This window comes from Streptomyces sp. NPDC059256 (genome assembly GCF_042753785.1).
Lineage (GTDB): Bacteria > Actinomycetota > Actinomycetes > Streptomycetales > Streptomycetaceae > Streptomyces.
Map to the genome: position 1 here is coordinate 1 of NZ_JBHYZO010000037.1, position 41589 is coordinate 41589.

The following is a 41589-nucleotide window of genomic DNA, read 5'->3' on the forward strand; positions in this document are numbered from 1 at the left end:
ACCAAATCCTCACCAAACCCCCGATCACCCGAAGCATCCGGCACATACTTCACACACACCACAATCCGCAAACTCACAACCAAACCTCCTACTGAAACGGCTTCCGCCGAGCGGTCCTTACATCGGACGAGCGACTACCTCCTCGGCGGCCCTCGACCTCGACCTCGAACGGGGAGTGTCCGGTCGAGACGGGCGCACCCCGAGTCAAACGTTACTCGCCAGTACGATCCTTAACCTACCCGCTACGCCCGCCCCGAGAACTGTGACCTTGCCAACGCGACCCGAACGGGGCGCCGGCGGCACCCAAAGGCCCGAACACGGCACGACACCCCGTACGTTCGCCGCACCGCTCGGGATCCGGCGGCCGGACGCAGAAGTGCAGACCAGTCACGTCGGGTTCCATCGGGGGACGGCACACCTTCCTGGTTCGGGTTCCATCGATTCGAGGTGCGAAGAGCGTCGCTTCCCCTTCGGTGAAGGTCATCAATCGGGGCCCCTGGATGCTCGTCGGACACCCGGAACCCACCCGTCCTTCTGGAGCGAAAATTCGCCAACTCAAAAAGGTGTTCGCCAATCCAAAAATCGCCATCGGCGGCCCGATGGCGAACGCGGTGAGCACAGCGGCCATGAAGACGACAGAGCCTTCGCCGTGGGCGGCGAGGGCCCGCGACTCCGCCGTCTGACGTCACAAGGGAGATTCGAGCAGCTCAGCCACGGTTTTCCACTGATGGTCAACGTTCGTCGAGGCAGTCGCGGGGAGGTCGCCTGGCCGGGCGGTTGGGGCTCCTTGGGCGGCCCGCCAGTGCCGCTGTATATGGGGAGTACAGTCAAGTACGGCCGGAAATGTTCGACGTGACAAGAATCTCGCACGCCAAAGTCTCCAGGACTGGTCAGCGCGACGCACATGGGGCACGATCTGCCACAGTGCCGAAAACCTACGGCTGCGTAACTTCCACCGGGCGAACCCTCCCCGGGCACGACAGAAGGGTCCTCCCCAGATGGCAGAGTTGGTCTATCGACCGGTCGTCGGTGCCGCGCTCACGTTGTTCAAGGCGCTCGACCTGAAGATCGACACTCAAGGCGCCCAGAACATCCCCCGCACGGGCGGTGCCGTTCTGGTCAGCAACCACATCAGCTATCTGGACTTCATCTTCGCCGGGCTCACCGCGCTCCCCCAGAAGCGGCTGGTCCGCTTCATGGCCAAGGACGCGGTCTTTCGCCACAAGGTGTCGGGACCATTGATGCGCGGAATGAAGCACATTCCGGTGGACCGCGAGCAGGGTGAGGCCGCGTACAGGCAGGCCCTTGAGTCCCTGCGCTCGGGCGAGATCATCGGTGTGTTCCCCGAGGCGACCATCTCGCAGTCGTTCACCTTGAAGTCATTCAAGTCCGGCGCGGCCCGCATGGCGCAGGAGGCGGGCGTACCGCTGATCCCGGTCGCACTCTGGGGTACTCAGCGACTGTGGACCAAGGGGCGCCCGCGCAACTTCCGGCGCAGCCACATCCCCGTCACCATCCGAGTGGGAGAGCCCATCGAGGCCCCCAAGGACCAGTACGCGGGTGCGATCACCCGTCGGGTGCGCGAGCGGGTGCAGGAACTGCTCGAAGATGCCCAGCGCGCCTACCCCGTGCGCCCCAAGGACGCCTCGGACACCTGGTGGGTGCCGGCGCACCTCGGAGGGACGGCGCCGACTCCGGCCGAGGTACGCGAGGCTCGCTGAGCAACCGTCGAGCGTTTGCCTCGACGCGGCGACCGGTCAGTGCGGTGGGTGCACGATGATCCGCACCTCCGGACTCACCTTCTCCAGTGCTGCGACGAGTTCGGCGCCGGCCGCTTCCAGCTCCGCGCGGGACATCGGGGGCAGTGACTCCAAGAGGAAGACGGCATTGACCGACTCCTCCGTGAGTCGGGTGCGGGGCCCTTGGCGCCAGTTCCACCGGCGGCAGGTGACGCCTGTGTCGTCGCACCAGATGACCTCGCCCGGCTCCGGGTGCTCCACCGTTTCTTCGCCGGCCGCGAGCGTGGCGAACGATTCCTGTCCGGTGGCTCGCACCAGCCGCATCTCTCCCGCGATGTGGTCGAGGTCCTCGCCTCCGACGGGAATCAGATGGGCCACGCTGATCGCGTTGTAGAGGTCGACCAGACGGTTGATGCGAGGGAGTCCGGCGTCCGTGAGAGCCCTCTTCCCCAGGGCCTCGGCGGAGTTTCGCGTCCGGGAGGGCTTGGCGCCGAAGGCGGTGTAGGCCGCTCGCCAGGCGATCATGTGCGGGTCCTCGTGCGGGGCGCGTCCGTCGAGGCGTACGGCCAACCGGCGTGTGGCATCGTCCAGCAAGGCCGAACTCGCTTCGTCGCTGGGCCCGTTCAGCAGGCCGTGCGCCTCGATGGCGAGATGGGTGAAGCCGGGAACGAGAGCCGTGACGTCGGGGGAGACATCGAGGGTGAGCGCCATGCCGGAGTGCCTCATAGTTCTCTGGGGAGGTGGAGCCAGAGCGATTCACGATCGCTTGCGGTGGTGAGCGCGCGTAGCACCACCGGGTGTGGTTCAGCGTACAGTACTGGATAGTCCAGTTCATTGGACTCGGGGTCCACGGTGAAGGCCAGCCGCTCCCCGTCGAGTGAGAACCGGGCATCGACGCCTGGCTTGTTGCCGCGCGGATCCTGTCGCGCCCATTCATCCCCGTTCGGCATCCGTACGGCGACCAGGCCGTGAATCACTCCGAGGTTCTGGTAGCAGAGCGCCGTGGGGATGCCTTCGGCCCGCAGGAGCGCCGCGAGGGCGTGGGCCTTCGCGTAGCAGATGCCCGTCCGCAGTCTCAGTACGTCGGAGGCGCGCCAGGTGACACGGGGGTCGTCGGCGTCGTGGGAGTGCGGCACTTCGTCGCGTACGAAGTCGAAGGCGGCCTCGGCGTACGCCGCGGGGTCACCCTGGGCAACCGACGAGCGGAGGTCGGCAGCGATCTCCCGCACCAGTGGGTGCTGGTGGTCGATGGCCTCGCTCGCTGCCAGATAGGCAGCGATGTCCGGGTCCTGCTGAATGAGCTCCATGCCCGTCGACCCTAAGCAAGCGGCTGACCGGATGCAATACTTTTCCGGTCGGCCACATATTCATGCATGGGTCGGCGCTAGTGCGTCATCTCTTCCTTCAGCGCCTGGACGAAGGAGTCGACGTCGTCCTCGGAGGTGTCGAAGGAACACATCCAGCGGACGTCCCCCGCGGTCTCGTCCCAGAAGTAGAACCGGAAGCGGCGCTGCAAACGGCGGCTGACGTCATGGGGCAGCCGGGCGAACACCGCATTGGCCTGGACGGGGTGGAGGATCTCCACTCCATCGACGTCGCGCACTCCGGCCGCCAGCCGTTGGGCCATCGAGTTGGAGTGCCGCGCGTTGCGCAGCCAGAGATCACGGGCGAGCAATGCCTCCAGTTGCACGGAGACGAAGCGCATCTTCGAGGCGAGCTGCATGGACATCTTGCGAAGGTGCTTCATATGGCTGACGGCGTCCGGGTTGAGGACGATGACCGCCTCCCCGAACAGCATCCCGTTCTTCGTACCGCCGAAGGACAGCACGTCCACGCCCACCGCATTGGTGAACGTCCGCATGGGAACGTCCAGCGAGGCGGCGGCATTGGCTATGCGGGCCCCATCGAGATGGACCTTCATGCCCCGCTCATGAGCGTGCTCGACGATGGCGCGGATCTCACGGGGCGTGTAGACCGTGCCCAGTTCGGTGTTCTGGGTGATGGACACGACCTGCGGCATCGCACGGTGCTCGTCCTCCCAACCCCATGCCTGTCGGTCGATGAGCTCGGGGGTGAGCTTCCCGTCCTCCGTGGGCACGGTGAGGAGCTTCAGCCCGCCCATGCGTTCGGGCGCGCCGCCTTCGTCGACGTTGATGTGTGCGCTCTCGGCACAGATCACCGCGCCCCAGCGGTCGGTCAGCGCCTGGAGGGCGGTGACGTTGGCGCCGGTGCCGTTGAAGACCGGGAACGCCTCGGCCGTCGAACCGAAGTGGCTGTGCATCAGCCGCTGGAGGTGGTCCGTGTACTCGTCCTCGCCGTAGGAGACCTGATGCCCGCCGTTGGCGAGGGCGAGTGCGGCCAGGACCTCTGGGTGCGCCCCCGCGTAGTTGTCGCTGGCGAAGCCACGGGACGCGGGGTCGTGATGGCGTCGTGCGTCGGTCTTCACGGTCGGGGCGTCAGCCACAGGCGCTGTCCGTTCACTTCTGCGGCCGACCGGTCCCAGACGCCGGCGATGGATTCGGCCAGTTCGGCCACGTCCGTGAAGCCCGCGAACTTCGCGTTCGGGCGTTCGGCGCGCATCGCGTCGTGGACCAGGGCCTTGACGACCAGGATGGCGGCTGCGGCCCTGGGGCCCTCGTCACCTCCGGCCTTGCCGAACGCGTCCGCGAGTGCCAACGTCCACGCCTCGGCTGCGGCCTTGGCCGAAGCGTAGGCGGCGTTGCCCGCCGTGGGACTGCTCGCGCCGGCGGCGCTGATCAGTAGGTACCGGCCGCGGTCGCTGCGCTGCAATCCATCGTGGAAGGCGAGGCTGGTGCTCTGGACGGTACGGATGAGTAGTCGCTCCAGGACGTCCCAGTCCCCCAACTCGGTGGCGGCGAAGGACGAGCTTCCCCGCCAGCCGCCGACCAGGTGGACCAGTCCGTCGATCCGACCGAACTCCTTCTCCGTCTTGTCGGCCCATTCGCGGGTGGCGGCGAGATCGAGGAGGTCGACGGTGTCACCGGTGACGGTCGCTCCACCGTGGGCGTATCGAGCGGCGTCGACCGCGGAGGCCAGACGCTCCGGGTCGGCGTCGGACCCCACCACGATCGCTCCGGCCTCGGCCAGTCGCAGCAGGGTCGCCCGACCGGCGGGGCCTGCTGCTCCGGCGACCGCGATGACGGCACCTTCCAACGGACCGCCTGCGTTCGTCATACTCGTCGCCTCCTGTGTACGCATGCTCACGCGGCTGCCCCGGGAGCGGCTTCGTCGTTCCGGGTGCGCTCTGCGGTGATCCCCTTCGTGGAGGCGATCACGTTCTTCAGCTTCTTGGCGAGTGCCTCGTAGAACATGCTGAGCGGGAACTCGTCGGGAAGCACGTCATCCACGAGTTTACGAGGCGGCTGGGTCAGGTCGAGGGCGTCGGGGCCCTTGGCCCAGCGGGAGCCGGGGTGGGGGGCGAGGTAGGTGGAGACCAGCTCGTACGCCGCGAACCAGTGGACGAGCTTGGGGCGGTCGATGCCGTCGCGGTAGAGCTTCTCGATCTCGCCGCAGAGCTGGTTGGTGACCTGGGGCGCCCGCTCCCAGTCGATCTTCAGCTTGTTGTCGGTCCAACGGACCACGTCGTGCTTGTGGAGGTAGGCGAAGAGGAGCTGGCCGCCGAGGCCGTCGTAGTTGCGCACGCGCTCGCCGGTGACGGGGAACCGGAACATGCGGTCGAAGAGGACGGCGTACTGGACGTCACGCCCCTGTGCAACGCCGTCGGCCTCCAGGTGCACGGCCTCCTTGAAGGCGGTGAGGTCGCAGCGCAGCTCCTCCAGCCCGTACATCCAAAACGGCTGCCGCTGCTTGATCATGAACGGGTCGAACGGCAGGTCGCCATGGCTGTGGGTGCGGTCGTGGACCATGTCCCACAGGACGAACGCCTCTTGGCAGCGCTGCTGGTCCTCCACCATCTCCGCGATGTCCGCGGGGAGTTCGAGGCCGAGGATGTCGACAGCGGCGGTGGTCACGGCGCGGAAGCGCGCGGCCTCGCGGTCGCAGAAGATACCGCCCCAGGTGAAGCGTTCGGGAGCCTCACGGACGGCGATGGTCTCCGGGAAGAGCACCGCGGAGTTGGTGTCGTAGCCGGAGGTGAAGTCTTCGAAGGTGATGCCGCAGAAGAGGGGGTTGTCGTACCGGGTCCGCTCCAGTTCGGCGAGCCACTCGGGCCACACCATGCGCAGCACGACCGCTTCGAGATTGCGGTCCGGATTGCCGTTCTGCGTGTACATCGGGAAGACCACCAGATGCTGGAGGCCGTCCGCACGTGACGCGGCGGGCTGGAAGGCGAGGAGGGAGTCGAGGAAGTCCGGCACGTCGAAGGCGCCGTCGGCCCACTTGCGCAGATCCGCAACGAGCGCGCGGTGATATTCCGCGTCGTGCGGCAGGAGGGGGGAGAGCTCCTCGACCGCATCGGCGACCTGGCCGAGCACGGTCTCGGCGCCGGCGCGGGTCGGTGCGTCGTCGGCGTCGAAGTCGATTGAGCCGTCCTTCGACTGCCAGCCGCGGATCTCCTCGACGGCATTCTTGAGCCGGGGCCAAGCTGGGTGATCCACCACCCGGTCGGCAATGGATATGGCCGCTACAACAGCGTCCTGCACAAGAATTTCCGTCATGTCACTTCCTCCACGGGAGAACCTCGCGTCAAGACACCGTATCCATTTAACCTTCTTCCGGACAAGTGGCATCTCGCAAAATATCCTGCATCCACCCATGATCACCGGAAGGTTTCCGGTAAGGGAAGCTACCCGCGATGTCTTCCGCTATTCATGCTCCGCATCGAGTCAGCATCCAGTCGCGCCGCCACTCCCTTCTCGCCAGCCGCCAGGCACTGCTTTCGGACCTCCCATCGCGCCGCGGCCACCGTCCGACGTCAAGCCCTCCGCGGACGCGCCCACGAACGGGGGACACTCCTTCTTCCAGGGGACCACGAAGCACACCGACAGACCACTTCACCCGACCGTGCGGGCACCATTGCCCGACCCCGTCCGGCTACTAGGCTGCCTCCTTGCCGAGCGGTGCCGCCAGGCAACGCCGCACGGAATCCGCCGTCGACGGAAGCGAGAGAATCTTGACGTTCCTCACCATCGGTCATCGCGGGGTCATGGGCGTGGAGCCGGAGAACACCCTGCGCTCCTTCATCCGGGCCGAACGGTCCGGGATGGACGCGATCGAGCTCGATCTGCATCTCAGCAAGGACGGCGCGCTCGTCGTCATGCACGACGCGGACGTGGACCGCACGACCGACGGAAGCGGTCCCATCGCCGAGAAGACACTCGCCGAGCTGCGCGGACTGGACGCCGGGAAGGGCGAACGGGTACCGGTCTTCGAGGAAGTGCTCGACGCCGTGCAGGCGCCGCTCCAGGCGGAGATCAAGGACGTGGCGGCAGCCCGTGCACTCGCCGCGGTGATCCGCCGTCGCGACCTGCTCGACCGGATCACGGTCTCGTCCTTCCACGACGAGGCGGTCGCAGAGATCGCCGCGCTCGTACCCGGGGTACAGACCGTGCTGATCGCGAGCAGATGGGAGTCGAACATCGTCGATCGGGCGAAGGCCGTGGGCGCGGGAACGCTCGCACTCAACATCCGGCGGCTGACGCTGGAGACCGTGGAACACGCCCACGAGGAAGCGATCGCGGTGATCGGCTGGGTGGTGAACACCCAGGAACACCTTCGACTGGTGCGAGCCCTGGAACTCGACGGCGCGACCACGGACTACCCGGCGATCAAGCGCACCGGACGCTTCACCGCCTAGCGGCCACGGCTGTCGCTCGGCCCATGGGTACGGGCCGAGCGACAGCCGACAAAACCGATAAAGCCGACAGAGCCCGGCGAGGACCGGTTGCAGCCCCTCGCCGCCGGGACAGACAGTCCCCGGTACGGCGCCGGTCGTCGAGCACGACCTGTCCGATCTACCCGAGGTCCTTCACCAACAGCTCGAACGCGAGGTCGTCGCGGAGCGGGATGCCGAAACGGGCATCGCCGTACGGGAACGGGGTCATGTTGCCGGTACGCCGATAGCCGCGGCGCTCGTACCAGGCGATGAGGTCGTCCCGTACCGAGATCACGGTCATCTGCATCGACTTCACACCCCATGTCTCACGAGCGGTCCGTTCCGCCTCGGCGAGGACCCGCCGTCCCAGACCGCCGCCCTGGGCGTGCGGACGCACCGCGAACATGCCGAAGTACGCCGCGTCACCGCGGTGCTCCAACTGACAGCACGCGATCAGTTCCCCCGACCGCTCCACCGTGAGCAGTCGACTCCCGCGGGTGGAGATGACCCGGCGGACATCGTCCGCGTCCGTACGCCCGCCGGCGAGGAGATCGGCTTCGGTGGTCCAGCCGCCCCGGCTCGTCTCACCCCGATACGCGGAGTGGATCAGCTCGACCAGTGCCGGGGCATCGGCCTCCACCGCATCCTTGAAGGTGATCTCGTCCGGGAAGGCGATCTCGTCGGGCTCACGGGGTGGTGCGGTATCCATGGCGGCGCTCTCCTGCTTCCTCCGCACGTGGCGGGCGGGTACCCGGACCGGTTCGGCTGGGTGCGGACGCCCCGAGGGTACGGGGTGCGACCCCCGTTGCGCGCCGGGGTGGATGTATCGCACATGTGCAGACCCGTGAGCAGTGGTCGCGGGGTCCTGTGCTCCCGGCTCACCCCTGTGCGCCCCGGTGCGCTCCTGCTCCCGATGGGCATCGACCTGTCGAGGGAACCAGCGAGCCAGTAGGAGGGGGAGGCCGCCATGCATGGCCCCGCGGTGTCCGGCTGGCTACTCGTCGCCCTCTGCGGCGGAACAGGAACGTACGGTCTGGTGCAATTGCGGACCCGCTCGGGCCCGACCCGCGAGGCAGTGGGCGGCGAGGCGCTGATGGGGTGCGGCATGGCCGCCATGGCGGTGCCGTCGGCTGCGTTCGCCCCTCCTGACTGGGCCTGGACGGTGTACGCGGTCGTCTACGGCGTTGCCGCGCTCGCCGCGCTGCGGGTGCTCCCCCGGGGCATCCACCACCTGCACCATCTCATCGGCCTCCTCGCCATGGTCTACATGGCGATCGCGATGGCGTACGGCGATGCTCACTCCGGCCATGCGGCGGGGGGTCTGCCCGCACTGACGGGCGCCCTGGCGGTGTACTACGCCGGCTATGTACTGGCATTCGCGGCCCGGCTCGCCCCGACGGCTGCGCACAAGGTCGGTACGGTCCTGACCGAACCTTCCGACGTGCCTCCGGAGATGCTGACGGCCTGCCGACTGGCGATGGGGGTCGCCATGTTGGCGATGCTGCTGATGCTGTGACTCATCACCGCGTCACCGCGTCACCGCCTCACCGCATCACCTCAAGACCTCATGACGGTAGGACCGAAGGCTCTTCATCTTTTCTGAACACCCATTCATTCTGGGCATTCGTCCGCTCTTGACAGCTCATGACGGCCAGAAACCGTGGCGTACGTCACTTGCCGCGCGTGATCGTACGCACAGACAGTTCCCGCCTCATAAAGTGACGAACATGTTGGTCTCCCTTGTGCTGCTGTCGATCGGAGCACTGGCCGCCGTGCTGGCGCCGCGGCTCGTGTCGCGCGCCGATTGGTTGGAGCGCGAGCCGATCGTGGCCCTGTGGGTGTGGCAGTGCGTGGTGGTGGCAGTGCTGCTCTCCTTCGCGCTCTCGATGACCTTCAGTGCGGCTGCGGCCTGGCAACTGGTCAGGGGACAGGTCTTCGCGCCGGCGCCCACCGCGGTCGTGGACGCCTATGCACTGGGAACCGACGAGCCGTGGGCCGCAGCTCTCGCAGTGACCCTGGCCTGCGGCGGCCTCTGGACCCTCGCGATGCTCACGCGTGAGATCACCGGTGCCCGGACCCGCCGCAAACGACGTCGTGCCGAGCTCTTGGTGCGAGCCCCCCTGATGCCGGGTGAGGCCACGGCAGGAGATCGACTCGTGGTGCTCGAAGGCGCCCGTCCCGGAGCCTGGTGGCTACCGGGTGCGGCGCCCCAACTCGTTGTCACCACCGCCGCGTTGCGCCGTTTGAAGGGCCGCCAACTCGATGCCGTACTGGCGCATGAACACGGACACGCACGCTTCCGGCACGACTGGCTCCTCCACTGCTCGGCCGCGCTCGCCAACGGCTTTCCACAGATCCCGGTGTTCGCCGCGTTCCGGGACGAGATGCACCGCCTGGTGGAACTGGCCGCGGACGATGTGGCCTCCAAGCGGTTCGGCCGGCTGACGATCGCTCTCGCGCTCGTCGAACTCAACGAGGACCGTGGAGTGTTCGGCCCCTGCCCCGCTCCTGATGCCCAGCTGCCACAGCGCGTCCATCGGCTCCTGTCCGCGACACCGCGACTGACCGCGGGCCGCAGGCTCCGGCTGACGGCGCAGCGGCTTTCGTCCCGGTGGTTCCGCTGCTGGTGGCGTTCGTACCTGCGATCCTGGCCCTGGGCTGATCTTCAAGGAGTCGCGCAACCGATGGCGGTACATCCCGTCGGAGGGGGAAGATCCTCCCCATGCTCTCCCCACGATCCGCGCCCCCCGTCCGTCCGGCGCCCAGTTCCTTCCGCGTCAAGCTCTTCCGCGCCGGCGTCGCCCTGTCCGTCGCGGCGATCGTCCTGCTGGTGCTGGTTGTCCTCTCCTGGTCTCCGTTGATCTCCTTCGACCGATCGGTCTCCACCACCTGGCACCGCTGGGCCGTGGACGCGCCCGGTCTGGTCCGGTTCAACCGGATTCTCAGCGACTGGGTGTGGGATCCGTGGACCATGCGCGCCTTGATCGCGGTGGCCTTCTGCTGGTTGTGGTGGCGGCGAGAGCGACTGCTCGCGGTCTGGATCGCGGTCACCAGCGCGACGGGGACCTTCCTCCAGCAGGGCGTCAAAGCGGCGGTCGGACGGGAGCGGCCCCAGTGGCCCGACCCGGTGGATTCCGCGCACTACGCGGCGTTCCCCTCCGGTCATGCGCTGACGGCAACGGTTACCTGCGGACTGCTGTTGTGGCTGCTGGTCCGCCACGGCGCGGGGACCAAGGTCTGGCGGTTGAGCCTGGTCGCGGCAGCCGTCTCGGTCATCGGTGTGGGCTTGACCCGACTCTTCCTCGGTGTGCACTGGCCGAGTGATGTGCTGGAGGGCTGGCTGATGGGCATGGCCTGGGTGGCCTTCTCCATCACCGCGTACGACCGGTTCGTGCGCTCCCGGCAGGGCTCGGACACTCCCTAGCGGCGCACCCGCAGCACGGCGCTGCCCGGACCGGGCGATCCCCCGCGTCGCCCGGTCCGGGCAGCCCCTCCGCACGGACCTCACCGGCCCGACGACGGAATGCGCTGAGTATATTGGCTCGGAGCCAGTCAACGCAGGAGACCAGCATGTCCCCACGACGCCCGTCGGTCAATGAAGAACTCCGTCGGCGTTCCCGGGAACGGCTTCTTCAAGCAACCGTGGAGTTGGTGGGCGAGCGGGGATTCGAGGCGACGACGCTCGCCGACATCGCCGACCGGGCCGGGTCGGCGCGCGGCCTGGTCTCGTACTACTTTCCCGGCAAGCGACAACTCTTCCAGTCGGCTGTGCACCGGCTGATGCACCGAACCCTGGAAGCCGCCCTGCACCGTGAGCCCCACTCGGACGACGGCCTTGAGGTACTGGCCCGTGCGATCGACGCGGTGCTCGGACTCGCCGCGGATCGTCCTCTTCTGATGCGGACGCACATGTCGGGGGTGCTCCAGGCGGAGGGGTTCGTGCAATGCCCCGAACAACAACGACTGGCGGCGCTTCTACGGGGGGCGGTGGAGCGGTACGGATCCCGTCAGGTGGACGTCGACTATCCGTTGTTGCGAGCCCAACTGATGGGCGCGGTGTTCGCCATGGTGCTGCCCGGCGCTCCGCTGCCGCTCGGCGATCTGCGCTCGGAGTTGTTCCAACGGTACGGACTCGACTGGGAACTGGGTGTTCCGCCGGGTGGAGAACCACCCGGCGGAACACGTCATGCGGCGAGCGGCCTGATCAGAGATCAGTCACGATCGCGGTCGTGACCATGGCCGTGACCGTGACCGCGGTCATCGTCATCGTCATCGTCGTCATCATCATCGTCACGGTCGAAGTAGTCGGGCTGGGTCTGGACGTTGAGCTCATCCAGCCATACGCGCTTCGCGGGGTCCGTACGCCTGTCGTTGATCTTCAGGACGTCGAAGCCCTTCTCCATGTCGTTGGAGTAGACGTACCCGTTGTAGTAGTACGCGGACCAGGAGCCTCCCGAGATGGACTGGGTCGCGGAGATGGGACCGCGCTCGAAGTAGCCGATCTCCTGGGGGCGGGACGAGTTGGTGAAGTCCCAGACGGAGACACCGCCCTGGTACCACGCCTGGACCATGAGGTCCTTGCCCTTGACCGGGATGATCGAGCCGTTGTGCGCCACGCAGTTCTCGGTGGTGCCCTGGTGACGCGGGATCTTGAAGTAGCTACGGAAGATCAGCTTGCGGTTGTCTCCCTTGCCGACGAGGTCGTAGATGCCGTTGGCACCGCGCTTCGGGCCGACCTCTGCGTTACAGGTCGGAGCACCGCCGCCGCCGAGCTCATCGGTGAAGACGACCTTGTTGGCGCCCTGGTTGAAGGTGGCCGAGTGCCAGAACGCGAAGTTCACGTTGTCCTGGACGCGGTCGATGACCTTGGGGCGCTCGGGGTCCTTGATCGAGAACAGGATGCCGTCACCCATGCAGGCGCCGGCGGCCAGGTCCTTCGAGGGCAGGACGGTGATGTCGTGGCAGCCCGTGGTCTTCGAGACACCCGGGTTGGTGGGTCCACCGGGGTTGCCACCGCCGTCAGGACCCTCACCCGGGAAGAGCACCGGGAAGTTGACGACCTTGGCCTGCTCGGGAGCCTTCCGCGGCACCTTGATGATCGAGATGCCGTCGTGCGGGGGCTGGCAGTCCGGGAGCGCCACGTTGGGCGAGTAGGAGGAAACGTAGATGTAGACGTTGCGCCCGTCGGGTACCAGCGTGTTGGTGTGTGAACCACACGCGGTTTCCACAGCAGCGACGTACTTGGGGTTGCGCTTGTCGCTGATGTCGAAGATCTTCATGCCCTCCCACGAAGCCTTGATGGCCCCGGACTGCGACGTGCTGGCGCACGAGCTGTCGCTCCGTGAGGAGTCGGTGGACAGGAAGAGCAGGTTCCCGGAGACCGAGATGTCGTTCTGGCTACCGGGGCACAGAACCTGCGAGACGGTCTTCGGCGCCTTCGGGTTGCTGATGTCGAAGATGCGGAAACCGTCGTAGTTGCCCGCGAAGGCGTACTTGCCCTGGAAGGCAAGGTCAGAGTTGATGCCCTTGAGCGCGTCCTTGGGGATGTTGGTGATGTGCTCGACGTTCTTGCTGCGGACGACCTCGTCCACGCCGGGTATGTCACCGTTCTGAATGGCGGACCGCGTCTTGGACAGTTCGCTGGAAGTGGCCTCCTTCTCGACGGGGTCCCCGGGGCCGGGGACGGCGACGGCGGGGCCCGCCGTCAGCAATGTGGCAAGCAATCCGGCCGCGGCGGCTGCCACGCCCAAACGTCTGCGCCGCACGCGGGTGGTGTGCAACAGGGTCACTGCGTCCTCCCTAGTCTCCGTTCCTAGCGGAACGGTTCACGGACCCCGGCAGTATCTTCCTTTGCGTGGCCATATCAATAGATGGCTACACACACGTAATGAAAGTTTCTGATCGAATCACGTGGGAAGCGTGCTAGGACTGTCGCCAAACAGGCACCAAACGGTCGCCAAACATCGCAAGTGCCCCAGGAGGTATCCGTGTTCAACCGCCGACGGAATAGACGTGTTCGCATATCGGTGACCGCAATGGCCGTCACAGCAGCCGTACTCGCCCTGGGAGCCTGCGAGTCGGAGTCCGACGCGCCCGCCAAGTCCAAGGGGACAAGCACCGCTTCAGTGGTTGCACCGGGCAAACCGGGCGAGCCGGCTCGAACGATCTCCGCGGAGGAGGCTGCCAAGTCCATACCCGACGACTCGCCCAACGACGCAGACTTCGGCTATGTGGAGATGATGATCGAGCATCACGGACAGGCGCTCACCATGACGGCACTGGCCCCGGGGCGAGCGGAGTCCGTCAAGGTGAAGGGTTTGGCCGAACGCATCGCCGCATCACAGAAGCCCGAGATCACCGCGATGCGGGGCTGGTTGGCGAATCACAGCCGGGACAAGCCGAAGGGCGGCCACCATGAACACGGCTCCGAGCCGATGCCGGGCATGGCGACCGAGGCGCAGTTGAAGCAGCTGGGCGCCGCGAAGGGGAAGGCGTTCGATGAACTCTTCCTGAAGCTGATGATCGTTCACCATGAGGGTGCCGTCACCATGGCGGCCGAAGCGCTCTCCACCGGCAACAACATCCTCGTCCAGGAGATGGCCAACGATGTGATCGCCCAACAGACCAGCGAGATCGGTCGTATGGAGAGGTTGTGACGAAGGATCACCAAACTCCCTCACTACTCCCGGCGGCGGTTGTGTCGTGAGGGGAGGAGGCCCTCGTCACGGGCGCCGGCGATCACCCGCAGCGACTTGCGACGACTGCGACCGGTAGCACTCATCACAGCGAGGACAGGATCGAGTCCTTGCTGCTGGGCGGCCAGATAGGCGTCAGCGGCCCGCCGTCGTGCCGCCCCGCCGCGAAGTCGGGCCGGGCGGACACGGCGGTGGCCTGGCACCGTCGATCCTCCCTCGATCCGATCGCCCGGCGACTGCGGGAGGGCGGTCGTCCCCTCGCCCGAGAGGGCGGGGCCGCGACGGTCATCCTCGGCTGCCGAGCGGGAGGCGTCGCACTCCTCGACGTCCGGTCCGTCGACGATGGCCCCGCATGCCTCCGTCAAAGGGGTGCCGATCCGATCACCCAGTACCGCGAGGCTCTCCAGCGGGAGGGGAGGATCGGCATGCATCTCCTCGACCGCCCAGCTTCCTCGGTCGGCCACCGCCATCACATCGAGCCGAACGCCGTCGGCGAAGGTCAGTCGCACATCGATCCAGGACGAAGACGCACACCGCACATCGCCCGGCGGGTTTGCGGAAGTGGTCGTCACCGTGCCATGGCTCTGCACTTCCCAGACCGGCGGATACGGCAGCACATTCAGTTGATATTCATCGGTTACGTTAAGAAGCCCACTTTCTTCCACAATTAGCACGTAACCAGTCAATCTCCTGCAAACTGTGGTGCCGCACAGGCTGCGCAACACAAGGCACCCTGTCAGCTCAGCTTCCCGGGACTTCCGGCCGGTGCCATGCTGGAAGCCCTGGTGGAAGGAGTGCGACCGTGCTTCGCATCGCCGTCGTGGGATCGGGGCCCAGCGGGATCTATGCCGCACAGGGCCTCGTCCAACAGACCCGGGTCCCGAACATCGAGGTCCATGTCCTGGACCGGTTGCCCTGCCCGTACGGCCTGGTGCGGTACGGGGTGGCACCCGACCACGCGAAGATCAAGTCGCTCCAGTCCACCCTCCGGACCGTGCTGGAGCATGAGCGGATCACCTTCGTCGGGCATGTCGAGGTGGGCTCCCACGGCCTCGCTCCGGACCGGCTCCTTGAGCTGTACCACGCGGTGGTGTAGTGCGTCGGCGCGGCCCGGGACCGCCGGCTCGGCATTCCGGGTGAGGATCTTCCCGGTAGTCACTCCGCCACCGACTTCGTCTCCTGGTACAGCGCCCACCCCGACGCGATCCGTAACGGTTTCCGTCTCTCCACCGGGACGGCCGTAGTGATCGGCGTGGGCAATGTGGCCGTCGATGTGGCGCGCATCCTGGCTCGCTCGGCACAGGAGTTGACACCGACCGATGTGCCCCAGGACGTACTGGACGCACTGGGGCGCAGCCGGGTGCGCGATGTGCACATGGTGGGCCGGCGTGGCCCCTCCCAGGCCAGGTTCACCACCAAGGAGCTGCGCGAGTTGGGATCCCTGCCATCTGCTCGGATGGTCGTCACCCCCGGCGATCTCGCCCTGGACCCCGCCCATGCTGACGCGTCGGGCGTCACAGCAGCCGCTCTCCCTGCCGTCAACCGTCGCAATCTCGACACCGTACGGACCTGGGTCGACGAGTGGGACCCGGCTCCGCGATCACCGGACGGATCCCGTATTCACCTGCGGTTCTTCCTTCGGCCCGTGGAGTTCTTGGAAGCGGACGGCGCGGTGGCGGGGGTGCGGTTCGAGCGGACCGCTCCGGACGGGCTGGGTGGCGTGCAGGGCACGGGTGCGTACGAGGACATCGCGGCTGGGTTGGTGCTAAGGGCGGTCGGCTATCGGGGAGTGCCGCTGCCCGGCCTCCCCTTCGACGCCGATCGGGGAACCGTGCCTCACCGGGACGGGCGGGTGTTGCGTGGTGGGAAGCCTGCGCCGGGCGAGTACGTGGCCGGTTGGATCAAGAGAGGTCCCACCGGGGTGATCGGTACCAACCGTCCGTGTGCCAAGGAGACGGTGGCGTCGCTGCTGGACGACGCGGATGCGTTGGCACGACGGTCCGTGGTCGAGGATCCCTTGCGAGAGCTGAGGGCCTCGGGTCATCGCCCGGTGCTCTGGGCGGGCTGGCGGGCGATCGAGGCCGCCGAGGAGGAGTTGGGGCGCTCCCTGGGCCGCCCCTCGGTAAAGATCACGGGTTGGGACGACCTCCTGGCGGCGGCCCTCGGCCGGGACGGGCGTGAAGCAGCACCGTCCGGCCAGGTGGGGAGCGAGGCGGATGGTCAGTCCTCGTTGAGCGACGTCATGCGCTCGGACTGACGAGCGACGGCGGCGAGCACGGCGTCGAGCAGTCCCGGGAAGAGTGCGTCCAGATCGTCGCGGCGCAGACCGTTCATCTTGGCGGTGCCCTGGTAGACCTGGCGGATCACACCGCTCTCCCGCAGGACGCGGAAGTGGTGCGTGGTGGTCGACTTGGTGACCGGCAGACTGAAGTCCGAGCAGGAGACCTGGCCTTCGGATGCCGCGAGCGCGCTGACCACGCGCAATCGCATGGGGTCCGAAAGTGCGTGGAGCAGGCTCTCCAGCCGGATCTCCGCACGGGTGGGATGGGCGAGTTCACGGGTGCTGGTCGCGCTGTCCATGCTGGCTCTCCTTCGTGGACCGGCTGACCGGGCAGTTGACTGAGCGGCCGGTTGGCTGAGGGGCTGAGGGGCGGGATCGAGTCCATAGTACGAGAGTCCTCGTAGTTTGACAGATGTCGTACTACGAGGGCTATCGTACTACCTGTTGGCGCTCGCCTCTCGGAGCCGAGGCGCCGCTCTTCGCCGTTCGTGCCGCCCCACCGCCCCTGACCGAGGGAGTCCGCCATGAGCACCCTGTTCCAGCCCTACACCCTTCGATCGCTGACCATCCCCAACCGGGTATGGATGGCTCCGATGTGCCAGTACTCGGCGGAGATGGCCGGACCCAACATGGGCGCTGCGACGGACTGGCACTTCACCCACTACGCGGCCCGCGCGACCGGAGGCACCGGCTTGATCCTGGTCGAGGCGACCGCGGTGAGCCCCGAGGGCCGGATCAGTCCCGGGGACCTCGGGATCTGGAACACCACCCAGGTCGAGTCCCTGCGCCGCATCACCGACTTCCTCAAGGAGCAGGGCACGGTGCCGGGCATCCAGCTGGCTCATGCGGGGCGCAAGGCGTCGACCGACCTGCCTTGGCGTGGCGGCGACCCCGTCGGCCCCGAGGCCCATGGCTGGCAACCGGTGGCCCCGAGTCCGGTGCCCTTCGACGAGGGCCATCCGGTGCCCACCGAACTGACGGTGGAACAGATTCACTCGGTGACAGAGCAGTTCGTGGCCGCGGCCCGCAATGCACTGGCCGCCGGCTTCGAGGTCGCCGAGATCCATGGGGCACACGGATATCTCATCGGTGAGTTCCTGTCGCCCCACAGCAACCGACGTCAGGACGCCTATGGCGGCTCATTCGAGAATCGGGTCCGCTTCGCTCTGGAGGTTGTGGACGCCGTGCGTGCGGTCTGGCCGGACGGGTTGCCGCTGTTCTTCCGTATCTCCGCCACGGACTGGCTGGAGGAAGCCGGCTGGACGCAGGACGATACGGTGCGTTTTGCGGCCCTGTTGAAGGAGCACGGCGTCGATCTGCTCGATGTTTCGAGCGGTGGGAACGCGCCTCGGGTCAGCATCCCCACGGGGCCGGGCTACCAGGTGCCGTTCGCCGCACGGGTCCGCGCCGAAACGGGTCTGGCGGTGGCCGCGGTCGGGATGATCACGGAACCCGCCCAGGCGGAGAAGATCGTCGCCCACGGGGAGGCGGATGCGGTCCTGCTCGGACGGGAGTTGCTGCGCAACCCTTCCTGGGCGCGAGGTGCGGCCCGGGCTCTGGGCGGTGAGGTACCGGTTCCACGCCAGTACCTCCGCTCGGTCTGAACCGCACGGCCCACGCCGACGAAGGGTGCGGAAGGAGTCGGGGCCGGGGCCCCATGCCCCGTCCAGACGGTGGGCTGCCCGACCGATCAGCCCACCGCTCTCTCCTCCCATACGGCCTGAACTGGGCAAACAATCGGTCGCAGCGCCACTGTCAGTGGGCGGGTGCAGACTGGCCCTAGGTCGTGTCTGACGACTGCCGCCCGGCGCGCGGCACTCCCGCACGCACCCCGCCGTGTTGGTCGGAGTCATCCGAGTACCTGCGGTACGAGGATGATCCTCCGCCTTGCGAACGGCACGCGCCGGACGCCGCGCCCCGCCTTCCGGGCGAACGGGCGCTCCTCGTCGGGTGGACCGCAGGGACGACACCGGTGTCTAGGAGGTAGGGCCCATGTCCGAAGTACTACTGACGGTCGGCACGCGCAAAGGACTCTTCATCGGTCGCCGACGCGGCGGGGCATGGTCGTTCGACGGCCCCCACTTCCCGGCGCAGGCGGTGTACTCGGTGGGCATCGACACCCGTACGCCCACACCGCGGTTGCTGGTCGGCGGTGACAGTGCCCACTGGGGTCCCTCCGTGTTCCACTCCGACGACCTGGGCGCCACCTGGGTCGAGCCCTCCCGGCCGGCGGTGAAGTTCCCCGAGGACACCGGTGCGTCGTTGGAGCGCGTCTGGCAACTCCACCCCGCGGGGCCCGCCGAGCCCGGCACGGTCTACGCCGGCACGGAACCAGCCGCTCTCTTCCGCTCGGCCGACCGGGGCGAGAGTTTCGAGCTGGTCCGGCCGCTGTGGGAGCATCCGACGCGCTCGCAGTGGATGCCCGGAGGCGGTGGCGAGGCGGTCCACACGGTCGTGACCGATCCGCGGGACCCGGCAGCGGTGACAGTTGCCGTGTCCGCGGCCGGAGTGTTCCGCACACGGGACGGCGGAGAGAGCTGGGCACCTTCCAACGAAGGGGTGTCTGCGGTCTTCATGCCCGATCCCCATCCCGAGTTCGGGCAGTGCGTCCACAAGATCGCGCAAGACGCTGGCGATCTGGACCGTCTGTACCTTCAGAACCACTGGGGAGTCTTCCGCAGCGACGACGCGGGGCACAGCTGGACGGACATCGGCGCCGGGCTGCCATCCGACTTCGGGTTCGCCGTCGCCGCCCACCCCCACCGCCCGGACACCGCGTACGTCTTCCCCATCACCGCGGACATCGACCGGGTGCCGGCCGGACGCCGCTGTCGGGTGTACCGCACGAACGATGCCGGGGGAAGCTGGGAGGAGCTCTCGACCGGGCTGCCCGACGGAGATCACTACGGAACGGTCCTGCGTGACGCACTCTGCACCGACGACGGCGATCCTGCGGGCGTCTACTTCGGCAATCGCAACGGCGAGGTCTATGCGAGCGCGGATGACGGCGACAGCTGGGGGCTCCTGATGTCCCATCTGCCGGATGTCCTCTGCGTGCGCGCCGCGGTCCTGCGTGGCTGATGGATGCCCTGATCGTCACCGGGCGACATCTGCCGGGCGTTCGGCATGCGGTATCGGCGCCGCGAGGGTGCGGTACCGAACTCCGCCCGGGTCAGCGGGAGATGTCCCGCTGACCCGGACTTGACGGAGTGCACGCCCAGACATTCCCTGAGGGCTGTCCCATGATGCCTGGTGGATCAGCGCGCGGCGTCAGATGTGGGGGCGCCGCCCGGGCCGCCAGACCCAGGGGGAGCATCACAAGGCGGAGGGTCACCCTCATACTGGGCGTATTCGGGCGATTCAACAACGCAGCGTGAGGGTACCGCCCGGGCCGCCAGGCCCAGGGGGAGTGCCGTAGCTGTCGTCGTGCGCCCGCCGAGTACTGCGGGACAGCCCTTAAGGCAACCGCCAGTCCACCGGCTGGGCACCCTGACGTTCGAGCAGCTCGTTGGTGCGGCTGAAGGGGCGCGAGCCGAAGAATCCGCGGTCAGCCGACATCGGCGAGGGATGAGCGGACTCGATGGCCGGGAGGTCACCGAGCAAGGGACGCAGATTGCGCGCGTCGCGTCCCCACAACACCGACACCAATGGCTTGCCGCGTGCGACGAGCGCGCGGATGGCCTGCTCGGTGACCTCTTCCCAGCCCTTGCCGCGATGCGCTCCGGGCTTGCGCGGCGCCGTGGTCAGCGCCCTGTTCAGCAGGAGTACGCCCTGTTGGGTCCAGGGTGTCAGATCACCGTTGGAGGGACGTGGGAGGCCGATGTCCGTATGCAGCTCCCGGAAGATGTTCTCCAAGCTGCCGGGTACATTCCGGACGTCGGGCGCGACCGCGAAGCTGTGCCCGATGGCCATCCCCGGTGTCGGATAGGGATCCTGACCCATGATCAGGACGCGGACCTCGTCAAAGGGCTGCTGGAAGGCACGTAGAACGTGTGCCCCCGCGGGAAGATAGGTGCGTCCGGCTGCGATTTCGGCCCTGAGGAAGTCTCCCATCGCGGCGATGCGATCTGCCACGGGGCGCAGTGCTTCCGCCCATCCGGCCTCAACAAGTTCATTCAACGGTAGTGCTGCCACGGGGTGTCACTCTACCGGCGTATCGGCAACCGCCGATGCCTCTCTTCAGGGCCGCCTCCCTGGTGGGCAGGCCACTGCCCCGTACCAAGGCGGAGGGTGGGGCGCGGGATAGGTTGTTGCCGTCAGCCTTTCCCCGGGGCCCTTCGTTCGGATCCTGCTGACCACACCCCGGTCCGAGCGAAAGACCCCGGCCCGCTCTCCCGGAGTCGAACGATGAGATCACCGAGGCGCAGGCCACCAGGTGGTGGGACCCGCTCGTGCCACCTGCCGGGTGCCACGACGGAGTCCGGAACGGCCGAACCGTCAGGCACATGTCGGCCGTGGCGCGGCACGACTGAGATCGGCAGGTGCTCGGAATGACCGGCCCATGGGTGCTGGGGGTTGACTCGGGCGGCTCCGGATTGCGGGTGACCCTCGCCGACGCTTCCGTACCGGATGGCGGAAAGACCCCTTCCGTGCTGGTGTCGGACAAACCGGTGCGCACGGGCAGCGCGGGGATCGACGCCGAACATCTGATGGAGCAGTTGGTGCCGATGGCCCGATCGCTGCTGGAGAACGTCGGTCGTACGTCGGTGTCCGCGGCTGCCGTCGGTGCGGCGGGGATGTCCACCATCGGTGGGCAGTTGCGTGCCGTGCTGCCGGATGCCCTCGCCACGGCCCTGGGCGTACGGCGTCTCGCGCTGGCCTCCGATGCCGTGACGGCGTACGCAGGCGCGCTCGGACAGCGTCCCGGTGCGGTGGTCGCCGCCGGCACCGGCCTGGTGGCATTGGGCACCGATCTGGTCGATTGGCGGCGTGCCGACGGTTGGGGACATCTACTGGGCGACTGCGGCGGCGGCGCATGGATCGGGCGTGCGGGCTTGGAAGCGGCGTTGCGCTCCCATGACGGGCGGCCCGGTGGCTCGCGGGGCCTCCTCGCGGCTGCCGAGGCGTCATTCGGTCCGGCCCAGTCCCTTCCGGAGGCGGTGTACCCGCGGTCCGACCGACCCGCTGTGCTCGCCTCCTTCGCACCCCGAGTGGGCCGCTGCGCAACGGAGGGTGACGAGGTGGCGTTGGGCATCCTGGCACTGGCTGCCCGTCATATCGCGGAGACAGCCGCGGCGGCCCTTCCGTCGGACAGGGCGGTGGGCGACGGACCGGGATACGAAGTGGCCCTGACCGGAGGACTGTTGAAGCTGGGTGACCCGCTGCTCGGGCCACTTCGGGCAGAGCTGGCGGCGCAACTGCCCGAAGTCCGCGTGGTGTCCGCACAGGGCGATCCGCTCGCCGGAGCCGTGCTGCTGGCCGCGGCATTGGCGACCGGTTCGCTGCAACTGCCCCGTCATCCCACCCTGCTCGCGGTGACCGAGTAGCCGGGAAGCGACAGTGCGGACAAGGCTCACAAAACTCATCGGATAAATGCGGACAGATGTCACTTGACCACCCCCTCCCCAAACAGCCGCACCCACAAAGCCAGTAGCATGCGGCGCCATGAGCTCCCCCACTGGGCCGGCACCCGGCCTGCCAGTACGAATGCCGCGTCCCCGTCAGTCAGGTCGGCACCGCCGACCCGAACCGGTGGCCGCTCCCGAGGGCGCACCCGCGTTGGTGCTGGCCGTCCCCGGCACCCCCTCGCCCGCCACCCGTAGCCTGGCCGAAGAGATCATCAGTATCGCGAGGTCGGAGCTGCCCGGCCTTGAGGTCGGTATCGGCTATCTCGACGGCGAAGACGCGAGGACCGCCCGGGCCGCCAGCAGCGCGGCGAACGCCTCTGACGCTGATGGGACCGCTGGCACCGAGAGCGCCGGCGGATCGGGCTACTTCGAGTACCCGACCCTGGAGAGCGTCCTCGCCCGGACCGCGACCCTGCGTACGGAGCGTTACGAGATCGCAAAGGCGGCCGGCCGGGAGGTGGCCGAGCCTGAGGGCCCCGCCGCCGTGGTGGTGCCCCTGCTCGCGGGCCCTGACAACGTTCTGATGCGTCGCATCCGTCAGGCGGTGCTGGAGAACCGTGCCGCCGCCGAGCTGACCGATGTGCTCGGGCCGCACCCGCTGCTTGCCGAGGCCGTCCATGTGCGGCTCTCCGAGGCGAGCTTGGCGCGGGCCGACCGGGCGAGGTTGTTCACGGTGGCCACCGCCGCCGACGGAATCATCCTCGCGTCGGTCGGTGGCGACGAGGCGGTCAAGGCTGCGGGAATCACCGGAATGCTGCTGGCCGCGCGACTGGCCGTGCCGGTGATGGCGGCGGCGCTCGACAAGGAGGGTTCGGTGGCGGCGATCGCCGAGCAGCTTCGCCAGTCCGGCTCGACACAGCTCGCGCTGGCGCCGTACTTCATCGGTCCCGAACTGCCCGAGGGCCTGCTGGAAGCTGCGGTGAAGGAAGCGGGATGTTCGGCGGCCGAGCCGCTCGGCCCCTATCCGGCGATCGGGAAGCTGGTGTTGTCGCAGTACACGACGACGCTGGGCATTGCCCCCCAGCCGCAGGGTTCGCCCGTGCGCTGACCCCTGCGGTCGTGACCCGTGCCCGGCGGTTTTCAGCCGCTGGTGCGTGTGGAGGACGACACGATGGGCCCGCACCACCCCAGCAGGCGGGCCCGATGTCCTCGGATTCGACCCCGGTCGGACCGAATGACTCAGGCGAAGATCACACAGGATGCCGCGGGGGCGGTCAGGGAGCCCGCCCGCCGCGGTACACCTGTGTTCGGGTCGATGTCGAACCAGGTGACGTCCCCGGAGCGCTCGTTGGCGGCGTAGAGTCTGCGGCCGGTCGGATCCAGTGCAAGATCGCGCGGCCAGTTGCCGCCGCACGGCACGGAGGCGACGAGTTCGGGCCGCTCCCTCGTCTCGTCCAGCGTCAGAACCGCGATGGTGTCGGGCCCACGGTTGGCCACCCAGAGGTGGCGCCCGTCCTGCGACAGCACCACTTCGGAGGGGTAGACCGGGCCGTCGGCGTCCTCAGACGCCACGGGAACCTCCCCCACCACTTCCAGCACGCCCGCCACCGCGTCCCAGCGACAGACGGTGAGCGTGGGCTCCAGTTCATTCACCACATAGGCGTGGGTGCCAGCAGGGTGGAAGGCGAGGTGGCGCGGCCCGGTGCCCGGTCGCAGCGTGGTCTCGTGGTGCTGGCTCAACTCCCCGGCTTCGCGGTCCAGCGCGCAGATGCGCACGGAGTCGGTACCGAGGTCGATGCCGAGGACCCAGCGTCTGCTGGGGTCGGGCAGCACCTGGTGGGCGTGCGGGCCGAGCTGACGGTCGGGGTCGGGGCCGTGGCCCTCGTGCTGGAGGACGCCACTGACGGCCCCCGGCTCGCCGCCACCCTTGACCGGGAGCACGCTGACGCTTCCGGACCCGTAGTTCGCGGTCAGGACGTGCCCGTCCGAGACGGCGAGATGGGTCGGTCCCGCACCGCACACCTGTACGGGCGCACCGATCGGGCGCGGGGCGAGGTCCTCGATGGCGAAGGCCGCGACCGCGCCTTCGGTGGTCTCCGAAACCGCGTAGAGAAACGATCCGCCATCGATGTCAGCGAGAGCCAGGTACGAAGGGTCTGCCACGGCGTCGCTGACGCCCGTCACCGTGAGTGCTCCGGTCTCCCGGTCCACGTCGGCGGCGATGATGCCCCGGCCTCCCGCCGAGGTGAACGACCCGATAAATGCCCGCACGGTGCTTTTGTCGCCCACGTCGATCCCCTTCACTGGTCGGCTGTTGGCCCGGGGTGACGGTAGCAAGGTCTAGACCAAGTGTCTTCACCCGGCCCATTCACCGCGCGCCCGCGCCTCAGCGTCGGGGTGGTGGACATAGGCCGGCCGGTGCTCCGTCGCTTCATATGTGCGGTGGAAGACGGGAGTTGCGGCGCCTGAGATCGGTGGGACGATCCAGGCCCAGTCCGCGGTCACTTCCCTGCCGTGCGCCCTTTCGCGGTCGATGTGGGCGAGGAACCGGCGGGACTCGGTGTGGTGGTCGGCGACGGTGACTCCGGCACGGTCGAAGGAGTGCAGCACGGCGCGGTTGAGCTCCACGAGGGCCCGGTCGCGCCACAGCGAGCGATCGTCCGCCGTGTTCAGGCCGAGCCGTTCGGCAATTCGGGGCAGCAGGTCGTACCGGTCGACGTCCGCCAGATTGCGCGCGCCGATCTCCGTACCCATGTACCAGCCGTTGAACGGAGCCGCGGCATAGGACACACCGCCGATGTCCAGACACATATTGGCGATCGCGGGGACCGCGTGCCAACGCAGGGCGAGATCACGGTAGTCAGGGCCGTCCGGGGGCTCGATCGCCACTTCCAGTACCGATTCGGGGGGAAGCTCGAACAGCCGTGGCTTGCCGTCACCGTCCGAGATGATCAGCGGGAGTACATCGAACGGGGTGCCGGGCCCACCGGCCCAACCGAGATCAAGGGCGAGCTCGGTGAGCCCCGTGTTGCGGGGGTCGCCGAGCACGGAACCGTTGGGGGTGCGGTAGCCCGCGTACCGTATGAGCTGTTCGTTCCAGATGCGGGGCCCGGGTCGGTGTGGAGTGTCCGGCGCGAAGACCGTGATCAGCGGGCGGATTCGGCCGCCGTTGGTCGCTTGGCGGAGATGGATCGCGGCCTCGCGGGCGATGGACTCGGCGTCATCGAGATGGCGGTGGTCGCGAACCTTGAGCGAACGCCAGTACAGACGGCCGATACAGCGATTGCTGTTGCGCCAGGCAACTCGTGCGCCGTGGGTGAGTTCGGCCGTCGTATGGCGGTAGGTGCCGGTGGCGGCGATCTCTTCGCGTACGGCGGCGATGCGGGGGGCCGGATCCTGATGGGGGAGTTCTTCGCGGTGGTAGAGGGTGATGAAGTCCGCCGCTTCCGCCGCCAGGTCATCGCGTGCGATGCGCGCGCTGAGGGCCCCTCCCCCTGACCCGACCGGGCAGCCGGGCGGCTTTGCCGGCAGCTCGGGTGCGGTGACGGAGCGAAGGAAGGAGCTGGACGATCTGTTCCACATGGTGCGCATCCCGGGGGTTCGACAGTGCTGGCACGGACGCCGACGTGGCTACCCTGCGAACACGATCGTCTACCCTGCGTGCCCGTCTTGGTTGGCGCTTTTGCTCTGCACGCAGGTCAGATGGGGCTGCGAGAGGCGTCCGCAGGGGTGCACGGGGGCGCGTAGATGGCTCTATGCGCCCTTCAATGAGGACAGAGTGACTTGAGCAGTCTCGTGAGGCTGCTGCGCCAGTACGGGGCCATCGACGCCTTCGGCGGCACCACGGGCGACGGCGGCGGCGCCGTGAAGAGGGAGTGGGCGAACGGCCGCGCCCGTGCGGAAACCGCGCAACGGCAGGTACGCAACCACCGTCGAGACGTCCGCAGTGTCGATGTTCCCGGTCGGCTCAGGAGTTCACGAGCCGGGAGTGCGGCGAGGTGTGCAGCGGCTCCACCAGTTCGACCAGGAGGCGTTCCAGCCCATGGGCATGGGTGAGCGCTGTTCCACCGGTATCCGACAGCGGGTCCGCGACCGGTATGTGCCGAGGGACGCCGCCCTGGACATCACCCGGGGTGATCAAGGACTTCACCGCTGCCTCGACGCGCCAGCAAGCCGCAGCGAGCCGCGCATCGTGGCTGGCTGCCGGGTCCGCCGCCACGGCCACGAGTCCGCGTACCTCTTCCGCGCACTCGTCGAGCAGAGCGAGAACGCGACGAGCGCGCGCTCTGCGGCCACGGTAGGGGCTCAGCGGATGGACCAGCGGCGCCAGGGACATCCGCACCCGCCCCAGCAACTGCTCCAGTTCAGCGGCATGGGGCGCGGGGTCGGCCGTCGCCACACCACTGAGGCGGGCGAGTGACTCGGCGGTGCATGTACGGACGCGTTCCAGGGCCCGTTCGATCCAGATGTTGTTCGTCGTGTGCGTGCTGATCGGAAGGATCAGGAGCACGGCGACCGCGGCGAACACGGCGCCCACGAGCGTCTCTTCCAGGCGCAGCATAAGCAACCCGGAGTCCAGCACCCCGAGGAGTCCGTACAGCAGCCCCGCCATCAGCGTCACGGCGAGCACCATCCAGCTGTAGGAGACGGGCGCCGTGTAGAAGATCGCGAAGACGCAGACGGCGACCAGCGCGGCCGTCGGCGCGATGGCCCCCTGGAGGGGGATGGCGATGAGCAGACCGGCACCGATGCCGACCACGGTCCCCAGCACCCGGCGAAAGCCGCGGACGAGCGTCTCCCCGCGTGACGTGGTGTTGACGAAGATCCACCAAACGGTTCCGACGGCCCAGTACCAGCGGTCCTCGGAGAGCAGCTGGCCAATGGAGAGGGCGAAGGCACTGGCCGCGGTGGCCTGCACCGCCTGCCGGGTGGTGGCTCGGGCCAGACCGCGACCGGGCAACTGCGCCGGTGCGGCAGGGGGCGGAGTGCGGCGTTCGATGGGCCAGAGCAGAAAGCGCACCAGGGCTGCGGACGTCAGGGCGATCGCCACGGCCGCGTACAACTCGGGCAGCTGAGCGGGAACGGCGTGCAGGAACTGGGTGGTGAAGAAGCTCATGAACGCGAAGATGCCCAGCGCATGGCCGCGCGGCCCCCAGCGGCGGGCATACACACCGCAGAGCACAACGATGAGGCACAGGGCGTCACGGGCCAGCGGCACCTGATGGAGGGTGGTGGCCAGGGCGAGTACCGGGAACCCGGCCGCTGGCAGGAGCGCGGTGGTCACCGCCTGCCGGCGCACGGTCGCATCGGTCACCGTGAACAGGGCCAGCAGGGCCGCCAGGCCGCCCGTGATGGAGGCGGTCAGGGAAAGACCGGCGACCTCCGCCGCGGCGACGGCCAGGGCGATGCCGATGACAGCGCGCAGCGAGGTCCTCAGCCTCAGGAGCCCCGGGTCAGGAGCCACGAACATCCTCTTCACGACGGCGTACCGCCCCCCTGTCTTCGTTCTTCGTCGATCAGGGCGCCCGGGGGTGGTGGGCACGCGGACACGACGAAAGCGCCGCGCTCCGAACTCGGCTTCGTTGCCGACCGGCGCTGCGCGGCGCGCAGTGGTACATGGATGAGTCCAGCTAAGCACCTTCCTTGGCATTGGCTCAACACATCATCGAGTGACTGTGCCATTGGCACAGTCACTCGGGAGATGAGTCGGCCAAATGTAGCCAACGGATCAGAGTTTCGACGGCCGGGCCAGCCGTGGCGCAGGGGCTCCCGTCGGCGTTGCGGAGCCGGGCGGCGCAGCGGGCTCCGCCGATCCGGGACGATGGATACCTGACGGCCGATGCCCTCGTTCGCCCCCGCCCGGCATCACCGAGGTGCCGCGTACCCCGGCCCAGCGCAGCGCCCTTGCCCGATCTGGGCGGGTCATCACCAGCTGCCGAGCGACCGCGCTTCACATGGGGACGGTGATTCAGCGGAGCCGGCCAGGGCAGGTGACAGAAGCAGCCCACCGGCCCCCGAGCAGACGGGCCACCGCGAAAACCTATCGACAGGGCGGTGCCAGCGGCCCCCGATCATCCGCGGGCGAAGGCCAGGACGACCGCGAGGTTCATGGGCTGCCTGGTGGAGACGTACACATACGGTGCGCCCTCGTAGTCGTCCTTCAACTCGATGCGCAGGGCGGTGCGAACGTAGCCGCGGATCAGCAGCATCGCGTACGGGTTGGCCTTCCAGGTGCGCCACGCGAACGCCTCACGTTCGTCCAGGATCTCGGTCGCGCCCAGCGCCCCCAGTGGGATGCGCCGCCCGCCGAGGACCAGCGCTCCGGGTGTCACCACGATGCGGGCCGATCCATAGGCGTGGCCGAGGAGGGAGACGGTCGTGGCGCCTCCGGCGAGGGCGGCTGCGGCCACGAGGAGACCGAAAGGCAGCAACACCAACCCGAGTGCGACACCGGTGAGGGCTGCCAGCAACCACCAGGTACGCGGCACGGTCAAGCGCTCTTCGTAGAGGTGCATGGCCATATCCTCACAAGCCCCTGCCTCCCGCCGATCACCGGGGCCATCCGCCGACGTCGCCTCGACGCAGTGGTACCGCTCGAACGGGCCATGCCCTGGCCGACGCCCCCTGCACACCGCAGGCCCTGAAGGGCCGTCAGCGGAGGGTCGATCGTTCGCGACTGGATGCCGCGGGGTGCGTCGGCCGGGAGGCGTCTCGTCCACTCGGATCCGGACGGCCGACGGCCTTGGGCAGAGTCCTAGCCGCGCTGCCAACTGTGGGGCGGGCAGAAGCCGGATCTCCGCTCCAGCCGCCGCCATTCGGCGGTGGAGCGGGAACAGCCGACGGCATGCGTCGACAGTGCCACCGACCGGGACAGCAGAACCGCCGTCACTGCGGCGAGTTCTTCTGGACAGGGGTGGCCGCGGATCACATTGATGCACGGCAGCAGTTGAGGCGTGGTGGGAGTGGCTGCGTCCATGAAGAGCTCCGTCCTACGGTGTGGAGGGAATTCCGTCACTGTGCTGGACCTGCGCTGTGGTGCCCCGACATCCCGTGCACCATCCGCTGGGCCATCCCCACCGGCTTTCACTGCGGGGGGTTGCCGTGCTTGCGGGACGGCAGGTCGGCGTGTTTGGTGCGGAGCATGGTGAGTGAGGAGATCAGTACCTGACGGGTTTCGGCGGGGTCGATCACATCGTCGACCAGTCCGCGTTCGGCCGCGTAGTACGGATGCATCAACTCGGACTTGTACTCCTTGACCATGCGGGTCCGCACGGCCTCGGGATCCTCCGCATCGGCGATCTGCCGACGGAAGATCACATTCGCGGCGCCCTCGGCACCCATCACCGCGATCTCATTCGTCGGCCAGGCGAACGTCAGATCCGCACCGATCGACTGCGAATCCATCACGATATAAGCGCCGCCATACGCCTTCCGCAAAATCAACGAAATCCGCGGCACCGTCGCATTGCAATACGCATACAGCAACTTCGCCCCATGCCGGATGATGCCACCATGCTCCTGGTCCACCCCAGGCAAGAACCCCGGCACATCCAACAGCGTCACAATCGGAATATTGAACGCATCACACATCTGAACAAACCGAGCCGCCTTCTCCGACGCCTCGATGTCCAACACCCCGGCCAATGACTGCGGCTGATTCGCCACAATCCCCACCACCTGGCCATCCAACCGAGCCAACGCACAGATGATGTTCCGCGCCCACCGCTCATGGACCTCCAGGAAGTCCCCCTCGTCCACCAACTCCTCAATCACCCGATGCATGTCATACGGACGATTCCCATCCGCCGGCACCAGATCCAACAACACATCCGAGCGCCGATCCGCCGGATCATCCGACACCACCAACGGCGGATTCTCCCGATTGTTCGACGGCAACATCGACAGGAGATACCGCACCTCAGCGATGCACGTCTCCTCATCGTCATACGCAAAATGCGCCACACCCGACGTCTCAGCATGCACATCCGCACCACCGAGACCATTCTGCGTCATCTCCTCCCCCGTCACCGCCTTCACCACATCAGGACCCGTGATAAACATCTGCGACGTCTCACGCACCATAAACACAAAATCCGTCAACGCCGGCGAATACGCCGCACCACCCGCACACGGACCCAACATCACCGAAATCTGCGGAATCACACCCGAAGCCCGCGTATTCCGCTGAAAAATCCCCCCGTACCCAGCAAGCGCCGACACGCCCTCCTGAATACGCGCACCCGCACCATCATTCAACGACACCAACGGCGCACCCGCCGAAATCGCCATATCCATAATCTTATGAATCTTCGCCGCATGCGCCTCCCCCAACGCACCACCAAAGATCCGAAAATCATGCGCATACACAAACACGGTCCGCCCCTCAACCGTGCCCCACCCCGTCACCACACCATCCGTGAACGGACGCTTCGCCTCCAACCCAAAACCAACCGCCCGATGCCGCCGCAACTGCTCCACTTCACGAAACGAACCCTCATCCACCAACAACGCGATCCGCTCACGCGCCGTCAACTTCCCCTTCGCATGCTGCGCCTCGGTCGCCCGATCACTCGGCCCCGCCACCGCACGCGCCCGCATCACCTGGAGTTCAGCGGCGCGGCCCCGGGCATCCGACGAAGGAAGCCCGTCCGTGGGCTCTTGCAGGAGTGTCATCTCGTACCAACTCTCATCGGGTGGTGGTCGGTGACGGCCGATCCTGGATCACGCCGAGCCGGCTTGCTCGGCGGTGGCGGGGAGGATCTGGACCAGCTTCCCCGGTGCCTCTGCCCGGCGCCGCCATTCGCGCGGGTAGCCGAGCGAGACCTCCTGGTGGGGCACGCCGTCACAGTGGATCAACCGGGGGATGTGGAGGTGCCCGTACACCACGGCACGGGCACGGAAACGCACATGCCAGTCCGCCGTGGCGGTCGTACCGCACCACAGGGCGAACTCCGGGTGCCACAGCACCCGGGTGGGTTCCCGCACCAGCGGAAAGTGATTGACGAGAACGGTGGGCAGGTCCGCAGGCAGCGCTTCGAGTCGGGCCTTGGTGAGTTCGACCCGGGCCCGGCACCAAGCTTCCCTGCTGGGATACGGGTCGGGGTGGAGCATGAACTCATCGGTGCAGATCACTCCGGCGTCTTCGGCCACTCTCAGGGCTGACTCCTTGGAGTGGGTGCCCTCGGGCCGGAAGCTGTAGTCGTACAGCAGGAAGAGGGGGGCGATGGCTGCTGGACCGCCCTCGCCCTCCCAGATCGGGAAGGGGTCCTCCGGGGTGAGGACATCAAGCCTTCTGCACATTTCCACCAGATGGCGGTAGCGCTGCTCGCCACGGAGCTGTATCGGGTCATCCGGGGCCGTCCACAGCTCATGGTTGCCGGGGGTCCACACCACCTTGGCGAACCGGTCCCGCAGGGTACTCAGCGTCCATTCGATGTCGGAGACGACCTCTCCGATGTCTCCCGCGATGATCAGCCAGTCCGTCTCCCTCTCCGGTCTCAGCTCATCGACGATCTTCTTGTTCTCGTCATAGCGGATGTGGAGATCGCTGATCGCGACGAGCCTTCCCGGACGCTTCTCAGGCATCACTCACTCACTTCACTGCTCTGGTCCCCACCGGCGGGTACCGGTGCGGAGCGTCATCGACTGGACGGGTGGAGCGGCGGTCAAGACCTTCCTCCCCTTCAAGCCTCCCCGACATCCTCGCCGACCGCCGCGGAGCACCTCGACCTTCACCCCGCTTCATCCCGCCAAGCTGTTGAACGAGCATCCAATGAGGCGCCATCGGGGGGTTGCTGTCGAGTCGAACGGCTTGTCAGCTCGATTCTCGATGCCTCGGCGTCGATACCCAGGGCGGGTGCTGATCACCCCGGCGGCGAGGGTGTCGCGGAGGGCCTATGGGCAACCGGAACGGGGGAGGGCCACGAGGCATCGCCTGACTGACCAGTCGAAGCGGGTGCCCAGAAGCCTGCGACCTCAGGGTCCTCTCGTACGAGAGTGGCGGATGGGTGTCGCAGCGGAGAGTTCGTCATCGTCCGGGGGAATGCGATCGGTTGTCGACTCGGAGCCGACAACTACTCCATTGGAGCGATGCGCGTAGGTGGAGGGCCGTCTCTGCGCCCCGAACGAAGCAGCCGGGCCCGACGAAGGCCACCGTGCCCGCCTCGCACCCGCACGACGGCCCGTGTGCGGTTGGGACGGCTCCAGGAGGCCGGGGACCGACCAGAGGCCCACACCCCCGTCGCAGACACGCTCGCCACACCGGCAGAGGACTCACGGGGGGCCTCGTCACATCCTCCTGATCCGCCGGCAGCTTGTTACTCCGCAACAGCGAAATGGATCGGACGGGAGACCCAATTCCACCGCATTCCGGTACCCCACTCCGACGGAGGCGTTCCACGGTTTCCTGATGTTCCCGACGTCTTCGAACTGTCATTCCCGCAGGTAGGAATTCCCGTCAAAACCCCCCAACGGAAAGCCTTTCCACGGGCGGTCGGCTTCGAGCGGGTCACCACACGTCGGTAGAGTCAAAACCTTGACCCATTCGACTGTCAGAAGGGCTGGCGGACCATGGCCGTGGACGCACTCGACACCCGCATCTTGCGGCTGATGATCGAGCAGCCGCGCACCAGTGTGCGGGAGTACGCCCGGATCCTCGGCATTGCGCGGGGCACCCTCCAAGCCAGGATCGACCGGCTGGAACGCCACGGTGTGATCACGGGGACCGGGCCGGCGCTCTCTCCCGCCGCATTGGGCCATCCGGTACTGGCATTCGTCCACATCGAGGTCACCCAGGGGCATCTGGACGAGGTGGGCGATGCGCTCGCGGCAGTACCGGAGATCATCGAAGCGTTCTCCATCACGGGTGGCGGAGACCTCTTGACCAGGGTGGTCGCCCGGGACAACGGCCATCTGGAAGACGTCGTACAGCAACTGATCCAGTTGCCCGGCGTGGTGCGGACCCGCACGGAGATGGCCCTGCGGGAGCGGGTGCCCCATCGGCTGCTGCCCTTGGTGGAATCGGTCGGGCGCGCGGTCCCCCAGCAGTGAAACGGCCGTTTGGCATCCTGGGGGCATGAGCGACGAGCGCGGCACCTCAGTCATCTTCGACCTCGACGGCACCCTGGTGGACAGCGAGCTCAACTACTACGAAGCCGGACGCAGAATGTTGGCCGAGCACGGCGTGATGGACTTCAGCTGGGAGCGTCACACCGATTTCATCGGCATCAGTACCCGGGAAACGGTGGCGACTCTCCGCGAGGAGTACGGAATCGATACTCCGGTGGATGTGCTGTTGGCCGACAAGAACCGGCACTACCTCGCACTGGCCGGCACCTCGACCACCGTATTTCCCGAGATGGGCAAGTTCGTCGAATTGCTGCACGGTGATGGAACGCCGATGGCGGTGGCGTCGGGTTCGTCACGCGCGGCAATCGAAGCGATCCTGCGAGGAACGGGCCTCGACGTCTACTTCCGCACCGTCGTGTCCGCCGAGGAGGTCCCTCGGGGCAAGCCGGCGCCCGATGTGTTCGAGGAGGCTGCTCGACGCTTGGGGAGCGCACCCGGTGACTGCGTGGTCGTCGAGGACGCGTCGCCGGGAGTGGTCGCGGCCCGTGCAGCCGGGATGCGATGTGTGGCCGTCCCGTACGTTCCGGCGACCGCGGCGGACCCGGCGTTCACATCGGCCGACCTCCTCTACGCGGGCGGACAGGCCGAGTTCTCCGCGCAAGCCACCTATGACTGGCTCAACTCGCACTAGCCAGGGCATCTTTCAGCTGCAACAGCACCGTCCCCGATCCCTATCTCCACTAAGTGACTTAACGAAATCTCGACCCCGACGCCTCATGGATGGGCCGTTGGTCCGAGGTCCTCGACAGGACATCAGTACAAGTTGCACAAGGTTAGACCACCACTCATGACCCTACCGGCACAGCATCTTTATCAGCTAAGTGATTTAGCTGTAGAGTCATGATGGGCACCCACTCGACCGGGGGCCTCCTGGGCGGGCGTGCCCCCGCGCCCGGCCACCAGGAAGCAGGAGGGCCCCGGTTCCCCTTCATCGGCGCCCCTGCGTGCGTCACTCGAAGCCGCGGACGCGCGGAGAGACGCTCAGGGGATACAGGCCAGCAGGAGCGGCAGCAAGGGTGCGGTGACGGACGCCGCTACCACCCCGACACCCACCGCCCGCGGCGGACGCTCCTGCGGCGACAGGATCCGGCGCAGTCGGATCAACGCGCCCGGACCGCCCGCTCCCAGCGCGCCCGACGGCACCCGCCCGGCCGCGACCTCGCACAATGCCGTGGCCAGCGCCTCGCGGGAGTGGAAGCGCAGCGCACGGTCGTCGGCGTTCATTTCGAGCAACAGGGCCGTCTGCGCCTCTGCATGACGAGCGAGCGGCAGCCCCGGGAACGCACGGGCGAAGGCGCGGGCGATCGTGCGCAGGAGATGGTGCCGGCCGATGAGGTGGGCACGCTCATGCTCCAGAGCGGCGTACAACTGCTCATCGTCGAGCACGTCCAGGGCGCCTTGGGTCACCACGATGCGGTGGCCTCGGCCGGGAACGCAGTAGACCGCTGGCACGGTGTAATCGACGACGGTGGCGTCGAACCCGATCGCATCGGTGCCGATCATGTTCAGCAGGTCCGCATGGCGGCGCTGCTCGCGTCGGGTGTGCCAGAGCGTGCGCGCCAGCCAGCCGAGCGGTAGCAGGATCACCGCGGCGGGCATCAACAACAGTCCGGCGTCGGCCACGGACGGCGGGGTGGTGAGGGCATCCGCGGCCCGCCCCGAGCCACATGCCCCGAGCAGACCGACCAGGCCGTCGTGCACGTGCCGATGCGTGAGGACCAGGTGGTACACCGTCAGGGCACCAGCGACGACGAAACTGAGCATCAGCCCCTGCCAGGCCAGGATGCCCAAGAGGGGTGCCCGATGCGGCCAACGAGCCCGCGCCAGGGCGTAGGGAACGACCGCACCCGCCAGGAGGGCGTACCCCGCCGCGGCACCGGCCATGATCATGTGCCGCTCCGTCGTTTGGCGGCGCGCAGCGCCGCGCGGAGCGCCTGGACCTCCTCGACGGAGATCTGCTCGACGAAGCTCAGCAGCACGCCGGCCGGGTCGGGAGTTCCCTCCAGGGCATCGTGCATACGAGCGGCGGTGTACTGCTGGCGGGTGCAGGTGGCTCGGTAGAGCCAGGCGCGGCCGTCCTTCTCGCGGGTGAGCATCCCCTTGCCGAACAGGATGTCGGCGACGGTCTTCACGGTGCTGTAGGCGATGGGGCGCTTCTTGTTGAGGTCGTCGCGCACTTCACGGGCCGTGGCCGCTCGGCCCCAGGCCCAGAGGCGATCCATGATCTCGGCCTCAAGTCCGCCCAGCTGTCTCACGCCCGCTCCCCTTTCGATGCGCTGTCCGGCCCGGGTCGATGCGCTGTCCGCCCCGGTCTCAGCGGTTGCTCATCGTAGTCGTGGGGTTCGCTTCGGCCACGGGGAGCGGGCAGGCGTCCGCGCTGCGCAGCCGTCGCACCAGCGCATGGGTCAGAAGACCCAGGGAGGCGAGCGCGAGAATCGGCTGGGCGGGAGCCCAATAGGTGTGGGCTCCGCTCATGCCGAGGGCGAGGACCACCAGCTTGTTGCAGACGGGGCAGCCGACGGCGAGCGCCGAGAGAACTCCCCCGGCGAGTGCGCGGACGCTGCGCGGTCGACTCTCCCTAGGGCTTTGGCGGCCGGCCGCATAGGTGGCGGCGAGCAGCCCCATCAGAAGGGAGCTGAGGGCCCAGACCGGATAGTTCCACCAGAGCACCGCGGTCATCCGGGCGAAGAGCGACGTGGGGATGACGCCCGTCGGCACTCCGATGACCACTGCGGCGAGCAGGGTCACGGCCAGTGCCACGGCCCACTGTCGGGGCATCCAGTTCCGCATCCGACAGTCCTCCCAGGCAGGCAATGCCAAGAACCTTAGTGGAATGCCGGGTGGTAGGACACCGGCCGGGGTCCTTCTGTATCGTCGAGCGCACTGATCCGAGTGGAGGTCATGACCGTGAGTGCGAGCCGAGCGATCCGAGCGGCGGGTGCCTGGGGGCATCTGTTGCTGGTCGTGCTTGCGCTAGGTGTCTTCGCGATGCATACGGTCGGTCACCCGGAGAGCGGCTCTGCCGGGGGCCACGGGGCCATGGTCTCGGCCCGCCCGCAGGAGGCGGTCTCGGGCAGTGGTTCGGCGGTGCGCTCCGGGCTGATCGATGAGAGCACCGCGGCGAGCGGCACGGTCGCTGCTGGAAGGGTTCCGAAGCCACTGAGCGTGGAGGGAGCCCCGGGCGGGAACGTCACCGCCGACAACAGTGGTCAGCACTCCCCGGCAGTCACCACTCCGCTTCGCCACACCACCCATGCAGGACCGACGGGCCATGTGCCGCCGACCGTCGATGATTCCGCAGTTGCCCCGCTGGAGCTCGTCGCCCTCAACGAAGAGGGGTCTGCCACGGGGCACGGCGAGCAAGCCGGAGTGCACCACCACGGCATGGTCATGGACATGGCCTCCTTGTGCGTGGCCGTCCTCGGCAGCTGGATTCTGGCCGCGTTGCTGCGTGCGGCGCTGGTCCGAGGGTCGGACTGGTTGCCGCACCTGCGAGCAGCCGTACTCACAGCGCTGCGCCCGGGGGCCCCACCGCCCCGGCCCCACCTCACCCGACTGTCCGTTCTGCGGATCTAGGCCGAATGCCACCGCGGGCGGTTCGCGCTGCCCGTCCACGCATACATCGGTAGGGATTCCCCGACACGGACAGCAAGTGAGGGTTCACCATGACCTGCAACACCGGTATCCGGGGCGCCACGGGTGCCCAAAGCTCAACCGACAAAATCGAAAAGAACAACAAGCGCGGCACACGGGCCCGCCGTCGTATCTCCCTCGTCAGTACGGTCGCCGCAGCGGGACTCGTGCTCGCCGCCTGCGGTGATTCAGATGGTATGGACGGTATGGACCACGGGAGCAAGAGCTCCCGTGCCGCAAGTGCGCCGGCCGGGCAGAACCCCGCACCGGGCGCATTCAACGACGCGGACGTGATGTTCGCGCAGATGATGATCCCCCATCACGAGCAAGCCCTGAAGATGTCGCAACTCGCCGAGGGGCGAGCAGAGGATCCTGAGGTCAAGAAGCTCGCGGTGGAGATCGCCCGGGCGCAGGACCCGGAGATCCAGAAGATGAAGTCCTGGCTGAAGGCATGGGGCAAGCCCGAGTCCGGGGGCGATGGAACGGATCACGGAGGCCACGACATGTCCTCCTCCGAGGACTCCGGGACATCCGGCGGCATGGCCGGAATGATGTCCGAGAAGGACTTCGATGAGTTGACGACCGCGAAGGGCAAGGACTTCGACAAGAAGTTCGCCCAGCTGATGATCGAACACCATCGGGGTGCCGTCGAGATGGCCGAGGAAGAGCAGCGGGACGGCAGGAACGCCACGGCGAAGAAGTTGGCGGATGCCGTCGTCAGCACCCAGTCGGCCGAGATCGACCAGCTGAACAAGATCGTCGCTCGGCTCTGACTCCCCCCGGGGACGCTGTCCGCTCCCCGTCACCACGGAGCGGACAGCGTCCCGTCCACCCCGGCCTCTTCGGGCCTCCATACCCCCCAACATGATCAGGACCCCATGAAGAAGCGTCATCTCGCCGCCCCCACGGCAGCGGCCGTACTGGCCCTTGTCCTCAGCGCCTGCTCGGGCAGCACCGAATCCGACGACCACGAAACGAAGGGCTCGTCCGGCGGCACGATCAGCCACATCCACGGAGTGGAGGTCGGCCCGTCCGACAACAAGCTCTACGTCGCCACCCATGAGGGCATCTACACGCCCGACCAGAAAGGCCGCCCCGAACTGGTCGGTGACCGCAAGGACGACTTCATGGGCTTCACGGTCACAGCCGACGGCTCGTTCCTTGCCAGTGGCCATCCGGCCCCCGGCCGGGACGCGCCGAACAACCTCGGCCTCATCGAATCGACGGACGGAGGAAAGACCTGGAAGGACCGATCACTCGTCGGAGAGGTCGACTTCCACTCGCTGGACCATGCCCACGGAACGATCTACGGCTACGACAGCACGAATGGCCTGCTACGGGTGAGCGCCAACGGCTCCACCTGGGGCAAGCGCAGCAAACTGACCGCACTGGACATCGCCGTCAGCCCACAGGACGCACAGACGATCTTGGCCACCACCGAGTCCGGAATCATCCGCAGCACCGACGGCGGCAAGAGCTTCGGCACGGCGGGAGAGCCCGTCATGGCATTCCTGTCCTGGGTCACTCCTGACGCCCTGTACGGAATCGACCCGGCCGGTGCCCTCAATCGGAGCGCCGACGCCGGCAAGACCTGGGCCAAGGTCGGCACCGTACCGGGAGGTGGCCCCCAGGCACTGACGGCGGTCAGCGCGACCCATCTGGTGGCCGCGAGCCAGGACGGCGTCTACGAATCCAAGGACGGCGGCAAGACCTTCACCAAGCGGCTCGACGTCACCTCCGGTGGGGGCCACTGAGCCGCTCCCGCCAGCTCATCACTGCCCCGGCCCGCACGCTTCCTCAGCGGCCCGGGGCAGCTCTCCCGACAGCCGGACCTTTGGGTACTCAGCCGACGTGAAGGACCCGAAGGCGCTCGGGTTCTGCTGGGTCTCGATCGACGACTTGGATCGGTGCCCGCGCCCACTGCCAAACGCTGATGCCCGGCGTGCGGGAGAACTGGATCCTTCCGCGGGTGCCTTCGACGGCGACGCGCGGCCAGGATTCAGCGATGCGTGCCCGGTCTCCACCGTGAGAACGCAGTACGTCGGCGAGGACGGCGACCGTGTCGTAGCCCTCGAAGCCGACAAAGGAGGGCGATGTCGCCAACCGCTCGCGCAGTGCCTTCTCCACTCGGGTCCCGAGTGGGCTGAGGTGCTCGGGCAGATAGCGCAGGAACGGGATCGCAGCGCCGTCGTCGCCCAGCAACCCCGTCCACTCAGCGAACTCCGGTTGCCCTGCGGGAGCACCGATTAGCAGCTCGGCGAGCCGCTGGTCACCACGGACGGCCTTGACGATCGACACCGCCGGCTCGGGACTGCCGACCAGAAGAAGGAGGGCACTCGCACGCTGGTCGACAAGTTCATCACACAGGGCGTTGGGCGCAAGATCGCCCATGTCGAACTCGACGACGGTGCCGCCGTGTGAGGCGAAGTGGTCCCGCAGGATACGGATCCCGGATGCCCAGTAGACACTCGACTGTGCTGCCACGGCGATGCGGCGATGCCCCGCGCCGAGGAGGAAGTCCGCATAAGTCCGCCAGCCGTGGGACTGCGGTGGGGCGAGGCGCGCGACCCATGGCGTCGGCTGTTCGGTGAGCGCGTCGAGAACCGCTGACGAACAGAGGAACGGCAGCCCGAGCGCATCGGCCCTGGCGGCTGCGGTGCGAGCGACGACGCTGTGGTACTCGCCCGCCAGGGCAGCCACGCCCAGTTGGGCCAGTTCGTCCACGGCCGCCGCGGCCCTTCGTGGATCAGCCGCGGTGTCCCGGACCACCAGCTCGATCGGCCTTCCGGCGACCCCTCCGGCGTCATTGACATCGCGAGCCGCCAACTCAAGTCCAGCGAGCAGGTGCTGGCCCGCCTCCACCCAACCAGGCCGGGTGAGCGGAACGAGAACGCCGATCCGGACGGTTGGTCCACCAGCCGGCGCCGTTTCGGCTGACAATGGTGTCGTACTCATGCGTCGGCATCTCCCGTGTGGCGCTTCGGTTGCCGTGTGCGGTGTTGTTCGCCGAACGGCAAGGCCCGGTGGTACGCGTTGATCTTGGCTCGCCGTGGCGAGCGCATCTCAGTGACCATGAGGGCATTGCATCCATCGCCTTCACCGAGAGACAACCGAATATCGGTTCGCTGACCTGCTGGCAGCGGGATGCGTACGAGGCGGTGGCGTCGACGAGGATTGGGCGGGCGTCCCGTCAGCGAGTGTCCCGTCAGCGAGTGCTAGCTGTCCGTACGCTGATCGGTTTCGCAGAGCTTGAGGACGAGTTCCCCGCTCAACGGGTCGGATCCCGGTACGGGACGGACCCGCGCACCGATCCAGACCATATGGGGAGCCGCTCCGACCACACGGCACCGGAAGACGAATCCCTCGTCGAAGCGCACGAGGGATTCATTGTGCGCGACTCCTCTGTGCCGGTGCACCACATGGGACTCGATGACAACACCACGGCCGTCACTCCGGACGGTCTCCAGATCACTGGCGGCGCAGACGGGGCACAACAGTCGCCGAAACGATGTGGTGCCGCACCAGCGACAGCGCTGGTGGATCAATCCCGGGCTCTCCTGCGAGGACGGTTGCTGCGTCGTTGGCCGTGCCGTCTGCTCCGTCGGCGGTCCGACGGTCCATCTCGGTGAATGACGAATCTGCGCAATGCGGGTTGCTGGCTGGGACACGACTCGACCCCCTGCACTCGACTCGGAAAACAGCACGCCACCACGTTGGCGCACCGGCACCATATGGCACCGAGTGCAGCACAGTAAAGAGTGCAAGGGGAATCGGCGATACTCAGTGCCAGTTTCGGGGCCTAGGCATCCTCACCCAGTGCGGACTCGATCTGCTGCACGACCTTCCACAACGGAGCCCCCCGAGGGGCGACCATGACGATGACCTCGCCCTCGTCGACTGATCTGTCCTTGTCATCGGTGGCGGCGACGGCGGTGGCAGGGGATGGTGTGGACTCACTCCCGCGCCCCCACACGGTTCGGACCAATGCCAAGGCGTGGTCGACGGAAGCATCCGCGTCTTCGCGACCGCCCGAACGCAACCAGCTGCGCAGGCCGTTGTTGTGTGCGGCGACCACGGCGGCTGCGATCACCTCGGCGCGCAGGGCGCCCTCGGGCTCGTCGCCACCCCGGTCATCGACGTATCGGCGCCGAAGGAACCCAGCGAGGGTGCGTTCGTACCGGCGCACCACGGAAAGCTCGTAGGTGCGCAGGCCGGGTACCTCACGCGTGAGGAGATAGCGCTGTACGGAGAACTCGGGGTTCGTCGCGTACATGCGTGTCACGAGTCGCGCCGCATCACACACCGTGTCGACCGGGTCGAGCGAGGCATCCGGTGCGCGCTCCTCCAAAAAGGCGGTCATTTCGGCCAGGCACCGCTCGTGGTCGGGGAAGACCGCGTCCTCCTTGGACGGGAAGTAGCGAAAGAACGACCGGCGACCGACACCGGCGCGAGCGACGATGTCATCCACCGTGGTTTGCTCGAAACCGCGCTCCAGGAACAGCTGGAAGGCAGCTTCGGCCAGCACCTCGCGCATGGGCGGCTTGGCGGCGATGGGCGCGGCGGCGGGGCCGGTGGCCGCCTTGCGTCGTCTCTGCACTTCAGTCATACGGGGAACGTAACACCGCGCCCCCCCATTTGGCACTACGTACCTTTACAGGGGGTACTGCGTACCATATGGTCGCGAGGACAGTGTACGAAGCGATCCGACTCGTCGGTGGTCAGTAGGAGGTTTGGTTGTGAGTTTGCGGATTGTGGTGTGTGTGAAGTATGTGCCGGATGCTTCGGGTGATCGGGGGTTTGGTGAGGATTTGGT

The 41589-nt window shown here is 67.5% G+C and carries 38 protein-coding genes and 2 pseudogenes; 17 read left to right on the forward strand and 23 right to left on the reverse strand.

Translation table 11 applies throughout. From position 1 onward, the window contains the following. Positions 1 to 998: 998 nt before the first annotated feature. Complete coding sequence (locus ACFXJL_RS34075) at positions 999 to 1721, forward strand: lysophospholipid acyltransferase family protein (protein WP_358882151.1); 723 nt, start codon at positions 999 to 1001, stop codon at positions 1719 to 1721. A gap of 36 nt (positions 1722 to 1757) precedes the next feature. Here the strand turns inward: ACFXJL_RS34075 and ACFXJL_RS34080 are convergent, their stop codons facing one another. The 5 genes from ACFXJL_RS34080 to ACFXJL_RS34100 form a co-directional block, all read right to left on the reverse strand. Continuing rightward, the gene (locus tag ACFXJL_RS34080) at positions 1758 to 2450 is read right to left on the reverse strand and encodes a B3/4 domain-containing protein (RefSeq protein WP_384699216.1); all 693 of its coding nucleotides are present in this window, start codon (positions 2448 to 2450) and stop codon (positions 1758 to 1760) included. 11 nt (positions 2451 to 2461) lie between these two features. Then, a complete protein-coding gene (locus ACFXJL_RS34085) occupies positions 2462 to 3046 on the reverse strand; it encodes a transglutaminase domain-containing protein (RefSeq protein WP_384699219.1) in 585 nt (194 codons plus the stop codon). Positions 3047 to 3123: 77 nt separating this feature from the next. Next, on the reverse strand, positions 3124 to 4203 hold the full coding sequence (locus tag ACFXJL_RS34090) for a threonine aldolase family protein (RefSeq protein WP_384699222.1): 1080 nt from the start codon (positions 4201 to 4203) through the stop codon (positions 3124 to 3126). After that, on the reverse strand, positions 4182 to 4934 hold the full coding sequence (locus ACFXJL_RS34095) for an SDR family NAD(P)-dependent oxidoreductase (RefSeq protein ID WP_358882155.1): 753 nt from the start codon (positions 4932 to 4934) through the stop codon (positions 4182 to 4184). The genes ACFXJL_RS34090 and ACFXJL_RS34095 overlap by 22 nt, the downstream gene beginning before the upstream one ends. Before the next feature lie 26 nt (positions 4935 to 4960). Beyond that, positions 4961 to 6376: a DUF6421 family protein gene (locus ACFXJL_RS34100; protein ID WP_384699226.1), complete on the reverse strand. Its 1416-nt coding sequence runs from the start codon at positions 6374 to 6376 to the stop codon at positions 4961 to 4963. A gap of 455 nt (positions 6377 to 6831) precedes the next feature. Here ACFXJL_RS34100 and ACFXJL_RS34105 point away from each other — a divergent pair, with 455 nt between their 5' ends. Next, the gene (locus ACFXJL_RS34105; protein ID WP_358882157.1) at positions 6832 to 7515 is read left to right on the forward strand and encodes a glycerophosphodiester phosphodiesterase family protein; all 684 of its coding nucleotides are present in this window, start codon (positions 6832 to 6834) and stop codon (positions 7513 to 7515) included. A gap of 157 nt (positions 7516 to 7672) precedes the next feature. Here the strand turns inward: ACFXJL_RS34105 and ACFXJL_RS34110 are convergent, their stop codons facing one another. Further along, positions 7673 to 8242, reverse strand: a complete 570-nt coding sequence (locus ACFXJL_RS34110) for a GNAT family N-acetyltransferase (RefSeq protein ID WP_384699230.1) — start codon at positions 8240 to 8242, stop codon at positions 7673 to 7675. Positions 8243 to 8500: 258 nt separating this feature from the next. On the opposite strand from ACFXJL_RS34110, the gene ACFXJL_RS34115 reads away from it, so the two are divergent. The 4 genes and pseudogenes from ACFXJL_RS34115 (at position 8501) to ACFXJL_RS34130 (ending at position 11766) form a co-directional block, all read left to right on the forward strand. Then, a complete protein-coding gene (locus tag ACFXJL_RS34115) occupies positions 8501 to 9049 on the forward strand; it encodes a DUF5134 domain-containing protein (protein ID WP_384699233.1) in 549 nt (182 codons plus the stop codon). Between the two features lie 211 nt (positions 9050 to 9260). Then, positions 9261 to 10195 (forward strand): annotated as a pseudogene (locus ACFXJL_RS34120) (M56 family metallopeptidase). A gap of 60 nt (positions 10196 to 10255) precedes the next feature. Then, a complete protein-coding gene (locus ACFXJL_RS34125; protein WP_384699235.1) occupies positions 10256 to 10957 on the forward strand; it encodes a phosphatase PAP2 family protein in 702 nt (233 codons plus the stop codon). A 146-nt stretch (positions 10958 to 11103) separates the two neighbouring features. Continuing rightward, a complete protein-coding gene (locus ACFXJL_RS34130) occupies positions 11104 to 11766 on the forward strand; it encodes a TetR/AcrR family transcriptional regulator (protein WP_384644683.1) in 663 nt (220 codons plus the stop codon). Here ACFXJL_RS34130 and ACFXJL_RS34135 read toward each other — a convergent pair. After that, positions 11745 to 13322 carry an LVIVD repeat-containing protein gene (locus tag ACFXJL_RS34135; protein WP_384699238.1) on the reverse strand — a complete coding sequence of 526 codons (1578 nt, stop codon included), beginning with the start codon at positions 13320 to 13322 and terminating at the stop codon, positions 11745 to 11747. The two genes, ACFXJL_RS34130 and ACFXJL_RS34135, sit on opposite strands and share 22 nt — an antisense overlap. A 246-nt stretch (positions 13323 to 13568) precedes the next feature. On the opposite strand from ACFXJL_RS34135, the gene ACFXJL_RS34140 reads away from it, so the two are divergent. After that, a complete protein-coding gene (locus ACFXJL_RS34140) occupies positions 13569 to 14189 on the forward strand; it encodes a DUF305 domain-containing protein (protein WP_384644685.1) in 621 nt (206 codons plus the stop codon). 23 nt (positions 14190 to 14212) lie between these two features. Here ACFXJL_RS34140 and ACFXJL_RS34145 read toward each other — a convergent pair whose 3' ends face one another. Beyond that, positions 14213 to 14800, reverse strand: a complete 588-nt coding sequence (locus tag ACFXJL_RS34145) for a DUF6214 family protein (protein WP_384699242.1) — start codon at positions 14798 to 14800, stop codon at positions 14213 to 14215. A gap of 230 nt (positions 14801 to 15030) precedes the next feature. Here ACFXJL_RS34145 and ACFXJL_RS34150 point away from each other — a divergent pair. Then, positions 15031 to 16485 (forward strand): annotated as a pseudogene (locus ACFXJL_RS34150) (FAD-dependent oxidoreductase). Here ACFXJL_RS34150 and ACFXJL_RS34155 read toward each other — a convergent pair. Continuing rightward, the gene (locus tag ACFXJL_RS34155) at positions 16449 to 16808 is read right to left on the reverse strand and encodes a helix-turn-helix transcriptional regulator (RefSeq protein ID WP_358882167.1); all 360 of its coding nucleotides are present in this window, start codon (positions 16806 to 16808) and stop codon (positions 16449 to 16451) included. The pseudogene ACFXJL_RS34150 and the gene ACFXJL_RS34155 sit on opposite strands and share 37 nt — an antisense overlap. Before the next feature lie 225 nt (positions 16809 to 17033). Here ACFXJL_RS34155 and ACFXJL_RS34160 point away from each other — a divergent pair, with 225 nt between their 5' ends. Together ACFXJL_RS34160 and ACFXJL_RS34165 are read left to right on the forward strand one after the other, a co-directional pair. Continuing rightward, positions 17034 to 18113 carry an NADH:flavin oxidoreductase/NADH oxidase gene (locus tag ACFXJL_RS34160; RefSeq protein ID WP_384699245.1) on the forward strand — a complete coding sequence of 360 codons (1080 nt, stop codon included), beginning with the start codon at positions 17034 to 17036 and terminating at the stop codon, positions 18111 to 18113. A 388-nt stretch (positions 18114 to 18501) separates the two neighbouring features. After that, positions 18502 to 19590 (forward strand): WD40/YVTN/BNR-like repeat-containing protein, encoded by a 1089-nt coding sequence (locus tag ACFXJL_RS34165; RefSeq protein WP_384699248.1) that lies wholly within the window; start codon positions 18502 to 18504, stop codon positions 19588 to 19590. A 375-nt stretch (positions 19591 to 19965) separates the two neighbouring features. Here ACFXJL_RS34165 and ACFXJL_RS34170 read toward each other — a convergent pair whose 3' ends face one another. Continuing rightward, a complete protein-coding gene (locus ACFXJL_RS34170; RefSeq protein ID WP_358882170.1) occupies positions 19966 to 20643 on the reverse strand; it encodes a uracil-DNA glycosylase in 678 nt (225 codons plus the stop codon). Positions 20644 to 20999: 356 nt separating this feature from the next. Here ACFXJL_RS34170 and ACFXJL_RS34175 point away from each other — a divergent pair, with 356 nt between their 5' ends. Both ACFXJL_RS34175 and ACFXJL_RS34180 read left to right on the forward strand, forming a co-directional pair. Then, on the forward strand, positions 21000 to 21995 hold the full coding sequence (locus ACFXJL_RS34175) for an N-acetylglucosamine kinase (RefSeq protein ID WP_384699251.1): 996 nt from the start codon (positions 21000 to 21002) through the stop codon (positions 21993 to 21995). Between the two features lie 118 nt (positions 21996 to 22113). Further along, positions 22114 to 23124, forward strand: coding sequence for a sirohydrochlorin chelatase (locus ACFXJL_RS34180; protein WP_384699253.1), 1011 nt, complete (start codon positions 22114 to 22116; stop codon positions 23122 to 23124). Between the two features lie 131 nt (positions 23125 to 23255). On the opposite strand, the gene ACFXJL_RS34185 is transcribed toward ACFXJL_RS34180, so the two are convergent. The 7 genes from ACFXJL_RS34185 to ACFXJL_RS34215 form a co-directional block, all read right to left on the reverse strand. Beyond that, positions 23256 to 24305: a lactonase family protein gene (locus ACFXJL_RS34185; protein ID WP_384699256.1), complete on the reverse strand. Its 1050-nt coding sequence runs from the start codon at positions 24303 to 24305 to the stop codon at positions 23256 to 23258. A 66-nt stretch (positions 24306 to 24371) separates the two neighbouring features. Next, a complete protein-coding gene (locus ACFXJL_RS34190; protein ID WP_384699259.1) occupies positions 24372 to 25598 on the reverse strand; it encodes a nitric oxide synthase oxygenase in 1227 nt (408 codons plus the stop codon). 385 nt (positions 25599 to 25983) lie between these two features. Next, entirely contained in the window at positions 25984 to 27486 is a 1503-nt protein-coding gene (locus ACFXJL_RS34195) for an FUSC family protein (RefSeq protein WP_384699289.1), read from the reverse strand. A gap of 601 nt (positions 27487 to 28087) precedes the next feature. After that, positions 28088 to 28531, reverse strand: a complete 444-nt coding sequence (locus ACFXJL_RS34200) for a DUF3093 domain-containing protein (RefSeq protein WP_358882175.1) — start codon at positions 28529 to 28531, stop codon at positions 28088 to 28090. A gap of 239 nt (positions 28532 to 28770) precedes the next feature. Then, a complete protein-coding gene (locus ACFXJL_RS34205) occupies positions 28771 to 28992 on the reverse strand; it encodes an acyl-CoA carboxylase subunit epsilon (protein WP_384699262.1) in 222 nt (73 codons plus the stop codon). Positions 28993 to 29099: 107 nt separating this feature from the next. Next, positions 29100 to 30689 carry an acyl-CoA carboxylase subunit beta gene (locus tag ACFXJL_RS34210; protein ID WP_384699265.1) on the reverse strand — a complete coding sequence of 530 codons (1590 nt, stop codon included), beginning with the start codon at positions 30687 to 30689 and terminating at the stop codon, positions 29100 to 29102. A 48-nt stretch (positions 30690 to 30737) separates the two neighbouring features. Then, a complete protein-coding gene (locus tag ACFXJL_RS34215; protein WP_384699267.1) occupies positions 30738 to 31601 on the reverse strand; it encodes a metallophosphoesterase family protein in 864 nt (287 codons plus the stop codon). A gap of 984 nt (positions 31602 to 32585) precedes the next feature. Here ACFXJL_RS34215 and ACFXJL_RS34220 point away from each other — a divergent pair. Continuing rightward, positions 32586 to 33065: an Lrp/AsnC family transcriptional regulator gene (locus ACFXJL_RS34220; RefSeq protein ID WP_329027283.1), complete on the forward strand. Its 480-nt coding sequence runs from the start codon at positions 32586 to 32588 to the stop codon at positions 33063 to 33065. 25 nt (positions 33066 to 33090) lie between these two features. After that, the gene (locus tag ACFXJL_RS34225; RefSeq protein WP_384699272.1) at positions 33091 to 33774 is read left to right on the forward strand and encodes an HAD family hydrolase; all 684 of its coding nucleotides are present in this window, start codon (positions 33091 to 33093) and stop codon (positions 33772 to 33774) included. A 350-nt stretch (positions 33775 to 34124) separates the two neighbouring features. Here the strand turns inward: ACFXJL_RS34225 and ACFXJL_RS34230 are convergent, their stop codons facing one another. From ACFXJL_RS34230 to ACFXJL_RS34240, 3 genes are read right to left on the reverse strand one after another with little or no spacing between them, the layout of a single operon-like run. Then, on the reverse strand, positions 34125 to 35033 hold the full coding sequence (locus ACFXJL_RS34230; protein ID WP_384699274.1) for a M56 family metallopeptidase: 909 nt from the start codon (positions 35031 to 35033) through the stop codon (positions 34125 to 34127). Beyond that, positions 35030 to 35398 carry a BlaI/MecI/CopY family transcriptional regulator gene (locus tag ACFXJL_RS34235; protein WP_329014904.1) on the reverse strand — a complete coding sequence of 123 codons (369 nt, stop codon included), beginning with the start codon at positions 35396 to 35398 and terminating at the stop codon, positions 35030 to 35032. The genes ACFXJL_RS34230 and ACFXJL_RS34235 overlap by 4 nt, the downstream gene beginning before the upstream one ends. Positions 35399 to 35456: 58 nt before the next feature. After that, on the reverse strand, positions 35457 to 35933 hold the full coding sequence (locus ACFXJL_RS34240) for a hypothetical protein (RefSeq protein ID WP_384644841.1): 477 nt from the start codon (positions 35931 to 35933) through the stop codon (positions 35457 to 35459). 117 nt (positions 35934 to 36050) lie between these two features. Between ACFXJL_RS34240 and ACFXJL_RS34245 the strand changes: the two genes are divergently transcribed. From ACFXJL_RS34245 to ACFXJL_RS34255, 3 genes are all read left to right on the forward strand, one after another. Beyond that, complete coding sequence (locus ACFXJL_RS34245; RefSeq protein WP_384699277.1) at positions 36051 to 36719, forward strand: hypothetical protein; 669 nt, start codon at positions 36051 to 36053, stop codon at positions 36717 to 36719. An 89-nt stretch (positions 36720 to 36808) separates the two neighbouring features. Then, on the forward strand, positions 36809 to 37549 hold the full coding sequence (locus ACFXJL_RS34250; protein ID WP_384699280.1) for a DUF305 domain-containing protein: 741 nt from the start codon (positions 36809 to 36811) through the stop codon (positions 37547 to 37549). Positions 37550 to 37654: 105 nt separating this feature from the next. Next, positions 37655 to 38530 (forward strand): F510_1955 family glycosylhydrolase, encoded by an 876-nt coding sequence (locus ACFXJL_RS34255; RefSeq protein ID WP_384699283.1) that lies wholly within the window; start codon positions 37655 to 37657, stop codon positions 38528 to 38530. An 88-nt stretch (positions 38531 to 38618) separates the two neighbouring features. Here ACFXJL_RS34255 and ACFXJL_RS34260 read toward each other — a convergent pair whose 3' ends face one another. The 3 genes from ACFXJL_RS34260 to ACFXJL_RS34270 all read right to left on the reverse strand — a co-directional run bounded on the left by ACFXJL_RS34260 (position 38619) and on the right by ACFXJL_RS34270 (position 41310). After that, on the reverse strand, positions 38619 to 39731 hold the full coding sequence (locus ACFXJL_RS34260; RefSeq protein WP_384699286.1) for an ABC transporter substrate-binding protein: 1113 nt from the start codon (positions 39729 to 39731) through the stop codon (positions 38619 to 38621). A 260-nt stretch (positions 39732 to 39991) separates the two neighbouring features. Continuing rightward, positions 39992 to 40321, reverse strand: coding sequence for a zinc ribbon domain-containing protein (locus tag ACFXJL_RS34265; RefSeq protein ID WP_358882482.1), 330 nt, complete (start codon positions 40319 to 40321; stop codon positions 39992 to 39994). A gap of 254 nt (positions 40322 to 40575) precedes the next feature. Beyond that, positions 40576 to 41310, reverse strand: a complete 735-nt coding sequence (locus ACFXJL_RS34270; protein WP_384699292.1) for a TetR family transcriptional regulator — start codon at positions 41308 to 41310, stop codon at positions 40576 to 40578. Positions 41311 to 41589: the final 279 nt, after the last annotated feature.

Excerpts from the sequence above, each read along its gene's own strand:
- ACFXJL_RS34205 (WP_384699262.1), bottom strand. The coding sequence starts at position 28,992 with ATGGACGCAGCCACTCCCACCACGCCTCAACTGCTGCCGTGCATCAAT.
- ACFXJL_RS34240 (WP_384644841.1), bottom strand. The coding sequence starts at position 35,933 with ATGCGGAACTGGATGCCCCGACAGTGGGCCGTGGCACTGGCCGTGACC.
- ACFXJL_RS34080 (WP_384699216.1), bottom strand. The coding sequence starts at position 2,450 with ATGGCGCTCACCCTCGATGTCTCCCCCGACGTCACGGCTCTCGTTCCC.
- ACFXJL_RS34125 (WP_384699235.1), top strand. The coding sequence starts at position 10,256 with ATGCTCTCCCCACGATCCGCGCCCCCCGTCCGTCCGGCGCCCAGTTCC.
- ACFXJL_RS34160 (WP_384699245.1), top strand. The coding sequence starts at position 17,034 with ATGAGCACCCTGTTCCAGCCCTACACCCTTCGATCGCTGACCATCCCC.
- ACFXJL_RS34230 (WP_384699274.1), bottom strand. The coding sequence starts at position 35,033 with ATGATCATGGCCGGTGCCGCGGCGGGGTACGCCCTCCTGGCGGGTGCG.
- ACFXJL_RS34250 (WP_384699280.1), top strand. The coding sequence starts at position 36,809 with ATGACCTGCAACACCGGTATCCGGGGCGCCACGGGTGCCCAAAGCTCA.
- ACFXJL_RS34220 (WP_329027283.1), top strand. The coding sequence starts at position 32,586 with ATGGCCGTGGACGCACTCGACACCCGCATCTTGCGGCTGATGATCGAG.
- ACFXJL_RS34115 (WP_384699233.1), top strand. The coding sequence starts at position 8,501 with ATGCATGGCCCCGCGGTGTCCGGCTGGCTACTCGTCGCCCTCTGCGGC.
- ACFXJL_RS34180 (WP_384699253.1), top strand. The coding sequence starts at position 22,114 with ATGAGCTCCCCCACTGGGCCGGCACCCGGCCTGCCAGTACGAATGCCG.
- ACFXJL_RS34140 (WP_384644685.1), top strand. The coding sequence starts at position 13,569 with ATGGCCGTCACAGCAGCCGTACTCGCCCTGGGAGCCTGCGAGTCGGAG.
- ACFXJL_RS34095 (WP_358882155.1), bottom strand. The coding sequence starts at position 4,934 with ATGACGAACGCAGGCGGTCCGTTGGAAGGTGCCGTCATCGCGGTCGCC.
- ACFXJL_RS34075 (WP_358882151.1), top strand. The coding sequence starts at position 999 with ATGGCAGAGTTGGTCTATCGACCGGTCGTCGGTGCCGCGCTCACGTTG.
- ACFXJL_RS34255 (WP_384699283.1), top strand. The coding sequence starts at position 37,655 with ATGAAGAAGCGTCATCTCGCCGCCCCCACGGCAGCGGCCGTACTGGCC.
- ACFXJL_RS34210 (WP_384699265.1), bottom strand. The coding sequence starts at position 30,689 with ATGACACTCCTGCAAGAGCCCACGGACGGGCTTCCTTCGTCGGATGCC.
- ACFXJL_RS34225 (WP_384699272.1), top strand. The coding sequence starts at position 33,091 with ATGAGCGACGAGCGCGGCACCTCAGTCATCTTCGACCTCGACGGCACC.
- ACFXJL_RS34215 (WP_384699267.1), bottom strand. The coding sequence starts at position 31,601 with ATGCCTGAGAAGCGTCCGGGAAGGCTCGTCGCGATCAGCGATCTCCAC.
- ACFXJL_RS34260 (WP_384699286.1), bottom strand. The coding sequence starts at position 39,731 with ATGAGTACGACACCATTGTCAGCCGAAACGGCGCCGGCTGGTGGACCA.
- ACFXJL_RS34100 (WP_384699226.1), bottom strand. The coding sequence starts at position 6,376 with ATGACGGAAATTCTTGTGCAGGACGCTGTTGTAGCGGCCATATCCATT.
- ACFXJL_RS34130 (WP_384644683.1), top strand. The coding sequence starts at position 11,104 with ATGTCCCCACGACGCCCGTCGGTCAATGAAGAACTCCGTCGGCGTTCC.
- ACFXJL_RS34200 (WP_358882175.1), bottom strand. The coding sequence starts at position 28,531 with ATGCACCTCTACGAAGAGCGCTTGACCGTGCCGCGTACCTGGTGGTTG.
- ACFXJL_RS34085 (WP_384699219.1), bottom strand. The coding sequence starts at position 3,046 with ATGGAGCTCATTCAGCAGGACCCGGACATCGCTGCCTATCTGGCAGCG.
- ACFXJL_RS34110 (WP_384699230.1), bottom strand. The coding sequence starts at position 8,242 with ATGGATACCGCACCACCCCGTGAGCCCGACGAGATCGCCTTCCCGGAC.
- ACFXJL_RS34190 (WP_384699259.1), bottom strand. The coding sequence starts at position 25,598 with ATGTGGAACAGATCGTCCAGCTCCTTCCTTCGCTCCGTCACCGCACCC.
- ACFXJL_RS34270 (WP_384699292.1), bottom strand. The coding sequence starts at position 41,310 with ATGCGCGAGGTGCTGGCCGAAGCTGCCTTCCAGCTGTTCCTGGAGCGC.
- ACFXJL_RS34175 (WP_384699251.1), top strand. The coding sequence starts at position 21,000 with ATGACCGGCCCATGGGTGCTGGGGGTTGACTCGGGCGGCTCCGGATTG.
- ACFXJL_RS34195 (WP_384699289.1), bottom strand. The coding sequence starts at position 27,486 with ATGTTCGTGGCTCCTGACCCGGGGCTCCTGAGGCTGAGGACCTCGCTG.
- ACFXJL_RS34155 (WP_358882167.1), bottom strand. The coding sequence starts at position 16,808 with ATGGACAGCGCGACCAGCACCCGTGAACTCGCCCATCCCACCCGTGCG.
- ACFXJL_RS34165 (WP_384699248.1), top strand. The coding sequence starts at position 18,502 with ATGTCCGAAGTACTACTGACGGTCGGCACGCGCAAAGGACTCTTCATC.